At 40.1% G+C, this 43,712-nt stretch carries 41 protein-coding genes and 2 tRNA genes; 19 read left to right on the plus strand and 24 right to left on the minus strand.

Annotation, left to right across the window (positions count from 1 at the left end; all coding sequences use genetic code 11):
* Positions 1-11: 11 nt before the first annotated feature.
* A tRNA-Phe gene (locus AN393_RS16615) sits at positions 12-87 on the minus strand.
* Between the two features lie 338 nt (positions 88-425).
* Here AN393_RS16615 and AN393_RS16620 point away from each other — a divergent pair.
* On the plus strand, positions 426-3,200 hold the full coding sequence (locus AN393_RS16620) for a hybrid sensor histidine kinase/response regulator (protein WP_055018678.1): 2,775 nt from the start codon (positions 426-428) through the stop codon (positions 3,198-3,200).
* A 50-nt stretch (positions 3,201-3,250) separates the two neighbouring features.
* Here AN393_RS16620 and AN393_RS16625 read toward each other — a convergent pair whose 3' ends face one another.
* A complete protein-coding gene (locus AN393_RS16625) occupies positions 3,251-3,523 on the minus strand; it encodes an oxidative damage protection protein (RefSeq protein WP_004587535.1) in 273 nt (90 codons plus the stop codon).
* A gap of 33 nt (positions 3,524-3,556) precedes the next feature.
* Positions 3,557-4,618, minus strand: a complete 1,062-nt coding sequence (mutY, locus tag AN393_RS16630) for an A/G-specific adenine glycosylase (protein WP_055018679.1) — start codon at positions 4,616-4,618, stop codon at positions 3,557-3,559.
* A 161-nt stretch (positions 4,619-4,779) separates the two neighbouring features.
* Between mutY and trmB the strand changes: the two genes are divergently transcribed.
* The 4 genes from trmB (at position 4,780) to arcA (ending at position 9,540) form a co-directional block, all read left to right on the plus strand.
* Positions 4,780-5,505, plus strand: coding sequence for a tRNA (guanosine(46)-N7)-methyltransferase TrmB (gene trmB / locus AN393_RS16635; RefSeq protein WP_055016536.1), 726 nt, complete (start codon positions 4,780-4,782; stop codon positions 5,503-5,505).
* Between the two features lie 44 nt (positions 5,506-5,549).
* Positions 5,550-6,575, plus strand: a complete 1,026-nt coding sequence (locus AN393_RS16640; protein ID WP_055018680.1) for a methyltransferase — start codon at positions 5,550-5,552, stop codon at positions 6,573-6,575.
* A gap of 153 nt (positions 6,576-6,728) precedes the next feature.
* Positions 6,729-8,333, plus strand: a complete 1,605-nt coding sequence (locus tag AN393_RS16645) for a HAMP domain-containing sensor histidine kinase (protein WP_055016538.1) — start codon at positions 6,729-6,731, stop codon at positions 8,331-8,333.
* Positions 8,334-8,823: 490 nt separating this feature from the next.
* Positions 8,824-9,540 carry a two-component system response regulator ArcA gene (arcA, locus tag AN393_RS16650; protein ID WP_004587530.1) on the plus strand — a complete coding sequence of 239 codons (717 nt, stop codon included), beginning with the start codon at positions 8,824-8,826 and terminating at the stop codon, positions 9,538-9,540.
* A 14-nt stretch (positions 9,541-9,554) separates the two neighbouring features.
* On the opposite strand, the gene arcB is transcribed toward arcA, so the two are convergent.
* Entirely contained in the window at positions 9,555-11,873 is a 2,319-nt protein-coding gene (gene arcB / locus AN393_RS16655; RefSeq protein WP_055018681.1) for an aerobic respiration two-component sensor histidine kinase ArcB, read from the minus strand.
* A gap of 226 nt (positions 11,874-12,099) precedes the next feature.
* Here arcB and folE2 point away from each other — a divergent pair, with 226 nt between their 5' ends.
* The 4 genes from folE2 to AN393_RS16675 all read left to right on the plus strand — a co-directional run bounded on the left by folE2 (position 12,100) and on the right by AN393_RS16675 (position 15,501).
* The gene (folE2, locus tag AN393_RS16660) at positions 12,100-13,020 is read left to right on the plus strand and encodes a GTP cyclohydrolase FolE2 (RefSeq protein ID WP_055016540.1); all 921 of its coding nucleotides are present in this window, start codon (positions 12,100-12,102) and stop codon (positions 13,018-13,020) included.
* 115 nt (positions 13,021-13,135) lie between these two features.
* Complete coding sequence (locus AN393_RS16665) at positions 13,136-13,729, plus strand: DUF2726 domain-containing protein (RefSeq protein ID WP_055016541.1); 594 nt, start codon at positions 13,136-13,138, stop codon at positions 13,727-13,729.
* A gap of 119 nt (positions 13,730-13,848) precedes the next feature.
* Positions 13,849-14,556, plus strand: a complete 708-nt coding sequence (mtnN, locus tag AN393_RS16670; RefSeq protein WP_004587526.1) for a 5'-methylthioadenosine/S-adenosylhomocysteine nucleosidase — start codon at positions 13,849-13,851, stop codon at positions 14,554-14,556.
* Positions 14,557-15,501, plus strand: a complete 945-nt coding sequence (locus AN393_RS16675; protein ID WP_055016543.1) for a regulatory signaling modulator protein AmpE — start codon at positions 14,557-14,559, stop codon at positions 15,499-15,501.
* A 56-nt stretch (positions 15,502-15,557) separates the two neighbouring features.
* Here AN393_RS16675 and tyrS read toward each other — a convergent pair whose 3' ends face one another.
* Positions 15,558-16,757, minus strand: a complete 1,200-nt coding sequence (gene tyrS, locus AN393_RS16680) for a tyrosine--tRNA ligase (protein WP_055016544.1) — start codon at positions 16,755-16,757, stop codon at positions 15,558-15,560.
* A 379-nt stretch (positions 16,758-17,136) separates the two neighbouring features.
* On the opposite strand from tyrS, the gene AN393_RS16685 reads away from it, so the two are divergent.
* A complete protein-coding gene (locus tag AN393_RS16685) occupies positions 17,137-18,450 on the plus strand; it encodes a peptidoglycan DD-metalloendopeptidase family protein (RefSeq protein WP_055016545.1) in 1,314 nt (437 codons plus the stop codon).
* Positions 18,451-18,524: 74 nt separating this feature from the next.
* On the opposite strand, the gene AN393_RS20480 is transcribed toward AN393_RS16685, so the two are convergent.
* The 5 genes from AN393_RS20480 to AN393_RS16705 form a co-directional block, all read right to left on the minus strand.
* Positions 18,525-18,701 carry a hypothetical protein gene (locus AN393_RS20480; protein ID WP_162838354.1) on the minus strand — a complete coding sequence of 59 codons (177 nt, stop codon included), beginning with the start codon at positions 18,699-18,701 and terminating at the stop codon, positions 18,525-18,527.
* A gap of 13 nt (positions 18,702-18,714) precedes the next feature.
* A complete protein-coding gene (locus AN393_RS16690) occupies positions 18,715-19,686 on the minus strand; it encodes an aldo/keto reductase family oxidoreductase (RefSeq protein WP_055016546.1) in 972 nt (323 codons plus the stop codon).
* A 138-nt stretch (positions 19,687-19,824) separates the two neighbouring features.
* Positions 19,825-20,955 (minus strand): sodium ion-translocating decarboxylase subunit beta, encoded by a 1,131-nt coding sequence (locus AN393_RS16695; protein ID WP_055016547.1) that lies wholly within the window; start codon positions 20,953-20,955, stop codon positions 19,825-19,827.
* An 11-nt stretch (positions 20,956-20,966) separates the two neighbouring features.
* On the minus strand, positions 20,967-22,745 hold the full coding sequence (gene oadA / locus AN393_RS16700) for a sodium-extruding oxaloacetate decarboxylase subunit alpha (protein ID WP_055016548.1): 1,779 nt from the start codon (positions 22,743-22,745) through the stop codon (positions 20,967-20,969).
* A gap of 9 nt (positions 22,746-22,754) precedes the next feature.
* Entirely contained in the window at positions 22,755-23,000 is a 246-nt protein-coding gene (locus AN393_RS16705; RefSeq protein WP_055018682.1) for an OadG family protein, read from the minus strand.
* Between the two features lie 529 nt (positions 23,001-23,529).
* Here AN393_RS16705 and AN393_RS20120 point away from each other — a divergent pair.
* The 3 genes from AN393_RS20120 to AN393_RS16715 all read left to right on the plus strand — a co-directional run bounded on the left by AN393_RS20120 (position 23,530) and on the right by AN393_RS16715 (position 24,572).
* Positions 23,530-23,703, plus strand: coding sequence for a DUF1328 domain-containing protein (locus tag AN393_RS20120; RefSeq protein ID WP_002961939.1), 174 nt, complete (start codon positions 23,530-23,532; stop codon positions 23,701-23,703).
* Positions 23,704-23,755: 52 nt separating this feature from the next.
* Positions 23,756-23,947, plus strand: coding sequence for a hypothetical protein (locus AN393_RS16710; protein ID WP_004587517.1), 192 nt, complete (start codon positions 23,756-23,758; stop codon positions 23,945-23,947).
* A 157-nt stretch (positions 23,948-24,104) separates the two neighbouring features.
* Positions 24,105-24,572, plus strand: a complete 468-nt coding sequence (locus AN393_RS16715) for a YcxB family protein (protein ID WP_055018683.1) — start codon at positions 24,105-24,107, stop codon at positions 24,570-24,572.
* Between the two features lie 50 nt (positions 24,573-24,622).
* On the opposite strand, the gene csrA is transcribed toward AN393_RS16715, so the two are convergent.
* The 6 genes from csrA to ribA all read right to left on the minus strand — a co-directional run bounded on the left by csrA (position 24,623) and on the right by ribA (position 30,692).
* Positions 24,623-24,814: a carbon storage regulator CsrA gene (gene csrA, locus AN393_RS16720; protein WP_004587515.1), complete on the minus strand. Its 192-nt coding sequence runs from the start codon at positions 24,812-24,814 to the stop codon at positions 24,623-24,625.
* A gap of 89 nt (positions 24,815-24,903) precedes the next feature.
* Positions 24,904-26,121 carry an aspartate kinase gene (locus tag AN393_RS16725; protein WP_055018684.1) on the minus strand — a complete coding sequence of 406 codons (1,218 nt, stop codon included), beginning with the start codon at positions 26,119-26,121 and terminating at the stop codon, positions 24,904-24,906.
* 6 nt (positions 26,122-26,127) lie between these two features.
* Complete coding sequence (gene alaS, locus AN393_RS16730; RefSeq protein WP_055018685.1) at positions 26,128-28,728, minus strand: alanine--tRNA ligase; 2,601 nt, start codon at positions 28,726-28,728, stop codon at positions 26,128-26,130.
* A gap of 19 nt (positions 28,729-28,747) precedes the next feature.
* Positions 28,748-29,200: a regulatory protein RecX gene (locus AN393_RS16735; RefSeq protein WP_055016553.1), complete on the minus strand. Its 453-nt coding sequence runs from the start codon at positions 29,198-29,200 to the stop codon at positions 28,748-28,750.
* Positions 29,200-29,988, minus strand: coding sequence for a BPSS1780 family membrane protein (locus AN393_RS16740; protein ID WP_055018686.1), 789 nt, complete (start codon positions 29,986-29,988; stop codon positions 29,200-29,202). Before AN393_RS16740 ends, AN393_RS16735 begins: the two co-directional genes overlap by 1 nt.
* A gap of 80 nt (positions 29,989-30,068) precedes the next feature.
* On the minus strand, positions 30,069-30,692 hold the full coding sequence (gene ribA / locus AN393_RS16745) for a GTP cyclohydrolase II (RefSeq protein ID WP_055016555.1): 624 nt from the start codon (positions 30,690-30,692) through the stop codon (positions 30,069-30,071).
* A gap of 329 nt (positions 30,693-31,021) precedes the next feature.
* Here ribA and AN393_RS16750 point away from each other — a divergent pair, with 329 nt between their 5' ends.
* A complete protein-coding gene (locus AN393_RS16750) occupies positions 31,022-32,134 on the plus strand; it encodes a TonB family protein (protein WP_055018687.1) in 1,113 nt (370 codons plus the stop codon).
* Positions 32,135-32,179: 45 nt separating this feature from the next.
* On the opposite strand, the gene AN393_RS16755 is transcribed toward AN393_RS16750, so the two are convergent.
* Together AN393_RS16755 and AN393_RS16760 are read right to left on the minus strand one after the other, a co-directional pair.
* A complete protein-coding gene (locus tag AN393_RS16755; protein WP_055016557.1) occupies positions 32,180-32,629 on the minus strand; it encodes a low molecular weight protein-tyrosine-phosphatase in 450 nt (149 codons plus the stop codon).
* Positions 32,630-32,653: 24 nt separating this feature from the next.
* Positions 32,654-33,160, minus strand: coding sequence for a DUF3087 domain-containing protein (locus AN393_RS16760; protein WP_055018688.1), 507 nt, complete (start codon positions 33,158-33,160; stop codon positions 32,654-32,656).
* Positions 33,161-33,305: 145 nt separating this feature from the next.
* Here AN393_RS16760 and AN393_RS16765 point away from each other — a divergent pair, with 145 nt between their 5' ends.
* Genes AN393_RS16765 through AN393_RS16775 form a run of 3 tightly spaced genes read left to right on the plus strand, consistent with a single transcriptional unit; the run spans position 33,306 to position 35,125 of the window.
* Complete coding sequence (locus tag AN393_RS16765) at positions 33,306-33,935, plus strand: energy transducer TonB (protein WP_055018689.1); 630 nt, start codon at positions 33,306-33,308, stop codon at positions 33,933-33,935.
* 13 nt (positions 33,936-33,948) lie between these two features.
* Positions 33,949-34,515 carry a sigma-70 family RNA polymerase sigma factor gene (locus tag AN393_RS16770; RefSeq protein ID WP_055018690.1) on the plus strand — a complete coding sequence of 189 codons (567 nt, stop codon included), beginning with the start codon at positions 33,949-33,951 and terminating at the stop codon, positions 34,513-34,515.
* Complete coding sequence (locus AN393_RS16775; protein WP_055018691.1) at positions 34,502-35,125, plus strand: hypothetical protein; 624 nt, start codon at positions 34,502-34,504, stop codon at positions 35,123-35,125. Before AN393_RS16770 ends, AN393_RS16775 begins: the two co-directional genes overlap by 14 nt.
* Before the next feature lie 151 nt (positions 35,126-35,276).
* Here the strand turns inward: AN393_RS16775 and AN393_RS16780 are convergent, their stop codons facing one another.
* Positions 35,277-36,113, minus strand: a complete 837-nt coding sequence (locus tag AN393_RS16780) for a hypothetical protein (protein WP_055018692.1) — start codon at positions 36,111-36,113, stop codon at positions 35,277-35,279.
* A 693-nt stretch (positions 36,114-36,806) separates the two neighbouring features.
* On the opposite strand from AN393_RS16780, the gene AN393_RS16785 reads away from it, so the two are divergent.
* A complete protein-coding gene (locus AN393_RS16785) occupies positions 36,807-37,448 on the plus strand; it encodes a hypothetical protein (RefSeq protein WP_055018693.1) in 642 nt (213 codons plus the stop codon).
* A complete protein-coding gene (locus AN393_RS16790; RefSeq protein WP_055018694.1) occupies positions 37,445-37,798 on the plus strand; it encodes a hypothetical protein in 354 nt (117 codons plus the stop codon). Before AN393_RS16785 ends, AN393_RS16790 begins: the two co-directional genes overlap by 4 nt.
* A gap of 137 nt (positions 37,799-37,935) precedes the next feature.
* Here AN393_RS16790 and AN393_RS16795 read toward each other — a convergent pair whose 3' ends face one another.
* From AN393_RS16795 to AN393_RS16815, 5 genes are all read right to left on the minus strand, one after another.
* Positions 37,936-38,802, minus strand: coding sequence for a hypothetical protein (locus tag AN393_RS16795; RefSeq protein WP_055018698.1), 867 nt, complete (start codon positions 38,800-38,802; stop codon positions 37,936-37,938).
* A gap of 98 nt (positions 38,803-38,900) precedes the next feature.
* A complete protein-coding gene (locus tag AN393_RS16800; protein WP_055018695.1) occupies positions 38,901-40,277 on the minus strand; it encodes a Na+/H+ antiporter NhaC family protein in 1,377 nt (458 codons plus the stop codon).
* 186 nt (positions 40,278-40,463) lie between these two features.
* The gene (pbp4b, locus tag AN393_RS16805) at positions 40,464-42,125 is read right to left on the minus strand and encodes a penicillin binding protein PBP4B (protein ID WP_055018696.1); all 1,662 of its coding nucleotides are present in this window, start codon (positions 42,123-42,125) and stop codon (positions 40,464-40,466) included.
* Positions 42,126-42,134: 9 nt separating this feature from the next.
* The gene (locus AN393_RS16810) at positions 42,135-43,310 is read right to left on the minus strand and encodes an exo-beta-N-acetylmuramidase NamZ domain-containing protein (protein WP_055018697.1); all 1,176 of its coding nucleotides are present in this window, start codon (positions 43,308-43,310) and stop codon (positions 42,135-42,137) included.
* A 318-nt stretch (positions 43,311-43,628) separates the two neighbouring features.
* Positions 43,629-43,705: transfer RNA gene (locus AN393_RS16815), tRNA-Arg, on the minus strand.
* Positions 43,706-43,712: the final 7 nt, after the last annotated feature.

Genomic DNA, 43,712 nt, shown 5'->3' on the forward strand with positions numbered 1-43,712 from the left:
CTTAAAGTAAATGGTGCCTCGACCCGGAATCGAACCAGGGACACGAGGATTTTCAATCCTCTGCTCTACCAACTGAGCTATCGAGGCACTTATACAGTGCTGATTAAAAATAACAAAGTATTTTTAATGCAATTCCCACTCAGCGTTATCGGCTGAGCCATTTGGGCGTGCGGCGTATTAAACGAGTTTTGCCCTTACAAGTCAACTTTTTTTTTACTCTTTATAACTGTTTGAACGGTTTTCACACAACAATGCAAGTTTTTATATACTAATGTTTATTTATCCAGCAAAAATTTACGAAAAACCTTAATTTAATCAATTAAACCAGACTAAAAACGTAGTGAATTATTTTACGTAAATGATACGATTACTTTGGAAATGCGGTAAGGGCTTATCGTAATAACAAATACCAATGGGAACAATCAATGCAGAGTAAATTCTCTTCGCCTGTGAAAGGCTTACTGCCGCTTTTTTTAATAATTAATATTGCAGTAACAGCGCTTGCTATTGTTGCCTTCGCGTTTTATTCGCAAAACACACAACCTGCACCAGCAGCCAAACAAAAAGTAAGTATTACGCAACTTGCACAGCAACTTGATTTACCAATGGTAGATGCACTTACTATGTATGGGCAAGGTAAGGTTCGTCAGCTACTTGAACTTACCTCAATATTAGATGATGAGTTTGAATATACGCTTTATCGCTTTAATGCCACCTCAGAAACCCAACTTGTATATAGCAGCACTAAACCCGCTATCGAGTCAAAAAAAGTAAATGAGCATTTAGCTGAGCAAGGTGTATTACACCATATATTACTATTAAACGACCAACCCATTGGTGAACTAATAATAAAACAGCAGTTACCAGCGGTGCCTTTAACGCAGCAAGACTCGCAAGTAATAGCCTATATTATTGCAATTGTGAGCGTGTTTGCCTTATTTGCATTAGCCTTACTATTTAATACCTATATAAATACCCGCTTGCGTAAAAGCAGCCATTTATTAAATGAAGAACTGCAAGCAATTACTGAAAATGGCAATTACGAAAGTAAAATAAGTGAAAAACTAGACTTAGGCTTATCTGGCGTTGCTAAAAACATTAATTTACTGCTTGGTAAAGTTAACTCAGTAATGTCTGAAAAAGAGGCTGCGCAAAAGGAGCTTCAAAAATTACAAACTGGCCTTGAGAGTGAAGTACAGCAAAGAACGATTGCATTAGAGCAAGCTACATTAAAGGCACAGCGCGCCAGCGAAACCAAAACCACCTTTTTAGCCACTATGAGCCATGAAATCCGCACGCCTATGAACGGCGTAATTGGCACTATTGATTTATTAAGACAAACAGAGCTTGATGGTGCGCAGCATCGCTTAAGTACCATTATCCGTGAGTCAGCGTTTTCATTACTAAGTATTTTGGATGACATTTTAGACTTTTCAAAAATTGAAGCGGGTAAGCTAAATATTGACCCTACGCCTTTTTCTGTTACCGATACAATTGAAGAGGTAGCTCGGGTACTTTCATCTGTTGCTAAAAAACGTCAATTAGATTTAGAGCTTTCTATTGCACCAGATATTCCTACTAATCTGACTGGCGATACAATCCGAGTTCGCCAAGTGCTGTACAACCTATGCAGTAATGCAATTAAGTTCACCAGCACCGATGACAAACGCCAAGGTCATGTAAAAATATCGGTAGAGGTCGCTCATAATACAGCGGATCATTTTACGCTACGTTTTTGTGTAACCGATAACGGCAAGGGCATGACCCAGGCGCAGCTGCGAGAAATATTTAATCCGTTTGTACAAGCAGAAAACTCAATTACCCGCGATTACGGTGGGACAGGTTTAGGGCTTTCGATTTGTAAAAGTTTAACAGAGCTTATGCTTGGTACTATTAATGTAACGAGCCATGCGGGTATTGGTAGCGAGTTTACCGTTGAGCTGCCATTTGGTACCTCTGGAAAAATTAAATACGCACATAAAAATGCACTCAATGGTAAACATGTGGTGGTTGTAAGTAACCATTTAGAACGTGAAAAAGCGATGTACCGCTATTTATCGTTTATGGGCGCTAAAATTACTTACGTGCACGATCAACAAGAAATAGAAGCACAACAAGAGCACCGCGATATTATATGGGTTGTTGATGGCATAGACGATATGGAAAGGGTTAACTCTTTACTACGTCGTCTTATATACTCGCTTGAAGATAACAACCAGCAAGTTGTGGTGTTAAGTAAGCTTGATGAAGCTGCTATAAACCATAAAAATGTATTTTATATAAATGCTTCCCCGCTTTGTAAATCTAACTTTATGATGTCGATATTGGTGGCAGCTGGTTTGCATCAGCCTAAGCAAGTTAAAAAAACAAAAACACTCAACAATTATTTAAATGTTGAACAAGCACGCGATGCAAATAAACTCATTTTACTAGTAGAAGACAACCTACTAAACCAGCAAGTGTTAACTGATCAACTGCACATATTAGGCTATGGCGTGGAAGTAGCTAACAATGGTGAAGAAGGCTTAGATATGTGGCGTCAAAACAATTACTCGCTCATATTAACCGACTTACACATGCCAAAAATGTCGGGATACGACATGGTTGAAAAAATTCGTGATGAAGCAGAGTTATTAGAGTCTATAGACTCACAGCCTTATATTATTGCCGTTACCGCCAATGCGCTTAAAGGTGAAAAAGAACGTTGCCTTGCTGTTGGTATTAATGATTTTATTACTAAGCCTATAGAGCTTAATGCCCTAGAAGATACCTTAAAGCGTTGGTATGACAAACATAACAAAGACCAAACTGTTGTCATTCATCAAAAACCTGCTATGCCCATTAATATGGATGCGGTATCCACTTATGTAAATGGCGACGAAGCCAAGCAAATACGCTTTTTCAAAATGTTTTTGGAGCAAAGCCAAAGCTTAATTAAAAGCATTAATTCGGGTGTTATGGTTAATGACAGAGATGAAATCAGTGATGCCTGTCATCAACTTAAGTCTATTTCTAAAACAATTGGTGCTGAGGCCGTAGCACAATGTGCACAAGAGTTTGAAGAAAAGTGTAAAAATGCAGAGCTTGATACTGATGAGCTAATCGCACAAAGAGACACCCTTGAGATTGAATACTCTAAAGCTGCACAGTTTTTAAAAGAACAAGTACGCTCGGCAAGCACTGATGAGGAAACGCTATAGAATATAGCTATAAAAAAAGGGCTAATTAGCCCTTTTTTATATCTGTACTTTTATTTTTCTGGCGGTCGATAACCTTCAATTTCTACGTCTTTGTCTTCAAACAAAAAACCAACCATTTGCTCTTCTAAAAACGTACGGTGCTCTGGGTCCATCATATTTAAATGCTTTTCGTTAATTAGCATCGTTTGCTTGTGCTGCCACTGGCCCCATGCTTCTTTAGAGATATTATTAAAAATTTTCTCGCCTAGTTCACCTGGGTATAACTGAAATCCAAGCCCTTCGGCTTCTTTTTGTAACTTTTGACAAAATACTGTACGTGCCATAATTGACTCTCTTAAGCGCTAAATGTAAATAGTTTAACCTATTGAGCTCATTTGTTTAACCAACTTTTTAGTTGGTGCGGCTAAACCCACCTCTATTGATTGATCGAGTGGGTACCATACGAGCTGTTTATCATTTACTACATCCGGTACGCTATCAATATTAAGAACATACGGGTTTATTGTTAGCTCAAAATGCGAAAACACATGAGTAAAAGGCACCCACTCTTCCAGCTCGGTTTTTAAACCTTGCTGATTTAAAAATAACACCATTTCGCTGTATTCATTAAACTCAAAAAAACCAAATAAACCGCCCCAAATACCGCTATTTGGGCGTTTTTCCATTAAAACCTTCTCGTCATGTTGAATAATCAGCTGATGACAACTTTTTTTAGGAACCACTTTTTTAGGCTTAGAATGAGGGAACTCTTTAACTTTTCCTGCGTTAAACGCACCGCAATCGTTATTTATTGGACATGCTTGGCAGTCAAAGCGACTGCGCGAGCAAAGGCTGGCGCCCAAGTCCATCATGGCTTGGTTAAACTCAGTCACATTGTTTTTAGGGGTTAACTGAGTAGATAAATGCCAAAGTTGGTTTTCTACTTTTTTTACCCCATACCACCCTTCAATCATAAAATATCGGGCAAGCACTCGCTTAACATTGCCATCTAAAATAGGGTGGTGCTGTCCAAGCGACAGCGATAATACGGCACCGGCCGTAGAGCGCCCTATTCCGGGTAAATCCATGACTTCTTCTAGTGTAGTTGGAAATTTACCTTGGTATTTATCTCGCACTATTTTGGCCGTTTTATGTAAGTTACGTGCCCGTGCGTAGTAACCTAAGCCAGTCCAATGATGCAGCACTAAATCTTCGTCTGCATTTGCCAAAGCAACAATATCTGGGAAGCTTGCCATAAACTTTTCAAAATATGGAATAACCGTAACAACTTGCGTTTGCTGTAACATTACTTCCGACACCCACACTTTATAAGGTGTTTTAGCTAATTGCCAAGGCAGTGTTTTACGCCCATGAAGGTGATACCAATCAACCACTCGGTTAGCAAACTTGTCTGACTGCTGTTTATTTAAATCCAACATATACTACTTTTACTCATGCTCAATAGCGGCTCAGTCTATTGCAGTTAATAAAAAGATCAAGCGATGAAGGCGCTATAACACGCTAATACTTGTGATTAGCTGCGTGGTCAGGGATAATACGCAACCATTTTTAAACACATTGTTTTTGTCAGGCCAATAATATGAGTGAATCAAGTAACAACAACCTTGAGCAAGCTAAGCAAGAAGGTAAGTATATCCGCACAATTCGCAGTTTTGTAAAACGCGAAGGCCGCTTAACTAAAGGCCAAGCTGCCGCAATTGAAAAGTGCTGGCCAACTATGGGGCTTGAGCATAAAAACGGCCTACTCGACTTAGCCCAAGTATTTGGCAATAACAATGATGTAGTATTAGAAATTGGTTTTGGTATGGGCAAGTCATTAGTTGAAATGGCAAAAAATGCACCACACCTAAACTTTATTGGTATTGAAGTACATCGCCCAGGCGTTGGCGCATGTTTAATGGACGCTGATGAAGCCGGAGTTACTAATTTACGTGTATTTGAACACGATGCAGTAGAAGTACTCGCGGACTGCATTGCAGATGAAAGCTTAACAACGCTGCAATTATTCTTCCCAGATCCATGGCATAAAAAGCGTCATCATAAACGCCGTATAGTGCAAACAGAATTTGCTGAAAAACTACGTAGCAAATTAAAAATTGGTGGTGTTTTTCATATGGCTACTGACTGGGAAAACTACGCTGAGCACATGCTAGAAGTTATGCAAGCAGCGCCTGGCTATAAAAATCAGTCATCTACCAACGACTACGTACCGCGCCCGGATTCGCGCCCACTAACTAAGTTTGAACAGCGCGGCCACCGTTTAGGCCATGGCGTGTGGGACCTAATGTTTGAGCGCACAAAGTAATCCACACCTTTTACTAATCAATAATTTGTAAGGCAAAGCCATTTATGAGCGTATTAACCAACCCAAGTTTACTGTTACTTCGTAATAGCGAGGAACTAGTGGGAAAATCTATCTTGGTGGTCAACTTTGTTCAAGATGGCTTTTTAGCAGAGCTAAAACAGCTAAATCCTCAAAGTAACATCACCGCATTTAGTTATAACCATGCTAATGGGGAATTTGCTAAAAGAGTAGATGGCGTAAACGTGTGTGTTCATCATGAAATAGATGCCAACGATTATGATTTAGTCATTCTTTATTACCCAAAATCAAAGCCTGAAGTATTAATGGCCCTTGATAATATTCGCGCCGTTATTAACGAAAAAGCACAGCTACTTGTTGTGGGCGAAAATAAAAGTGGCGTTAAATCGATAGAAAAACAGCTCGCGGGCAAAGCAGGTTATAGTAATAAAATCGACTCTGCCAAGCATTGCATTTTATTCTCGTTTGAGCAACTAGAGACAACCACTGCGTTTGACATCAGCCGCTACCATAAAACGTTTACCGTAAATGTAGCTGGTGTAGAGTTTGATGCGATCAGTGTTCCAGGGGTTTTTAACCACGGCGCTTTAGATGCTGGTACAAAAATGTTATTAGAAAATGCCCCTACCACTAAACAAGGTAATGTACTGGATTTTGGTTGTGGTGCAGGCTTGATTGCTACTTTTTTAGGTATTAAAAATCCAGCACTTACTTTTACCTGCAGCGATGTAAGCGCACTTGCAACTTATGCAACTGAGCAAACATTAAAACTTAATAATATTAAAGGCAGCACTATTTTAAGTGATGGCTTAAAAAATATTAGCGGCAAGTTTGATTTAATAGTAAGTAACCCACCGTTTCACACTGGCATCGCGACTGACTACACAATTGCTGAAGCATTTTTATCAAATGCTAAACAGCATTTAACCAAAGCTGGTAAGCTATCCATAGTGGCTAATAGCTTTTTAAAATACCCACCTATCTTAGAAGCGCAATTTGGTAGCTTCCATACTGTGTACAAAAATAATAAATTTGCCGTTTACAGTAGTTAACTAATTACACTTATTAGGCTAAGTGTAATTAACACTTAGCCTAACTTTCGAATAAATATCAGAATTAATTTTACGATTTCCCTTCACTTTCTTCGGTTTTTGCTAAACTAAAGTTCTAAATGTAAATATCCTTGCTTAGGCGATGCAGCAATAATGCCAAAAAAAGTACACCAAAAAAGTATTAGAAAAGCGCTGATCAACACCATCATGCTTATCACTGCTATTTGTTTAACTTTATCGGTTTCGATTTCTACCTACATGGGTGTAAAAGAACAAAAGGAACTGATCATAAACAAGCTTGTGATCCTCTCTGATATTGTTGCGTTTGATGCATCGGATTCACTAGTAAATGACGATAGAAAAACAGAAGAAAAACGCTTAAAGTCATTTGAAAAAATCCCTCTTGTAAAAAACATCCACATTTACGCCATAGAAAAAACATCGAGCAAGCCTGTGTTTTTTATTAGTTTTAATGCTAAAAAAACCCCGCCGGTGCCCTTGCGCGTAGACAGCATTGAAGAGCTAAAAGAGCCTAGAGTTACCAACAATTATATTGAGCTGATAACACCTGTACTTAATAACGAGCAAGTAGTTGGCTATGTTTATATGCGTGGCAGCCTAGAAAGCCTAGATGAATTTATAAAACAAAAAATAATCATAGATGTTTTCCTCACCCTATTTATATTATTTTTTGTGTACTTTATTGCCATAAACACCCAAAAAAGTATTGCAAACCCTATTGAGCATTTGAGTGGATTACTACAAGACGTTTCAAAAAATCATAACTACGATGTACGCGCTCCTGCGACTAAAGTAAAAGAGGTAACAGCCTTATCAAATAGCTTAAATATCATGCTTACACGTACGCGTAAGCAAATAGAGCGACATGAAAAAGACAAACTAGAAATAAAACAGCTCAACCAAAGCTTAGAAGAAAAGGTAAATCAAAGGACAATAGCCCTGCGTGAGGCAAACCAAGAATTACTTTCAACCCTTGAGCGAATGCATCAATACCAAGAACAAATAGTAGAAAACGAAAAAATGGCTTCGTTAGGGCAAATGGTAGCTGGGGTGGCGCATGAGGTTAACACCCCTATAGGTTTAGGTATCACGGGTTCAACCTTATTGCGCGACAAACTTGCCGATGTTCAGCTTAGCTTTGATAATAAATCCCTTACTTCTAACCAATTAAAACGTTTTATAGATGAAGGTATTGAAAATCTCGATTTAATTTATCGAAACTTAAATCGAGCAGCCGACCTTATTTCTAACTTTAAAAAGGTAGCTGTAATTCAAGATGACGGGGTTAAAACCCATGTAAATATCCATAAATTAATATCTGACGTGTTAATGTCGATTCAATCAGAGTTAATAACCTCCAAACCTAACGTTGTGATCAATTGCCCAAGTGACTTAACAATTGAAAGTAAATCAGAACCTCTACAACAAATATTTCAACAGCTTATTTTAAACTCAGCTATTCATGGGTTTGTGGGTAGTGAAAATAACGAAATCCAGTTTGATATAGAAATTACAGGTCCACAAATAAAGATCATTTATACAGATAACGGACAAGGCGTTGATAAAAATGTCAAAAATAGGATATTTGACCCATTTGTAACCTCTAAGCGCGGCCAAGGAGCCAGTGGATTAGGTATGCATTTGGTCTACAACCTTGTAACCCAAGCGCTAGGCGGACATATACTGTATGACCTAGATGCAAAACCCGGCGTACGCTTTGTTATTACAATTCCATAAAAAGTGTTTAAAAAAAGAGTATTTATTTACGCTTTTTACTTGAATTACTATTTAATGACCTTATAGAGAGAGCATGTGATATTTCACGTTTAATTATTTAACTTGATCTAATAATTGGACGATACAATTTATGAACTTTATTGCTTTTGCAGTATCACATACATTGATGAAAGGTTATAAAATGATATAATTCCGTTTTGAATTTGCGCGATTATTTTTAGTACCTTTAAGTGATTGGTGGATGTATCAATTATTAAAGGAAATGGCTTCGTTTTCATAATTCAAAAAGCTGCATCCGTTATATATCATTAAACAGTAGTTTTTGCACAATGCCTTTTGGTTAGTTTGGAACACCCCTACTGTTTTATTTTTATCCAACTTGTTTTTTCTTGTTAACATTTGGGTATAATCCTATAATCTCTAGTAATCGAATTATTTAGTTAAAATTCGATTTTTTGTAAATAAAATATTCCAAAAAGGTTAATTAATAATGCAAACGCCAGTCATTCTAATCGTAGAGGATGAAGACGTAACTCGACTAAACCTCGTGAGTTTATTTGAAGCTGAAGGTTACAAAGTTATTGAAGCCATTGATGGCGATGATATGCATGACAAGCTTACAAATAATGATGACGTCAATCTTGTAGTTATGGACATCAACCTACCGGGTAAAAACGGGCTAATTTTAGCACGTGAATTACGCCAAAAACGCAAAGTCGGTTTAATCTTCTTAACCGGCCGTGATAACGATGTAGACCGTATTTTAGGTTTAGAAATTGGTGCTGATGATTACATCACTAAACCTTTTAACCCTCGTGAATTGACTATACGCGCTCGCAACTTAATTACTCGTACTGCGCTAGGCGGCGAAGAGTCAGTGCTAGAAACTAACGGTGTAATTACATTTAACGGTTGGGAGCTTGACGAAAATAGCCGTTGTTTAACATCACCAAATGGTGATGCTAAGCGTTTACCTAAAGGTGAATACCGCGCTCTTCGTTTAATGCTTGACTCTCCTGGGCGTATTTTTAGCCGTGAGCAACTTATTAAACATATGACTGGCCGCGAGCTTCGCGCTAATGACCGTACGGTAGATGTAACGATTCGTCGTATTCGTAAGCACTTTGAAAGTGATAATTCTACTTCTGAGCTAATCAGCACCATCCATGGTGAAGGTTACCGCTTTATTGGTAAAATCGACGCTTAATTAGAGTAAACCGCTTACTCTAATAATTGTAAAAAAGAATGAAGGGCACTTTGTCCTTCATTTATTTTATCTGCCAGTATATCTAACCACTCTTTTAATACTTCATCTGATTCATCAAGCGCACCGTGTTCCATCTTTTTAGCATGTAACTGTACATCGTTTAATCCTACCGAGCCCGCAGCACCTTTAAGCTTATGCGCCACCGATTTATACTCTTCCCTATCACTTTGGTTTAACGCGCTTTGTAGCTCTTGCTGATATTGCGGGTTTAGTTTTTCAAACAAACCACTACTGCGCTTAAATACTTCAAGCCCCATAGAGTTTACAAAGTCTTCAATGGTTTCAACATCAAGCACACCTGCATTAATGCCCTCAAGCGCTTCTTTACTCACGGTTAGCAGTGGCTTGTCTGATTCACTTTGTTGAATATCGAACAAATCAGCGAGCATCTTATCAAGCTTTATTGTATTAATTGGTTTAGCAAGCGCCCCTTGCACCGATATACCTTCTAGGTCTTCTTCGGCACTACGTACATTCGCGGTCAGCGCAACAATAGGTAATTTATCAAAGTGGCTATCGGCACGTATTTGTCTTGCCACTTCATCACCATTTATATCGGGCAGTTGCATATCAAGTAGTACTAAATCAAGCTCGTCTTCGGTTTCTACAAACGAAAGTGCATCTTCACCGGTTTCGGCCCAAATCACCTCATGGCCGCGCTGCTCTAACAAGTTAGTCGCAATTTCGGCATTTAATGGCACATCCTCTACAAGTAATATGTATAAACTTCTACCTTCATAGCTTTGCTCGGTAGGCGCTACACATAAGCTAAGCGGTATATTTACTGTAAAGCAACTGCCTTCACCTTCTGTGCTGGTTACCGAAATAGTTCCTTTCATTGCACTCACTAACGCTTTGGTAACGGCTAAACCAATGCCTGAGCCAATCGCATTTTTACCGCTGAGGTCGGGCGCTTTGTAGTACATATCAAATATGCGCGAGAGTTGATCCTCTGGGATTCCTTGTCCTGTGTCTGATATTTTAAGTTCAAGCCAAGGGCCATCGCTTCGCTCTTCTCGGCTACATGTGAGCTTTACCTCGCCATGCTGGGTAAATTTAACGGCATTATTAATTAAGTTCCACACTACTTGGCGAAGACGCGTTGGGTCTAGTAACGCATAAACATCTAATATGCCATTTCGCTCAATTGAAAACTCAAGCTCTTTTTGCTCAGCAATTAATCCAGCAAAGTTCACTACATCGTTTATAAAGTCTGAAACGTTGATTGAATCGGTTGCTATATCTAATTGTTCGCGGTCTATTTTGTCTAAATCTATAATATCGTTAAAAATATTACCTAACGTTTCAGCGCTCGAAAACACTGTATTACACCAACTACGCTGCTGTTTATTAAGCTCTGTATCAAGTAGCATTCGGGTTAAGCCTACAATGCCATTTAATGGTGTGCGCAGCTCATGGCTAAGCGTTGCTATAAACTTACCTTTATCTTTATAGGCTGTTTCAAGCGCTTGTGCTGCTTCTTTACGGCTAGTTATATCACGCCCGAACGCCAATAAACCTATGTAGTCCCCTTGATCGTTTATAAAGGGTAATTTACGCAGCTCAAACCAACGGTTTTCACCATTTACCATGTATTCAACATCAATTGTCAGCGCTTGATGCGTTTGTTCTACTTTCTTATCCGTTCTGAGTACTTCTGCTAAAAAGTAGCTTGGAAAAATCTGCTCTACGGTTTTACCAATTAATTCAGCGCTGGTTTTGCCCATAACCTCTTCAAACATTTTATTACAGCCGGCAAACACACCATTGTTATCTCGGTAATAAAATAAATCAGGGGAGGAGTCGACAATAGAGCGAAGAAGCATGCCTTGTTGAGCAAGTTCTTGTTGAGTTTTTTTACGCTCCGCGATTTCACGGCGTAGCTCTTCAATAGCGCGATGCTTGGCATGAAACGCCATTTTTCGCTCATCTATTTCAATATTAAGGCGGTTAATATTATCTTTTAATGTTTGGTTTAATAGTTTTTCTTGTTTGGTGGCGCTGTCTAAATAAGCATATGAGGCATCTAATTGTCTAATCGAGTTGAGTAAAATACTGATCATAAAAGGAGATACAACCGCAGTAAAAAATACCACTGCTAAAATATCAACTAAATTAACCTCACCGAGTGCCACATAATAAAACATACTCGACAATATAAGCGACACGCCTAATAAAAGCGCGTAGCACATTGCCGCGGTTTTTAACTCACCAAAGCGAGTTATTAAACTAGAAAGTACTCGAGCCCAAGGGCTCAAAGAAGAATCGGTCATAGGTCAGTGTATCTCGTTACTAGGCATAAATAAAAAGTGCCTATTAATAGTCAAACGCATTTTGCAGCAGATTTTAGCATTTTTCTATTAGCTATATTCATGTTGTGCGACAAAAACAGAAAATTTTCATGTTTACTTTTGCCTACTCGTTAAACTCATCATTTCAGCAATAAATTATTTAGTGTAAAATGCTGCGCTTTATTATGACCAATAACGAGTAGCGCACATGCAAACCAATATGCCCGATATAGCTGATACGGCTCCCGCCTTACAAACAGGTAAGTTAGACTGGGTTGGTATGGGCGAAATAGAACTGCCATTTATTTTTGAATCGAAAGATTTAGCACCCGTTACCGTTAATGCAAAAGCGCGTGCCTTTGTTAATTTGCATAAAGAAGACGCTAAAGGCATTCATATGTCGCGTCTATTTTTGGCGCTTGATTTACTCTCAACAGAGCAACAAGTTAACCCACACACTTTAGCTCAAGCACTCGATACTTTTATTACCAGCCATAAAGGGTTAAGTGACAAAGCCCAAATAGAATTTAAATTTGAGTTACCACTGCGTCGTAAGTCGTTATTAAGTGGTAAAGCAGGTTGGAAAAGCTACCCAATTACCCTAACCAGTACCATTGAAAATAGCGTAATTAATTTTGAGCTAAGCGTTGATGTAACTTATTCATCTACTTGCCCGTGCTCTGCAGCACTTGCTCGCCAACTCATTCAAAATGCGTTTAGCGAAAAATTTAACCAAGAAACATTGAATCAAAAAGACGTTTTAGCATGGCTAGGCACAACGCAGGGTATTGTGGCAACGCCTCACTCACAGCGTTCGATTGCCAACGTTAAAGTAAAGCTAAATAACACGATTAGTGAATTTGATGTAGTCAATTTAATTGATACATTAGAAGCTGAGCTAAAAACACCTGTACAAGCGGCAGTAAAACGCGAAGATGAGCAAGAGTTTGCCCGCCTTAACGGTCAAAATTTAATGTTTTGTGAAGACGCTGCTCGGAAAATTAAAGCGGTACTTGAGCATAATAATTATAGTGATTACTGGCTGCAAATTAATCACTATGAATCACTTCATGCGCATGATGCGGTTGCTATTGCCGTCAAAGGTATTGAAGGCGGCTACAAAGCCTAATATCAGCGCTGTATTAATACTAAATACATACGGTAATTAACGCATAACACCAAATTTTTAGGCACGTAAATTGCTTTGTTTGAGCAGTGTCAATTTGTTGTTATGGAGTTACCGTATGGAATTCGCTTTATTATCAATTTTAGTATTAGTGGTTGGGGCCTCCGTGGTTGCGTCAAAATTTAATGATGATGGCGGAAACCCGTATCCTTTTACCCGCAAACAAACCGTGTTTACACAGGTTGAGGGGGCATTTTTAAATCTTTTAGAGCGTGCGGTAGGCGATCAATATAAAATTGTAAGCCGCGTCAAACTTATCGATGTCATCGACTGTAAGCAAGGGCTATCTGCTAAATCAAAACGTGCAGCCTTAGCTAAAGCTAAAAATAAACAACTCGATTTTGTGCTGGTCGATAAAGAAAAAATGACGATAGTGGCTGCAGTCGATTTAGTTAATAATGCCAACAAAGATGGCCACAAAGCTCAGCGCGACTGGTTTGTAAACGGTGCTCTAGAGTCAGCAGGCATTCCACATATTCGTATGAAAGTAAAATCAGGCTACCGGCCTTCTGAGGTGCGCGATGCAATTATGTTTAAAATAGGCAAACCTGCCGTGCAATCGGCTCGCCCAACTCGTAATCGCGTCAGCAAACCTGCGGTATTGTCACCTTCTCAGGCTAAAGCGCAAACCACTGCCTTAGCCGAAATTTAAAATAGAATTAAATACTCTCCTAAAAGTATTTAAAGCGAGCCGTAAAACAGCTCGCTTTTTTGTTTTTTATTGCTAACTTCACGTATAATCTACGTATTCAAACTCAGGAATCAAACACTATGAATGTCGGTATTATTGGCGCAATGGAGCCAGAAGTTAAAATTTTACGTGAAGCAATGCAAAACCCACAAGTGCTAACTAAAGCAGGGTTTACTTTTTACACAGGCGAATTGGCTGGTAACACAGTAACGCTTGTGCAATCGGGTATTGGTAAAGTCGCATCAACTATTGCAACCACGTTATTAATTGATAACTTTAATCCTGATTGTGTTATTAACACAGGCTCTGCCGGTGGCTTTGATCCCTCACTAAGTGTTGGCGATGTTGTTATTTCTTCAGAAGTACGTCATCACGATGTAGATGTAACTGCTTTTGGCTACGAAATTGGCCAAGTTCCACAAATGCCTGCAGGCTTTGCCGCACACCCAAAACTTGTTGAAGCTGCCGAGCAGACCATTGCCCAAATCAGCGAAGTAAAAACCTTAGTAGGCTTAATTTGTACCGGTGATTCATTTATGTGTGACCCTGTGCGTATTGATAAAGCTCGTAGCGACTTTCCAACAATGCTAGCTGTAGAAATGGAAGGTGCATCTATTGCACAAACATGTTTTGCGCTTAATACCCCATTTGTTGTTATTCGTTCTATGTCTGACATTGCTGGAAAAGAGTCACCGCAGTCGTTTGAAGAATACCTAGAAACAGCATCAATCAACTCATCAAAAATGGTTGTTGCACTATTAGAAAAACTAACAAAAGTTACACTGTAAATGCTAAGCAATATTGTTCAAAACCATTTGGACTTTATTGCCTTTTTTGTAGCGCTCCTTGCTGAGCGCTTTTTCCCGTTAAAAAGCTGGTATCACCCTAATACAGTATTAACCGCTGTTTTTAGTGCGATAGGAAAACGGGTTTATAAACCACATGAGCCTAAAAACTACCTTTATTTAGCCGCCACTCTTGCCAGTACATTAGTTTTAAGCGTTATTCTTATTATTATTGTATTACTGCTTGAATTTGCCTTTTACCCTGAACTGCTCGCAGGTCTTATTTTATATTTGTGCCTTGAAAGCAAAGCGATTGAGAAAAAAGCCCTGCGTGTTGCCAAGCTCGTAAAACAAAACCAAAAATCTACCGCGCGAGAACTTGTAAAGCCGCTGCTTGCCCGAGAGGTTAATAAGCTCTCAGCGCCAGGTATCATGAAAGCCTTAATTGAAAGCTTAATTTTACGCACAGCTCGCAATTACTTTACCGTTATATTTATATTTTTATTGCTTGGGCCAATTAGCGCTTTAGCGTATCGGCTCCTCACTTTAATACAACACGCGTGGCGCGCCGATATATCACCTAACAGCCATTTTTTAAAACCGCTTAAAATACTTTTGTTTGTAATCGAATTTATCCCCGTACGCATACTTGCACTAACCATTGCCGCAAGCAAAGCCAGTAAACAAAGTATGCATTACATAAAGCACTATGGCAGACATTTTTATCAAACAAATACAGGGTGGATTTTAAGTGTGTGCTCCGCCTCTATGGGCGTACAGCTAGGCGGCCCTGCAGTTTATTTTGGTAAGCGCTTTAATAAAATGCGAATTGGTACTGATAGACTGCCATCTCCCGATGATGTGCCCGTAATAATTAATAGGTTAAATCAAGCACGTGTATTTTGGCTGTTAGTCATTATCAGCATTGAAATTGTAAAGCTTATTTAGTTTTTTAACGCGCACAAAAAAACCAGCCTAAGCTGGTTTTTTTGTTTTAACTGCGCTTACGCAACAGTAATATTCGCAAACTTACGTTTACCTACTTGGTAAATAGCGGTTGTGCCTTTTGCTACCTCAAGCTTAGTATCAGTGATTTTATCTTCACCGTTAAGTTTTACTGCGCCCTGCTTAATCATACGCATTGCTTCAGATGTACTGGCTACTAAATTAGCTTCTTTAAGTAAGTTAGCAATTAAAATACCCTCATCTGCAATTGTAATTGTCAGCTCAGGGATTTCATCAGGTAGCGCTTTTTTCTGAAAACGTTTGATAAAGTCATCGTGTGCAGCTTGTGCTGCTTCTTCACTGTGGAAACGGGCAATTAATTCTTTCGCCAATTCAATCTTAATATCACGCGGGTTAGTGCCCTGCTCTACGCGTTGTTTTTGCGCTGCAATTTCTTCGATTGATAAGCTGCTTAGTAAATCGTAATAACGCCACATAAGTACGTCACTAATCGACATTACTTTACCAAACATATCGTTTGGCGCATCCGTAATACCAATGTAATTACCTAGCGACTTAGACATTTTTTGAACGCCGTCTGTGCCTTCAAGCAACGGCATCATTAATACTGTTTGCGGCTTTTGACCTTCTACTTTTTGAAGCTCGCGCCCCATTAAAAGGTTAAAACGCTGATCAGTACCACCAAGCTCTACGTCTGACTCAAGTGCAACCGAATCCCAACCTTGTACAAGTGGGTATAAAAATTCATGAATAGCAATGGGTTGACCGCTGCCATAACGCTTTTTAAAATCATCACGCTCTAGCATGCGCGCTACAGTTTGATTGGCAGCAAGTTTAATCATACCCGCAGCGCCTAGGTTTTCCATCCACTGAGAGTTAAAGGCAACCGTTGTTTTTGCAGGATCTAAAATCTTAAACACTTGCTCTTTATAAGTCTCAGCATTGGCAAGTACATCTTCACGAGTCAGTGGTTTACGTGTTACATTTTTGCCTGTCGGATCGCCAATCATGCCAGTAAAGTCACCAATTAAGAAAATAACCTCATGACCTAAATCTTGAAAGGTTTTCATTTTATTAATTAGTACAGTGTGACCTAAATGTAAATCTGGCGCGGTAGGATCGAAACCCGCTTTAATTTTTAACTTTTTGCCCGACTTTAGTTTTTCAACTAATTCGTCTTCAATTAATATCTCTTCTGCACCGCGTTTTATCTCTGCTAGAGCGGTTTGTAAATCCACTGTGTATTACTCCAAAATTCTGCCAACGAAGGGGCAACTAGATGACTTGCTACATAAGGGTTTAAAACAGATTTAAACCAAAAGCACTTATGTTGCTAACATAACAAATTTCTACCTAATTAAAACAATTTTTTATGCGAATAATGCAACTAAACTTAATAAACTTAGTCTTACTGTGCTAGGCAATTAGAAATGGTGTTTAAGCACTAATTTTAACGTACTTTAGAATCAGTTTAAATCGATAAACTTAAACAATCATAAATTGCTAATTTACTAACAATTGCGGGGCTTTTAGCTATATTTACTAGTATTCGTACCTTATTACGTATATCCTGCATTAATATCCATTTTATTTTCACGACAGCAGAAAAGGCACGTTATGGTTCACGTGGTTAACACGCTTCCCAAAAAACACAAATTGCTTATTCTAGGTTTGGTTTCTGCTATTGTTGGCTTAGCCTTTCTTCCTTCAGAAAAAGCGACTGCATCCAAAGACAATAGTGCAAATGCACTAGAAATTGGTAAGCGTTACGAGTTACAAGTTAAAGTTGAAGACAACGAAAAATTAACTGAATTAAATTCGCCAGAAGCAGCAGAAAAGCTGCCAGAATACGACTTAGTCGATCACCAAGTTAAAAACGGCGATAATTTAGCAATTATCTTCAAGCGTGCTGGTTTTTCAGCGCAAACCCTTCATAAGCTAATTAACACCAATGCTGAAACACGTAAGCTGACTAAAATTCACCCAGGTGAAATACTGAGTTTTGCAACAGCAGAAAACGGCGATTTAGCGCAGCTTCGTTATGTTATTTCAAAAACAGATACTTTGTTTGTTACCTTAAATGACGAAGGTAATTACGACACCTCAATAGATAGCAAAGAAATAGAAACACTGAGCAAAACAGCCGGTGGCGAAATTTCTAGTAGCTTTTGGACCTCAGCAATTGCTGCAGGCTTAAGCGAGCGCCAAATAATGAACTTTGCTGATATATTTGGTTGGGATGTGGATTTTGCCAACGATATTCGTAAGGGCGATCAGTTTGGGCTAATTTACGAGTCGCATTATGTTGATGGCGAGTTTATTGGCACTGGTAAAATCATTGCTGCAGAATTCATAAACCAAGGCCAGCGTTACGCGGCTATTCGCCATACCGATGGAAACTTTTATACGCCTGAAGGCCGCAGCATGAAAAAAGCATTTTTACGTGCGCCGGTAAACTTTAAGTATATTAGCTCGAGCTTTAACCCACGTCGCTTACACCCAGTAACTGGGCAAGTAAGAGCACACCGTGGTATTGATTACGCAGCACGTACAGGTACACCGGTTGTAGCCTCGGGTAACGGTAAAGTAATTAAAGCAGGCTACAGTAAGTACAATGGTAACTACGTATTTATAAGCCACGGCACGCAGTATGTAACTAAGTACTTACACCTTAACAAAAAGCTTGTTAAAACAGGGCAAAAGGTTAAACAAGGTGACAAAATTGGTACCGTGGGTGCTACCGGCCGTGTAACCGGCGCGCACCTACACTACGAATTTTTAGTCAATGGTGTACACCGTAACCCTAAAACCGTTAAGTTACCTAAGTCTGAGCCGTTACCACGCTCTGAACTTGCTAAGTTTAAGCCTATTGCAGAAAACTTTATTGCACAGCTTGAACGCAATCGCGAACTACAGCTAGCACTTAAGTAACGTATAAGTTATAGATAATAAAAAGCCTTTGCTGGTTTACCCTGCAAAGGCTTTTTTGTATACGCTATAAACCATTAATACATCAGTACATAAATAAGCTGTACGACCAAAGAAACCATCACTAGTGGCCAAATATATTTGCTGTATTTAGTTGCGCCATCCAACCCCATTTTACCTTGGTACTTTTCAAGCAAAGGTATCAGTACTGCAAGAGCGACAAACAAGCAAATTAAAATAACAAATATATTCATTTCTAAACCTTATTTATGGTAACTCATGGCCTTTGGCGCTTACATACAATGCATACCAATGTTCGCGACTTAACTGCACGTTTAGCGCATCGCATGAAGCAGCAATACGCTCAACGTTCGTTGTGCCAATAATAGGTTGTATCATTGCAGGGTGGCGTAATAACCAAGCTAAAACAATTGCCTCTGGCGTTGTATCGTAAAGTGCAGCAAGCTTATTTACGAGTATGCTGGTATTTATATCGGCTTGCGATGCATTCGATAAATCCCCACCGGTGTATAGACCTTGGCATAAACTTCCCCAGCTTTGTATTTGAATATCAAAGTGTCGACAATACTCTACGCTGCCCGGTGTAAAGTTAAGATCTTTTCCATCTGCATTACCGGCATACACGCCTTCATCAACAAATTGGTGTTTTTGTAAACTTGCTTCTATTTGGTTAGCCACAATAGGCATATCTAGGGCATGTTGTAAAAAGTTCATTTGATGCTGCTGCATGTTCGATACGGCAAAATTACGTACTTTGCCGCTTTCTTGTAGGCAGCTAAACACTTGTGCAATTTCTTCCACTTCCATTAGCGGATCAGGGCGATGAAGCATAAGCACATCGAGGTAATCGGTGTTTAAACGCTTAAGTGAGCCTTCAACTGATTCTTCAATCCACTTGGCCGAAAAATCGTAACGCTTAGGGCCTTCATCATCTTCAAAGCGTATACCGCATTTAGATTGAATATACATATGCTCGCGCAGCTCTGGTCGTTCACTAAGTGCTTGGCCAAATACCTGCTCAGCTTTGCCAAAGGTATAAATATCGGCGTGATCAAAAAAATTAATACCGCCAGCTATGGCTGCATCAATACACTCGTGAGTTTGTTTTAAATGCTCTTTGGTTATGGCGTCTTTATTCCAACCGCCGCCTAGGCCCATACAGCCAAAAACGAGTCTACTAACATGAGGTAAATATTTTGCCAAAGGGGTGTGAAGCATGATGACTATCCTTATTAGTGTGCATAACCCTCACTGTAAACAAAAACACGTCTGCAAACAAACTTTAATACGTGCAGTTTTATAGGCATAAAAAAAGCGCAGTAAACTGCGCTAATCGGTTGGATTAAATCCTAAATACTAGCCAACAAGCGCCAGTAATATACCTGCGGCTACGGCACTTCCTAGCACCCCAGCTACGTTTGGCCCCATAGCATGCATAAGTAAAAAGTTATGTGGGTTATTCTCAAGCCCAACTTTGTTCACTACACGCGCCGCCATCGGTACTGCCGATACACCCGCAGCACCAATTAGAGGGTTAATAGGTGTTTTAGAGAGTTTGTTAAGGCCTTTTGCCATAAACACACCCGATGCTGTACCAATAGCAAAAGCAAGCGCACCCAGTACTAAAATACCAATGGTTTCTACTGTTAAAAAGTCATCTGCAGCAAGCTTAGAGCCAACCGCCAACCCTAAAAATATCGTGGTTATATTAATAATTTCGTTTTGGGCACTGTTACTCAGCCTATCTACTACACCTGACTCACGCATTAAATTACCTAAACAGAACATGCCTACTAAGGGAATAGCCGCTGGTAAAAACATAGCGGTTAAGCTCAGTACCATTAAAGGAAATACTATTTTCTCTTTTTTAGATACTTTGCGCAGCTCTGGCATTTTAATAGCACGCTCATCAGGTGTAGTTAATGCGCGCATAATTGGTGGCTGAATAATTGGCACAAGTGCCATATATGAATAGGCAGCTACTGCTATTGCACCTAGCAAATCAGGAGCAAGCTTTGATGCTAAAAATATCGCCGTTGGACCATCAGCACCACCAATAATCGCAATAGCCGATGCATCTTGAAGTGTAAACTCAAACCCCGGAATAAAGTTAAGTAAAATTGCGCCAAATAAGGTCGCAAAAATACCAAACTGAGCTGCCGCTCCTAGTAACAACATGCGAGGATTTGCTATTAGTGCACTAAAGTCAGTCAGCGCGCCAACCCCCATAAATATTAATAGCGGAAAAATACCGGTATCAATACCCACATAGTAAACCGAGTGCAAAAGTCCACCTGGCTCTGATAGCCCTGCAACAGGAATATTAGTTAATATCGCGCCAAAGCCAATTGGCAATAAAAGCAGTGGCTCAAAGTTTTTAGATATTGCTAAAAACAATAATAAACAGCCTACTGCAATCATTATCAAGCCAGGAAACGTAAAGTTAGCAATGCCGGTAGCATGCCAAAGGTTTAAAAGACCTTCCATTAAAGCTACTCCTACGCCATCGCTATAATTGCATCGCCCGTTGTCACAGCATCACCTTCAGATACTAAGACCTCAGCCACAGTACCTGAGTGCATTGCACGAACTTCGGTTTCCATTTTCATTGCTTCCATAATAACAACCACATCGCCTTCGTTTACGGCTTGGCCTGCTTTTACTTTTACTTTAAAAATATTACCTGCTAGTGGGGCATTCAGTGTTTCACCTGATGCAACCGATGCAGATTGTGGTAAATGCTCAGAATCTTTAAGCGTTACCTCTTTAAGCTCACCACCTTGCGCAACCACGACATCATACACTTTACCGTCTACTTTAACGCTGTATTGCTCAGCGCTAACACCTTTGTTACTTGCAGGTTTTGCAGCAGGCTTAGCGTTAGTGTCATCGGCGCTTGGCGCGGCTTCAAAGGCATCTGGGTTGTTACGGTTTTTAATAAACTTAAGGCCAACCTGTGGGAATAATGCATAGGTAAGCACATCATCTATTTGCTCATCAGCAAGTGTTAAACCTTGCTCTTGCGCTTCTTTTTGTAGCTCGGCTTCAAGTGATGCAAGTTCAGGGGCAATATTATCAGCAGGGCGACACGTAATTACATCCTGACCATCAAGCACTCGCTCTTGCAGCTCTTTGTTCATAGGTGCGGGTGTTAAACCATATTCGCCTTTTAAAACACCAGCGGTTTCTTTGGTAATTGTTTTATAACGCTCACCCGTAAGCACATTTAGTACTGCTTGTGTGCCTACAATTTGCGATGTTGGAGTAACTAACGGGATAAAACCTAAATCTTCACGCACGCGCGGAATTTCAAGTAATACTTCATTTAGCTTATCTGCTGCGCCTTGTTCTTTAAGTTGGTTTTCCATGTTGGTTAACATGCCACCAGGTACCTGCGCGAGTAAAATACGGCCATCAACACCTTTAAGGCTCCCCTCAAAGGCAGCGTACTTTTTACGTACATCTCTAAAGTAAGCGGCTATTTCTTCTAGCTGGTTTAAATCTAATTCAGTATCGCGTGCGGTTCCCTCAACAATTGCCACTATGGTTTCTGTCGCTGAATGACCATAAGTCATACTCATTGAAGAAATAGCGGTATCAAGCATATCAATGCCCGCATCGATGGCTTTTTGATACGTCGCTGTACTTAAACCGGTGGTTGCATGGCACTGCATAGCAATAGGGATTGAGACCGTTTCTTTAAGACCTTTAATAAGTTGCTCAGCATCATATGGTTTTAATAAGCCCGCCATATCTTTAATACAAATAGAGTGACAACCTAAATCTTCTAGCTGTTTTGCAAGGGTTAACCACATATCAAGCGTATGCACTGGGCTTACAGTATAAGAAATAGTACCTTGCGCGTGAGCACCTACTTTTACAGCCGCTTTAATTGCAGTTTCTAAGTTACGTACATCGTTCATGGCGTCAAAAATACGAAATACATCTACACCATTTTTGTGAGCTCGCTCTACAAACTTTTCTACCACGTCATCGGCGTAGTGGCGGTAACCCAATAAATTTTGTCCGCGTAATAGCATTTGCTGTTTAGTATTGGGCATTGCTTTTTTAAGGGCACGAATACGCTCCCACGGATCTTCACCTAAATAACGAATACACGAGTCAAATGTAGCGCCGCCCCACGACTCAATAGACCAATAACCGGCATCATCAAGCTTACTAGCAATAGGTAGCATGTCATCTAAGCGCATACGAGTTGCAAGTAAAGACTGATGAGCATCGCGTAAAACAAGCTCTGTTAATTTTAATTTAGCCATGTGTGCCTCTTATTTATTATTTGATTTGTACTGAGCAATGGCAGCACTAATAGCAGCGATGTGCTCGCTTGGCACACCTTGAGATTTTAAAGATGGTGATTTAACCGGTATTGCAACTTCAGCCACATCAAAACGAGCGACCAAGTTAGACATAAGTGTTACAGCACCAATCAATATTGAAAGAAATATAAACACACCCACCATGCCGGTTAGCATCAAGCTACCTGCGGTTGTGAGTACAGCTCCTATATCCATTTTTCTCCCCCTGCACTATATAGCGATATAAAAAATCGCTTTATTTAAATAATTATTCACCGAATGATAACAAAACTTTTAACTTTGTCCACCACCTGTCAATTGGTAAAACCAATTAAAATTAAACTAACATACAGTCACAATAGTTAACATAGCTAATAAAGGGTAAAATTAGCTTAGATATAGATGATATAAATAACCGTTATAGGCAAAGATTATATGGTTAAACCCAAAACAACTTAAAAGTCATAAAAAATAGTAAGTTAAATAACAGCGGAAAACCTACTGTGGTTAAAAATGTAAATTGGTCTTACCAAGAAAGCAAGAGGCAGCATATATAAAATATTTATTTTTTTACTCTCTTTACAATAGTGTGAATAAGTTACATCGTTAAACGTAAAACTTACCAATCCTAAATTTATAACCCTCGCTCAAAAAACTATAACACACTGAAAAATAACAAAATTAAACTCTGGCACGCAACTGGCATTATTACTTTCGAACGAATTTGATAACCAAGGAGAAAACAATGTTACGCTGGACAATTACATTTTTAGTTATTGCTTTAATCGCTGCAGTGTTAGGTTTTGGTGGTATCGCAGGTGCCGCAGCTGGTATAGCAAAAATTATATTCTTTATCTTTTTAGTACTTTTAGTGATTTCTTTAGTATCAGGTGCGCTGCGCGGTAAATCGCCCAGGTAGCTACTAACATACTTAAAACACTAATTAATTAACACATACAAGGAATTACATTATGAACTCTACAACTTTAAAAGCAGCACTAATCGCGGTATTTGCAGGTTTCTTTATGATGGGCTGTGAAGACAACCACGCAGAAGAAGCAGGTGAGCGTATTGATGAAGCAGTAACTGACGTGCAAAACTCTGTTGAAGATGCATGTGAAAATGTAAAAGAAGGCGTTAACGCAGAAGAAACTAACTGTTAATCTGCTTGGTAACATAAAAAAACGGCTTTTAATAAGCCGTTTTTTTATGCGTAAACAAAAAGCTGCTTCTACCTCTTTAAGTATATAGCCAATATTAACGGGTGTGATTTTTACACTAGCTTGCTAAAATAGCGAAAACTATTATTTATTAGCAATTATGGCACTCACCACCACTTACACACTCGATAAACCCTACTACTACGAATGCTTTGACGAGTCCCACTCTTATAGTAAAGCAGCAAAGCCAAAATACTTTTTGCTGGCATTGCTGGTGTGCTTAGGTTTAATTAGTATTTACGTTATGGACGATCACTACCTAGGGTCATTTTTAATAATGCTGGGTGTTTTAGAATGCGTTGCCTTTTATTACCGTAGGCCTTGGTGGGTTACGCGCCAAATGCTTAGCCGTGCTTCGGGATCGACTGTTACCCTCATGTTTACCGATGACGCTATCAGCACCGAGAACCACTATAAAAGCCATACATTTAAGTGGGCAGAAATAACCCGCATTATTAAAACCAACCACGGTTACCTAGTACAGCATAATAAAGGTATGCAATATATTTCTAGCAGTGTATTAACCGAAGAGATGCGCAACTTTATAAACAAAAAAGCCACTCAGTGAGTGGCTTTTGGTATAGCTAAGTGCATTACTCAGCTAAGTATACGTGTTGATTAAGCATTGCCCGGATTAGGATTAGACTTTTCAGCTTGTATACGCATGTAAATTTCTTCACGATGCACTGAAACGTCTTTAGGTGCGTTAACACCAATTCGAACTTGATTTCCTTTAACACCTAATACAGTAACAGTTACTTCGTCACCAATCATTAGGGTTTCACCTACTCTACGAGTTAGTATTAGCATTCTCTTGCTCCCATGTTCCAATAAATTATAAGATTCCGCTTGACCATTTTAATGAAAAATTGATTGAAAAGTAAGTAAAAACTCCCAAACTATCCATTTTCTGTTAAAAATTCTGAGTGTAACGCTCTTACTGCTAGCTCTAAGTACTTCTCATCAATTAAAACCGATACCTTGGTTTCAGATGTCGATATTAAAGCTATGTGTATGCCTTCTTGCGCCAATGCATCAAAAAATTGATGCGCTACACCACTGTGAGACTTCATTCCTATGCCAACAGCCGACACTTTTGCAACTGTTGTATCACTAGAAATGCTATCAGCCTGCAGATTTACCTGTTGTTGAGAAAGTAAATCGTGTGCTTGCAAATAGTCATTTGAATGCACAGTAAAAGCATAGTCTATTTTTTCAAAGTTATGATTAACTTGACTAATCATATCTATTTCGATGCCATTTTCTGCAAAAAGTTTCAAAATTTTTGTAAGAGAATGAACACAGTATGGTACTCCATGTACCTTTATCAAGCATTCGTCACGATTAAATGCAATCCCCGACACAACCTTAGTTGGCATATCGCTCTCCTCAAAACTTATTAGCGTTCCTTCATCGGGCTCAAAACTCGAAAGCACCCTTAGCGGCATTTTATGCATGCCTGCCGACTCAACAGCACGAATATGCAATACTTTTGCGCCTAAGCTTGCCAGCTCTAGCATTTCGGCAAACGTTACATGGTGCATTCGCTGCGCGTTTGGTTCTACACGAGGATCTGTAGTGTATACGCCATCAACGTCGGTATAGATCTGACATTCATCGGCTTTTATTGCCGCGGCTATTTCTACCGCAGAGGTATCGGTGCCGCCGCGTCCAAGGGTTGTAATATTCCCCTCTACATCGCGCCCCTGAAAACCGGCAATAATCGCAATTCGATTATGCTCAAGCTCATGCTTTAAACGCGTCGCAGCCACCTCTTCAATACGGGCTTTACCAAACATGTTATCGGTTTGAATATTAACCTGGTCGGCTAGTAGGCTTACAGCTGAATGGCCACGCTTTATAATAGCCATAGCAAGGAGCGAAACAGAAACCTGCTCTCCGGTGCTTATTAGTACGTCTAGTTCACGGCTACTCGGGCGAGTATCTATTTGCTTGGCGAGATTAATTAAGCGGTTGGTTTCTCCCGACATGGCCGACAGAACCACAACCACTTGATGCCCTTGCTGCTTCGTTTTAACAACAAGGTCGGCGACCGCTTCTATTCGCTCAATAGAGCCAACCGAAGTGCCGCCAAACTTTTGGACAATAAGTGCCACGTAAGCTTAAACTTTCTCGCTTACCCAGGCAGTCACGCTCTCAAGCGCAGCGTTTAAGTTTTCAGGCTGAGAGCCACCCGCTTGTGCCATATCAGGACGACCGCCCCCTTTACCGCCAACTTGGCCGGCCATGTGGTTTACAAGCTCACCGGCTTTAACTTTACCGGTTAAATCTTTTGTTACACCGGCAATTAGGCTCACTTTTTCACCGCTGGCAACACCTAGAGCAATAACACCTGAACCAATCTTGTTTTTAAGGTCATCAACCATGCCACGAAGCGCTTTAGATTCAGTCCCTTCAACGTTTGCCACAAGTAGCTTAACGCCATTAATTTCAACAATCGAATCAAGTAAAGACGCACCTGCTGCACTGGCTAGCTTATCGTTAAGCTGTGCAATTTGCTTTTCAAGGCCTTTAGACTTTTCAAGAAGCGCAGTTACTTTTTCAAGTACCGATGCGCTATCACCTTTTACTAGCGCCGCTACATCGTTAAGCTGTTTTTCTTGCTCGCTCACATAGGCTACTGCATCTGCGCCGGTTACTGCTTCAATACGGCGTACGCCCGCAGCAATACCGCTTTCAGATACGATTTTAAATAAGCCAATATCACCAGCGCGCTCTACGTGCGTACCGCCACACAGTTCAATTGAGTAATCGCCAATGGTGACTACGCGTACTTCATCGTCGTACTTTTCACCAAACAGCGCCATTGCTCCTTTTGCTTTAGCGTCATCAATCGCCATTAGCTCAGTGTTCAAGGCAAAGTTACGACGAATTTCATCGTTAACTACACGCTCAATTTCACGTAGCTCTTCTTTAGTTACCGCTTCAAAGTGCGAGAAGTCAAAACGTAAACGATCAGGCTCAACCAGCGAGCCTTTTTGGCTTACGTGCTCACCTAATAATTGGCGCAGTGCTTCGTGTAAAATATGTGTAGCTGTGTGATTTTTCTTGATACGTTCACGGCGTGCATCATCAATAGTGGCATCTACTTTATCGTTAACCGCAATGCGCCCTTGTACGCTACCGTGGTGGGCAAACGCATTACCCAATTTAGTGGTATTAGTCACGCTAAACTCGCCACCAGCAACAGTAATGGTACCAGTATCGCCTGTTTGGCCACCCGATTCTGCATAAAATGGCGTGTGGTTAAGTACAACAATGCCTTGTTGGCCGTCTTCTAAAATAGAAACCGATTCACCATTTGAAAACACTTCTATTACTGTCGCGCTGTGATGTGTGCTGTCGTAGCCTTTAAACTCAGTGTGTTTTTCTGATTTTAACTGCTCGTTGTAATCGGCACCAAATTTACCCGCTTGCTGCGCTGTTTTACGCTGTACAGCCATGCACTCTTCAAAGCCTGCATGGTCTATTGTCATTTGGCGCTCACGGGCTACATCGGCTGTTAAGTCAGCCGGGAAACCATAGGTGTCGTATAGCTTAAATACTAAGTCACCAGGAATAACATCGCCTTTAAGCTCGCTTAGGCTTTCTTCTAAAATAGCTAAGCCACGCTCAAGGGTTTTACCAAATTGCTCTTCTTCGATGCGTAGTACTTTTTCGATAATCTCTTGCTGCTTTGCAAGCTCTGGATAGGCTTGACCCATTTGCTCAATAAGCGCAGCTACTAATTTGTAGAAAAACGCGCCTTGTGCACCAAGCTTGTTACCATGGCGAACAGCACGGCGAATAATACGACGAAGTACATAACCACGGCCTTCGTTTGATGGCATAACACCATCAGAAATTAAAAACGCACACGAACGAATATGATCCGCCACTACACGTAGTGACTTATCGTTCATGTCTTGTGCGTTAGTTACGCTTGCCGCAGCTGCAATTAAGCCTTGAAACAAGTCGATTTCGTAGTTTGAATGCACGCCTTGTAAAATGGCAGCAATACGCTCAAGGCCCATACCTGTATCAACAGATTGTTTAGGCAGCGGCTCCATAGTCCCGTCGCTTTGACGGTTGTACTGCATAAATACTAGGTTCCAAATTTCGATAAAGCGGTCGCCATCTTCTTCAGGCGAGCCCGGAGGACCACCCCAAATGTGCTCACCGTGATCGTAAAATATTTCAGAACATGGGCCACACGGGCCAGTATCACCCATTGACCAAAAGTTATCTGAGGTAGCAATACGAATAATACGATCTTCGCTTAGGCCAATATCGTTGTGCCAAAAGCCAAATGCATCTTCATCGTCGTGGTAAATAGTAACAAGTAATTTTTCTTGTGGTAATTTAACAACCTCTGTTAAAAACTCCCACGCAAACTTAATAGCGTCTTGTTTAAAGTAATCGCCAAAACTAAAGTTACCTAGCATTTCAAAAAATGTATGGTGACGTGCTGTGTAACCTACGTTTTCTAAATCGTTATGTTTACCACCTGCACGCACACAACGCTGTGCACTTGTAGCACGCGTGTAAGGGCGAGTTTCGGCGCCTAAAAACACATCTTTAAAAGGAACCATGCCGGCATTGTTAAATAACAACGTGGCATCGTTACCCGGAATAAGTGAAGCCGATTGGACAATTTGGTGCTGTTTGCTGGCAAAAAAGTCTAAAAACTGTTGCCTAAGTTGTGCCGTAGTCATGTGCTGCATGTGAAAATCTCACCTGTATTTACTGTGCTTGCATTGCAAAATCAATTTCATCGTAGCTAAATCCTCGGTACATTAAGTAGCGCACGCGCTTGGCCTTATCTTTATACTCGAGGTTTGCCGGTGTAGTGGAATACTTTTTGTTGTACGCTTCCTGCGCAAGCTCAAACCAGTCTATTTCAAGCTCTTCAACCACTCTTTCAAGTAGTGAACGGTCAATCCCTTTGCCTATGGCTTCGCTTTGAATGCGCTTTAAGCCATGGCCTTTAAAAATGTGTTTTCTAACAAACCCTTCGCAATAGCGTTGCTCGTTAATAAAATTGTGCTCTTCGCACCAATTAAGCAGGGTTTCTATAAACTCATCGCTGGCTTCTTTTTGTTGAAGCTTAAAGGTTAACTCGCGGCGCGAATACTCTTGGCGCCCAAGTAACCACAGTACATAGTTTTTAAGTTTTTGTTTTAACTTATCATCCATTAAGCGTCAAAGCGCCCGCTTTGTTCACTGCTAAGTGGTTTAACATTACTATCGTCACTTGGCGGTACAACTGGCATAAAAATAGCCTGATAAGATACAAAGAAACTAATGTAGCAAATTGGCATTAAAATCAACAGCGGTAAGAACGATAAGAACATAGAAAGCGCCATAAATAACGCACAAATAATACCAAAAACACTCAATGCGAACAGGTTATGATAAAAAACCAGTAACGAATTTTTAAGCGCCGTTAAAATGCGTTTTTCTTTACTAAAATAAATCAGCGGTACCGCGTAAGCAAACGCCATTAAATACACCGCCATTGCCACTAAAAATAGCACTACACTTGCGCTCGAAATACTATTTAAGGTTTGCTCAAGCGCAATGTTAGGATCAAGCCCCTCTTGGCTCATAATAGCCACGGCATCAGCAAATAAGCTATTGGCTAACAAGGCCATTAAAATACCCGCTCCCATTTGGTAAAGCGCTAAACGTAGCAGCCCTAAACGGTTACCTTTTGCGCTAAAAGGTTTAAGTATGTCGGCCAGCATAATTTTACCGCCTTGCTGCTTGCTAAGTACCGCTTGGTAAAAACCGGCGGTTAAAAAAGGCGTAGCAATAGCTGCTACAACTTGCAGTAAAGGTAAAAATAACGACAGTAAGCCCACTATGCCTATTAATAAATGCATCACTACAAAGGTAAATGGCTGGGTTTTAAAAATATGCCAACCGGCTTTAAACCACTTTAGCCCGGCATCGGCTTTAAAAATTCGTAACTCGTTAGACATACTGGCTCTTAGATTAAACAAAACACGCCAAGTATAACTTGGCGTGTGGGGGGATTAACAGACACTACATGATTAAATAGTTAAGGTTTTTTAATTTTTTTAATATCTAACATATGCGCGCCGTGTTTAATTTTGGTTTCTAGGTACGCTTTGTTACCTGTAAGCCCTGCTTTAATGTGCGCATGGGTGCCAATAACCGTGTCTACTTCAATGCCAGCATCTTTTAATGCATTAAGCTTTTTAGGATTATTGGTCATTAATTTAACGTGGTTTAAATTAAGTGCGTTAAGCATTAATACCGCATCCGAAAAATCACGCAAGTCATCGGCAAAGCCTAAGTGATTGTTAGCCTCGTAGGTGTTCATACCTTGTGATTGCAGTACGTAAGCGTCAATTTTATTATATAAACCAATGCCACGGCCTTCTTGGCGCAAATACAATAACACGCCGCCTTGTTCGTGCATCATTTCAATACACTCATTTAGCTGCTCGCCGCAATCGCAACGCGATGAATGAAACACATCACCGGTTAAACATTCAGAGTGCATGCGAATAAGCGGCACAGACTGCTGTGAGTCGGCATTGTTAAACACGAATGCAACGTGTTCTTGGCCGTCTTTTAAGCCACTAAAAGACACTATCTCTGCGGGAATATCACTATTTTTGCCAACATTTAGCTGGGCTCTTGCTCTTACTTGCGCCACGACAAATCCAAATAATTAAATAACTACGACACCATGAGGTGATAATATCACAAACGTTTAAATTTAGATCGTAGTACAACATAGTTTATGGCAAATATATGGCGACGGCAGCCACTGTTTTCAATATTTACTCGTAATAAAAGTACAGCCTTGAACAGCTACAGCACTTACCTAAAAAGGTGACAATCAAACTCTGCTTTGCTATTTTAAATTTACTTCACAATTGTGTTTTGAGCTTATTAATGTAAAAGCAAAGCGCATAAACAATAATGACTACCATTCTCACTTGTGGTATTTTGTTTCTAGATTGAACACTAATAGGGATTATTATGAAAGCACAACACCTCGCCTTAATAATAGGATTAACCTTTACGGCTTTTGTAAGCCAGACCAAAGCAAGCCAAGTAAACGATGAAAAAGCTGCCTTTTCTGATGCATACCAAAGTTATTTAACGGCTGTAAAAAAAGATGAAAACATAGAGCAAGCTGCCAAACTAGCCTACACTACGGGGCTTTCTTTTTATGGTGACAAAAGTGATAACACCGCAAGCCTTGCTATTAATTATGCCAAAGCAATTACAGCGCCACGCACAATAAGCAGCAAAAAAAATGTAACCGAAATGCGTTACGAGCTGTACTCGCAAGCCTATTCAATACTGGCAAGTAACCACGGTGAAAATGCAATAGAAACAATCGATGCGCTAATTGGCAAAGCAGAAAACACTGACTCGGCCTATCAAGCAGATAACGATTACGACCGTGTAATTAAAATAGCTAAAACGCAAAACAACCCTAAATTTGTTGCCGACATGCAGTTTGAAGCAGCCTCATTGCTAGCCAAAAAATTTGCTCATAAAAAATACCATAAAGCTAAAACACTGCTTAACCAAGCCGATGACTACTACCGTAATAACCTAGACGACAACACCGTAGAGCGCATTAAAGCCGACTTTTTAATGGCATCATTTGCTCAAGGTAAGAAAAAATACAATGAAGCCATTGAACGACTAAACCATGTTGTATCGGTATTTGATAACAACTTAAGCTTTGATCACAACGCTGAGCTTACTGCGCACTCAAAGCTAGTTAACCTTTACGAAAAAACAGGCCAAAGCGAGCAAGCCACTAAGCATTGTTTAGCAATTGCTAAAATGGTGCCGTGGAAAGAAACACAAGAGCAAACACCTATATACCGTGAAAACCCTGAGTACCCACAAAACAAAGCGCGCCAAATGCGAGACGGCATAGTGGTTGTTGAATTTGACGTAGATACCGCAGGCTTTGTTAAAAACCCAGAGGTAGTTAGCTCACAAGGGGGTAAAGAGTTTGAAAGGTCGGCACTTAGCGCACTTAAAAAGTGGCGTTATGCACCAAAATTTGAAAACGGCCAACCTGTAGTTGCAAGTACACAAGTACAGCTCGACTTTAAAATAGCCAGATAACACGCAAGGTATTAAATCGCGTCTTTTTTGTTCAGGTAGTTTTATTCAAAGCTTTGCGAGTATTTTATCGCTGGCGGCTTCTATTAAATCGAGCACATTTTCAAAGCCGTCATCGCCGCCGTAGTATGGGTCGGGTATGGCGCTTTGGCTTTGCTCGCCGTATTCTAAAAACAATGCCAGCTTGTAATGTAAATGCGCTGGGCACTTTGCTTTTAAGTCAGCTAAATTTTGTGTGTCGGCTGCTAAAATTAAATCAAACTCAGTAAAATCGCTGCTGCGCACTGGGCGCGAAAAAATTCCTTTAAAGCTATAACCGCGTTTTTCCCCCGCAGCCATTGAACGGCTATCTGGTGTTTTACCTTCGTGATAACCAATAGTCCCTGCCGAGTCTACTTTTACCTCTACACCTAATTTTTTAGCGCGCGCTTTTAACACCGCCTCTGCTGTTGGCGAGCGGCAAATATTACCTAAACACACTATCAGTACTTTTTTCATAAAGGCTCCTTTAGCACCCTAGGCTTAAAACTGTTTTAATATAGACTCATTATAGTCATCGGCATTTAAAGTCAGGTTATACTTGGCTGCCACACTATCAAGCTCTGCTTGTTTTATCGCTAACTCGTCCATGGTGATGGTGTTATCGTCAAGCTGCCATAAAAGCCGCGAGCCCGCATAACTATAATGAATCGCTAACAGTGCATCGGCATTACCTTCACGCCCTGCTGCTTTTAGTTTTGGCATTTTGCGGGTTATTTTATTAAGCGATTGTTTTAGCTCCCACACGTACACTACTTCGGTCATAAAACTATGGGTACGGTATTTATTTAACAGCCAGCCAATCGCCAAACTAGTTATAACAACACCGGTTAAATTCCAATGAAAATGGCTCCCGCTTTCATCAGGAAATAGCGCAATTAATGTTTGCGATATCGCCAAGCTGCCAACAGCTAAACCCGCTGCACAACCTACAATTACCCGATTTAAATGCTTACGGTAACGTGCTTTATCTATTTGTATGAGTTGCATAACAGCCTAAAAATTTATAAGTAAAAGAATACAAAACGCTATTGTAACTAAACCCCGCAATTTTTATAAAATTATTTAACCCCTTTTTGATTTGCCCCCCGTTATAGCTTTTAAATAACCCAAATAAGTTTACTCGGAGCGGCTTATGCACACACTTGAAGTACCTAATAACTCAGCATTTATAAAAACATCAACCGCCGTAATTGGCGGTGTAGTAATGACCTTTGCGGCTTTTGCGTTTATGCAATATTTAATATCTGGCGAGCAGCGCGCACCTATTAAACCTGGCGGCGATATTATTGTGGAGATTTTTCAAGTCCCAGAGGATTCACAAGTAAATCAAAAACCAAAAATACAGCCGCCACCGCCGGTACCAAAAACACCGCCTAAGGCACCACCAATAGATACCTCGAGCGACCCTGTAATTGCTATAAACGAAGTAATGCCGGTCACTATTGACGACTTTGGTGATGATATAAATAGCACCATTAGCCGCCCTACTGGGGATGCAACGCCCATAGTGCGCATAAACCCTAAATACCCAACATCTGCTGCTCGCGATGGCATTGAAGGCTGGGTACAACTTAGCTTTAGCATTTCGCCCACCGGCGAAGTAATAAACCCAGTAGTGATTAACGCAGAGCCAAAACGCACCTTTGACCGCGAAGCAATAAGAGCCATTAAACGCTGGAAATATCGCCCCAAAGTAATTGAAGGTGTGGCACAATTACAAACAGGTCAAACCGTACAGCTCGATTTTAAATTACAACAATAAAAGCGATGAGCCTATGCCACTAAGTATTAAGTCATGGTTATTTGAAACGCCAAGCAAGGATTGCATGGCAAGCTACGCAAAAAGTGGCGACAATCGTCACTTAGAGCAGCTTATTGCCTTATACAGTAACGATTTATATCACTACCTAGTAACGCAATCTAATACACATTTAGCATACGACGTAAGCCAACAAATATGGCTAAAGGTAATCGAAAAACGCCACCTTTACCAAGCGCAAACCACGCCAAAAGCCTGGTTATTTAAACTCGCGCGCAACACACTCATAGACGAATACCGCAAACAGCAGCGCTTTGTAGAGCTTGACGAAAACACTCATCTACCCGCGCAGCAAAATGAGCAAAGCAATCACATTAGCAATATAAGTTATCAAGCATTCGATAGTGCACTTAAACAGCTAAGCTTTGTACAACGCGAAGCCATTACCTTGCAACAAGAAGGCTTTAGCCTTACCGACATAGCGCTTATAACCCAAAGCAACCATGAAAGCGTAAAAACGCGCTTGCGCTATGCCAAACAAAACCTTAAACGTTTATTAGGAGCAAACAATGAACAAGCCTGATGAGCAGTTTGACCAAAAGCTCACTCAACACTACAAAGAGCGAAAAGCACGCACCACACTCACTGCTTCGCAGCAAAAAGCGTTACTTAATAAAGCCACGCACACAAAGCCTAAAAAGTTCGGCTTTACACTACAACTTGCCAGCCTCGCCTGTGCACTGAGCGTGTTCGCATTTATTGTGTTTGATAGCAGCAATGGTATTAACCACGCGCCAAAAACCGTGCTTAACAGCTCATTTAAGACTATAGACATTCACGACTTCCCAATTATTAAAACCCACGAAATAACCCCATCGGGCAGTTATACAAGTGCTATTACCGAGCAAAAACATGCACTCGACACTCAACACGCCAATAACTTACGCTTACACCAACAACGCCACATAGAATACGGCACGCTCGTAAAGGTCGATAACGACTGGTACATAGCCAGCTGTAATGACGAAGTACTGGTACAAATTAAGCAGTCGCTCTTAAGTGATTTAAAGGGAAGGCACGCGGTAGAAAGTAATATAAATACCGGTGATATGCTCGCTATGGCACATAACGGTAAAGGGCAAATTATAGCGCTTAAGCATGCGGGGGTTGGAGCTAAGATGTGTTGGGGATAATCCCTTGTTTTGTCCGAGTTTCATTTATCTTGTGTAACATAAAAATGTATCGATAAATCGAAGTACTTTTTATTTGATTATCTAGCCTTTTTAAAGCGAAAGTCAAAAAAAAAGCTGGGGTTCTCAGACCATTCCTATTACTTCTTAAAGCTTAATCACCTTCGTTTTCAACGATCCTTCCTTTTTGGTAAAGTACATAATTGTAACGCCCTAAGGAATTAATAGGTTTTTCATAATCGAATGTAGTACCTGAAAAGAAAGCTAGCTCTTTCATAATGTTGAAATAAAGCTCCCAAGTCTGCGTTATTGAACCATTTACTAACTTCAATGGCATGTAATGCTTAATCCCAATATCTGCCATTTCATCTTTTAAGAAAAATCTTTTGACTGAGCCTGATAACTGAAGTTTTATACCTGAAGTACTATCAATCCTATCTAGCTCATGAAGCAAACCTATTGCACCGCCAGTATCAACCTCACCATTCATTTCTGAAAGGCTATCGAATAGTTTTAAGCAATTTTCATCCAAAGAAAAATAGTCTGATAGAGATGAATCATAACTTAAGTTTACTTTGTCATTGTTAATATTATTGAAGAATATTTTGTTGTATATCTCCTGCCAATTTATAGTTACAGGGTACTTCTCTTCTATTTTTTTACACAACTCAGCAAACTCTTTCCTGTGCATAAAAAAATTAGCTGTTTTATTTTGATTTGACGATTGGACTATCTGAATTTTAGTTTGCTGCGATTTATGTAAAGTTAAAAATATAGCACAAATAGGAAGTGCAGCAGCTAAGGATGTCAGAGGAACTAACATTACTTCAGAAAAAAAGAAATTTAAACACTGATAAGAAAAACAAATTTCATATGTTTTTACTGAACTTATAGCTACAGTGCTTAATGTAAAAAAAGCAAAAATGGATACTATAACTGTGACCCAAAAAAGTTTTATATATGGGTCTTTATTTAATTCTTGACTGTCCATAGGCTGTTAGATAATTAAATTTTTTTACATGCTAACATCATTTGAAAGAAGGCTGAAATTAATGCCTCAAAGTTTAAACACTTTTTAATTTCATCACATGTCTACAGTCAGCTTTTGCATCTTACTGAGAGCAAAAAAATCTAACGCTTAACACCTTGCCCCGTCATCACGTCCTGACAATAAGTAATTGATGAGTAATATCGCGCATGAATGCGCGATAAGGCGAAATTAGGCCATGGATGGACTACCTTCGCCGCTTACGTTCATATCAACTATGTTTTGAAGGATTGAGCGTGATACTCGGGTGACGCTAGGAGAGTCTAGGTAAAGGTCAGTGCGACAAAAACTTGAATAAAATTTTAATTAAACTAATAGTTTATCTCTGCAAAATTAATTGAATGAAAAACACTTTTAATCACACTCAGTGCAACCTAGTCATAAATCAAACTCTTAAATAGAGGATAAATTCAAAAGCTAGCTCTATGGATTTAAATCTTGTGGGCTTTTCGTCATAAATTAGAGAAGATGGGTACATATTTAATGTTAAATGTGTAAAATATAAGTTCGCTGGATGGAGCCGCTGAAATAGTCTTCATAAAATGTATAAAAGTTTGGTTCAACGCATCAAGCAAATGCGCAGTGTGAATTGCGTGTCAAACATAAAAGTGTCACAGCTCAAAAAGGATATAAAGCATGGACAAAGATATAGTCATACCTATAGTTTTCCCTGATTATAAAATTACAGTTGAAGTTCAGAAAAGAAATGTAGATGTATTGCCCTGGGTAGATTGGGATAATTTTTCCATCCCAAAATACAAGGAAAAGATATCAAACCTTGGTCATGCTGGGGTGTTGTTTATTAATGGTAGAACTGGAACAACTAAGTACTTTGAGTATGGTAGATATGATCCACCGCATAATCTTGGGCTCGTGATCAAAGCTTCTAATCTTCCTGATGCAAAAATAACCAACGGAAAAGTTGATATTAATTCGTTGATAAAACCTCTAGATTTTATTTCAAAAGTATCTGGTCAATCGGGTCGCGTGCATGGAGTTTTGATCGAAGTTGAAAATAAATATCAGACGATGCTTGATTACGCTCTTTTGAGAAAATCACAAAATACAAACCCAAAACGTAAGCCTTATGACCTAACTACAAATAGTTGTATTCATTTTGTCAAACAGGTTGTTGAAAAAGCTGGTTTAGAAACACCGTGGATGCTTGATCCTAGGCCAAATTCATATATAGGTGAGTTTAGAGAGGCTTATATTGATTTAAATTACGCTCCAAAAAGTAAAACATTGAAGATTGAAGGCTTGGGAGAGTTTAAATGAAAAAAATACTATTCCTATTATTAACCTTGATATTTGTACCTGCCTGCGATGTGCAACAAAGCGAGCCTGAGATACCGAATAAGCCTAGTCGAGTACCAGATAAAGCATTTTGGGTCGGTGGTTTAGACGGCGGTGTATTTGTCTTAATAGAAAAGAATAAAAATTTAGAAGCAAATGAATATCTAGGTGAAATATATTATGTATCCGGAGATATAGCGTACAAAGGAAAAATGAGTATCTTCCCAAAAGATAATGCCATTATAGATTATATGAACCCTAGAACTTACCAAGGCTGGGATGGAGATACCTTGTATATTGATGGAAATAAACAACTCAAAGTTCAAGAGTAAACCTATAAAAAAGCCTGCAGATTTGCAGGCTTTTAATTCACTAACTTTGTTGGGGTTCGCTACGCTCTACTTAACCTACAAAACAATTATACTCGTTACTAAGTACGCTATAAGCGTAAGGCCAGCACCAAATTACGTTATCTGTTGGTTTGTGGCATAACTCTACTCACGTCTAAATGAATCGTCATTTCTACATTCCCAGGTTCCACGGCAACATCACTTAAACCCGTGTTAGTGAAATATTCTTCGAAGCCCTGCTGGTATTCAGGAAAAACCTGCGTATACGCAGTAATAAATAAACTCAGCTTTTTAGCTATAGTTGGATACTTAGCTGCAAGGTCTCGTAGCTTTTCAGGCTCAGAAAAAGCAAATTCGGCGAAAATATTAAAGTCGTTCTCAATATTAGTTTTACCGTAGGTAGATAAAAATCCATTTTCATAATCAGGCCCTATACTTCTATCTTGCGTTAACGCCTCATAGTTTGAGGAAGCAGGGCTCCAACTTTCAGGCAAAAGACCTTGCCATGCAAGATTAACAAAAGGGGAGCGTAAATAAATTAAAGAACTAAGCTCGTGATGAACTCCCCGTAACGAATTTTCATAATTGAAGTTAGTACCGTTCTTATCTGAGATATTTGATAATATTATAGAATTTCTTGAATATGTTCCCCCCGCTTCAGCCCCCTCCATAAGCATAGGCCCTGAAATATAAATAGCATTAATAAATTTGGAAACAAAACCTTTAGGATAAACCTCCAACGCGGTTTCAATACCATCAAGTGACTCTGAAGAATCCTTCAAAGAAGTGCTTTGCATTTCAAGTGTAGGCGGGTTGCCTCCAACTCCTAAAAATTGTTCAGGGAAAAATAAACGAGTATCGCCAGCTCGGATATCTAGTTGATATGTTTTTGCTAACCTATTAGATTGCTCTGTTTCACTTTCTTGGTAAAAGCATGAGTTCAAAAACAATAAAAAACTAAAAAGGACAAAAGCTTTATTTTTCATTTTAACAATCCTTGTTTTATGCCCTAAAAAAGCCTGCATATTTGCAGGCTTTTAAGGCATTTTATAATTAATTAAAACTCAGTATTTACAATACGTTTTTATAACACAATTATGCTTGTTACTAAGTACGCTATAAACGTGAGTGCGCCGCCAAATAATGCGTACGGTAGCTGTGTTTTAACGTGGGTGAGTAAATCACAACCCGAGGCGAGTGCCGATACGGCGCTGGTGTCGGATATAGGCGAGCAGTGATCGCCAAATATGCCACCACCCAAAATAGCACCCACTACAAGTGATGGCGGTAAGCCAAGCTCTTGAATAAGTGGTACGCCAATAGGGATGAGTATGGCAAATGTGCCCCACGATGTACCCGTAGTAAACGACATAACCGCGCCAGTTAAAAACAGCACAGGTACAATTAAATAAATTGGTAGGTAATCGCCTACTAGCGATGCGACAAATACGCCGGTACCTAGCTCTTTTAAGCTTGCGCCCAGTGTAAGTGAAAGCAATACAATGCTTACCAATGGTAATAGCTCGCCCATGCCTTTAAAGCCGGTGTCTACTAATTGATGGTGGGTAAATTGGCGCGAGCTGATCATTAAAATGTAGGCAACAATAATGGCAAGCACCGTTGCGTATAATACCGATTTAGAGCCGCTACCTTCTGCTAATACACCGTTACCAGTGTAAAACATAAAGCCTACCATGCTTACAATTAGGGTAAGCAGTGGCACTAGCATAAAGCGCGCTTTAGAGCCTTTTACTTCTTCTTTTAGGTCGGTTTTTTGCAGCTCTAGCTTTTGCTCGGCGTCTTTCATTGGGCCGTGCACTTTATCAAACGCGATGGTGTAAAACACAATAACTAGCGTGATAATGGCGTAAAAGTTATACCCTACGCTACCCCATAAAATAGACACAGCCGATTCGCTTAGCTCGTAATTGCCCAGTAAACCCAGCACAAATGCGCCCCAGCCGTTAAGCAATATTAAAATACATACCGGCGCACTGGTGCTATCAATAATGTAGGCAAGGCGCGCTCGGCTCATTTTAAATTTATCGAACAAGCCGCGCGATACAATACCTGAGGTTAATACACTTAGGTTTGATTCTATAAATACCGCGATGCCGGTAAACATGGTTAAAAAACCAACTTGGCGCTTACTTTTTGCAATGCCTTTGTTCATTAGCATATTAACGGTGGCTGCTACGCCACCTGATTCGCGAATGTAGGCCAGTAAGGCACCAATCATAATACTAAATATTAAAATGCGGGTGTTACCTGGCGAGCTGGCTACCGATATTATGCGCTCAATGGTATTTAAAAATGTAGCAAATAAGGTATTACCCTCGCCTTGCATAGCGAGTAAAAGTTCTGATGAAGCCACTGCCACCAAAAGTGCCATTATTACTTCTTTGCGCCAAAATACGATAGCGATAGCAATGAGCGGCGGTAATATAGAATACCAAGACATAAATTAACCTTTATTAATAGCGAAGTGCGTTCGCTTATTCACGTTGAAACGCTTATTTTGCAGGCCGTTTTAAAAATGTGGCCTGAATTTGTAAACCGCTTAGCTTAATGGATTGGCTTAGTTAAGTCACCTGCAAATAAATCACTTAAGGCACTGCACTTAGGCCGTTTTAACCTAAACGATAATTTATTGATTTAGTAGTGCTTCGTAAATAAGCGATACCACCGAGCCATATTGCGCGGTCTCATATTGTTTGCCCAAAAACTGGTAGTGTTTTTGCCCGCCTTTTATTGGTGTATGGCGCGCATTGGTCAATAAAATAATGGCTAAATCGTAGGTTGGATCAATAACCGTAACTGTGCCCGTCCAACCAGTGTGGCCATACGCTTGTGGGCTTGCGTAAGGGCCAAAGTGCCAACGCCTGGCTTGGTTGTTACCTGCAAGCCTAAAGCCTAGGCCGTAGGTTTCGTTGTTTAATTGTGGCGTTAAAAACTGCGCTAAGGTTGATGCGCTGAATAACTGGGTATTGCCAAAGCCACCTTGGTTTAATAGCACTTGGCAAAGCACCGCTAAATCGGGCGCATTACTAAATAAACCCGCATGCCCTGCTACGCCATCAAACGAATAAAATGCCCGCTCGTCGTGTACTTCGCCTTGCAAAACATTGGTGCGAATATTATCAAAAGCAATACGCCCATCACGGGTGTTACCGCGAAGCTCGGTGGCTGCAAATTCAGCACGTTTAAAGCCCTTTTTAAGTGGGTTAAACACCGTATTGGTTAGCTTTAGTGGGGCGTAAATGTGTTGCTCTAGGTAGTCATCAAGTGGTTGCCCGGTTATACGCTCAACTAGTACGCCTAAAATCATGTAATCAATATCGGAGTAAACGGCTTGTGCGGGGTATCTATTGCTCAGCGGTACTTGCGTCAGTAACAGCTGCTTTGTGGTTTGGCTATTTTGTGAAAAATACGCCTCGCCATTTTTAGTACTTTTTCGATGAAAATCAAACACCGGCGGGTAACCCGCGGTATGTGTGAGTAAATCTTTAACTGTACGCAGCTCGCGGCCATCGCCTTTATATTCGGGTAAATAACTTTGCACGGGCTTGTTTATATTTAAAAGCCCTTCGCTTACTAGTTTCATTAGGGCAAAGTTAGTGGCAAATATTTTGGTATTAGATGCTAAATCAAACAAGGTGTGTGTTTGCATTGGCTCTGGGCGTAGTAGCATTAAGTCACTTTGTTGGTACTGTTTGGCATCGCCATAAGCGCTAAGCTTTATGAGTTCGCCACTTTTAACAACGGCTAATACCGCCCCCGGAAAACCAGCTTGTATGTCTTTTTCAATAAGGGCATCTACTTGGCTAAAGTCTATATTACTTTGCGCGGCGGTATTTAATGTAGGAAACTCAAAGCGTAAGGTAAGGCTTGCGCCTTTAGGTTTAATATTTTCAACCTTAAACGTATTAACCCCATTATGAGTGCGCCTTGCGAGCGAATACTCATATAAAGTATTCTCGGCGAGTTGGTTGGTAATATTAAGCTTTTGGTTGTTTATAAAAATATCGGCGCTTATTGCATTATTATTTTGAATTAATAACTGCCCTCGCCCTTTGTACGCTTTAAATGTGCCACGGTTATTTACGTATTCACGGCTGCTTGGGTTAGCCTCAGGAAAAGTGGCAATAACTTGGGCGTTTGGAAGCGTTACTAATTTACTTTGTTTAAGCTCACTTTCTTTAAAATTATTAGCCTTGTTACTACTACACGCTGCAAGTAAAAGACCCGTAATTGCTAATAAGGTGGCTTTAAAATAGGTGCTTGTTGTTGTGTTTATTACTAACGCCATTTATAACCCTTAGTTGTACAGTAAATATGGCGCGCGTTGCTTTTTAAATGCTGCAAGCCCTTGCTGCCAACTTTGCTTTATTTGTGCCTCTGATTGCCCTGCTTCAATAGCTAAACGTAGTTTATTAGTGCCGGCCAATTTATCCATAAAATCAGCGCGTTCAAAAAAGGTAATATTATTTTTAGATAATTGATTATAAGCCGTTATTAAGTAACTTAAATTAAGCCCGTGGGTATTTGCTGTGCGTAAATCGAGCCCTTTTACAGGGGTATTTTTAAATTTAGGGTTTGCTGCCGCGCCTTTAATAGAGCGCGGTGTAAAACTAAAATCCCCAAGCGCAACGGGCGAGTAGCCAATTACCTGAAACGCAAAGTCGGTGCCTCTGCCAATACTTATAGGCGTTGCCTCAAAAAAGCACAGCGACGGGTAAAGCGCAATTGATTGATCGTTCGGTAAGTTAGGGCTGGGTTTTACAGGTAAACTATAGGATGTTGAGCGCGTGTAATGATCAACCGGGATCACCGTCAGCTTTAAATCAGCCGCTTTATTGATCCAGCTTTCGCCTTTGATCATTTTTGCAAGCTCGCCTACGGTCATACCGTGCAACGCGGGGATTGGGTGCATGCCTACAAACGATTTAAATTCGTGCTCAAGTATGGGCCCATCAACGTAGGCAATATTGGGGTTTGGCCTATCAAGCACAATAAATTTAGTACCTTGCTCTGCTGCGGCCTCCATCATGTAATGCATAGAACTTATGTAGGTATAAAAGCGTACGCCCACATCTTGAATATCAAAAATAATAACATCTACATTGCTAAGGGCTTCGGCGCTTGGCTTTTTGTTTTTGCCATAAATAGAAATAAGCGGGATACCGGTTTTGCTATCAACTGCATTTTTAACATGGGCACCGGCATCGTGATCGCCCCTAAAGCCATGCTCAGGTGCAAAAATTTTAGTTATGTTTATATTTTTAGTGAGTAAAGCATCGACTAAATGGGTGTTAGCAACAAGTGATGTTTGGTTTACCACAAGCCCAACACGTTTATTTTTTAATTGTGGTAAATAATTTTTGTATTGAGCAGCGCCAACAACGGGGGAATTTTGCGCTTCGCTTTGCTTTGCGCTCACATTAAATAAGCTGCTAAATAGAAATACAAAGGTGATAAATACGGCTTTAAACATACAGCAAGATCCTTTTAAACTAGGCGTTTAAAATACCACAGCTTAAGTTAAAGAGCAGTGAATGGTTTTAGGCTTCTCATTTATTCCTCTTTTACTTCTCTTTGTGCTGTTACTTTTTAAGACTAATGATTCACAAAGAGGTTAAGAGGCGCTGCGCTTCTAACGTGAGCAAGCTCTACGTCTACGCTGAAATTTTTAGCAGGGGTGTTTGCTTGGCTTAACTGATAGCTGATAGCTGAAAGCTTTCTCAAAATTCAGGCACAAAAAAACCGACTTAATGTCGGCTTCTTTTCTATTAACTTAAGTAGTAATAGAAAGTGGTGGGCGCAGGAGGATTCGAACCTCCGACCGCCTGGTTCGTAGCCAGGTACTCTATCCAGCTGAGCTATGCGCCCACTTTCA

This window comes from Pseudoalteromonas sp. P1-25 (genome assembly GCF_001401805.1).
In the GTDB taxonomy this organism is placed as follows: Bacteria; Pseudomonadota; Gammaproteobacteria; order Enterobacterales; family Alteromonadaceae; genus Pseudoalteromonas.

Bases quoted from the DNA above. Each gene is read 5' to 3' on its own strand.
- AN393_RS16620 (WP_055018678.1), top strand. From the start codon at position 426: ATGCAGAGTAAATTCTCTTCGCCTGTGAAAGGCTTACTGCCGCTTTTT.
- AN393_RS16625 (WP_004587535.1), bottom strand. From the start codon at position 3,523: ATGGCACGTACAGTATTTTGTCAAAAGTTACAAAAAGAAGCCGAAGGG.
- mutY (WP_055018679.1), bottom strand. From the start codon at position 4,618: ATGTTGGATTTAAATAAACAGCAGTCAGACAAGTTTGCTAACCGAGTG.
- trmB (WP_055016536.1), top strand. From the start codon at position 4,780: ATGAGTGAATCAAGTAACAACAACCTTGAGCAAGCTAAGCAAGAAGGT.
- AN393_RS16640 (WP_055018680.1), top strand. From the start codon at position 5,550: ATGAGCGTATTAACCAACCCAAGTTTACTGTTACTTCGTAATAGCGAG.
- AN393_RS16645 (WP_055016538.1), top strand. From the start codon at position 6,729: ATGCCAAAAAAAGTACACCAAAAAAGTATTAGAAAAGCGCTGATCAAC.
- arcA (WP_004587530.1), top strand. From the start codon at position 8,824: ATGCAAACGCCAGTCATTCTAATCGTAGAGGATGAAGACGTAACTCGA.
- arcB (WP_055018681.1), bottom strand. From the start codon at position 11,873: ATGACCGATTCTTCTTTGAGCCCTTGGGCTCGAGTACTTTCTAGTTTA.
- folE2 (WP_055016540.1), top strand. From the start codon at position 12,100: ATGCAAACCAATATGCCCGATATAGCTGATACGGCTCCCGCCTTACAA.
- AN393_RS16665 (WP_055016541.1), top strand. From the start codon at position 13,136: ATGGAATTCGCTTTATTATCAATTTTAGTATTAGTGGTTGGGGCCTCC.
- mtnN (WP_004587526.1), top strand. From the start codon at position 13,849: ATGAATGTCGGTATTATTGGCGCAATGGAGCCAGAAGTTAAAATTTTA.
- AN393_RS16675 (WP_055016543.1), top strand. From the start codon at position 14,557: ATGCTAAGCAATATTGTTCAAAACCATTTGGACTTTATTGCCTTTTTT.
- AN393_RS16685 (WP_055016545.1), top strand. From the start codon at position 17,137: ATGGTTCACGTGGTTAACACGCTTCCCAAAAAACACAAATTGCTTATT.
- AN393_RS20480 (WP_162838354.1), bottom strand. From the start codon at position 18,701: ATGAATATATTTGTTATTTTAATTTGCTTGTTTGTCGCTCTTGCAGTA.
- AN393_RS16690 (WP_055016546.1), bottom strand. From the start codon at position 19,686: ATGCTTCACACCCCTTTGGCAAAATATTTACCTCATGTTAGTAGACTC.
- AN393_RS16695 (WP_055016547.1), bottom strand. From the start codon at position 20,955: ATGGAAGGTCTTTTAAACCTTTGGCATGCTACCGGCATTGCTAACTTT.
- oadA (WP_055016548.1), bottom strand. From the start codon at position 22,745: ATGGCTAAATTAAAATTAACAGAGCTTGTTTTACGCGATGCTCATCAG.
- AN393_RS16705 (WP_055018682.1), bottom strand. From the start codon at position 23,000: ATGGATATAGGAGCTGTACTCACAACCGCAGGTAGCTTGATGCTAACC.
- AN393_RS20120 (WP_002961939.1), top strand. From the start codon at position 23,530: ATGTTACGCTGGACAATTACATTTTTAGTTATTGCTTTAATCGCTGCA.
- AN393_RS16710 (WP_004587517.1), top strand. From the start codon at position 23,756: ATGAACTCTACAACTTTAAAAGCAGCACTAATCGCGGTATTTGCAGGT.
- AN393_RS16715 (WP_055018683.1), top strand. From the start codon at position 24,105: ATGGCACTCACCACCACTTACACACTCGATAAACCCTACTACTACGAA.
- csrA (WP_004587515.1), bottom strand. From the start codon at position 24,814: ATGCTAATACTAACTCGTAGAGTAGGTGAAACCCTAATGATTGGTGAC.
- alaS (WP_055018685.1), bottom strand. From the start codon at position 28,728: ATGCAGCACATGACTACGGCACAACTTAGGCAACAGTTTTTAGACTTT.
- AN393_RS16735 (WP_055016553.1), bottom strand. From the start codon at position 29,200: ATGGATGATAAGTTAAAACAAAAACTTAAAAACTATGTACTGTGGTTA.
- AN393_RS16740 (WP_055018686.1), bottom strand. From the start codon at position 29,988: ATGTCTAACGAGTTACGAATTTTTAAAGCCGATGCCGGGCTAAAGTGG.
- AN393_RS16750 (WP_055018687.1), top strand. From the start codon at position 31,022: ATGAAAGCACAACACCTCGCCTTAATAATAGGATTAACCTTTACGGCT.
- AN393_RS16755 (WP_055016557.1), bottom strand. From the start codon at position 32,629: ATGAAAAAAGTACTGATAGTGTGTTTAGGTAATATTTGCCGCTCGCCA.
- AN393_RS16760 (WP_055018688.1), bottom strand. From the start codon at position 33,160: ATGCAACTCATACAAATAGATAAAGCACGTTACCGTAAGCATTTAAAT.
- AN393_RS16765 (WP_055018689.1), top strand. From the start codon at position 33,306: ATGCACACACTTGAAGTACCTAATAACTCAGCATTTATAAAAACATCA.
- AN393_RS16770 (WP_055018690.1), top strand. From the start codon at position 33,949: ATGCCACTAAGTATTAAGTCATGGTTATTTGAAACGCCAAGCAAGGAT.
- AN393_RS16775 (WP_055018691.1), top strand. From the start codon at position 34,502: ATGAACAAGCCTGATGAGCAGTTTGACCAAAAGCTCACTCAACACTAC.
- AN393_RS16780 (WP_055018692.1), bottom strand. From the start codon at position 36,113: ATGGACAGTCAAGAATTAAATAAAGACCCATATATAAAACTTTTTTGG.
- AN393_RS16785 (WP_055018693.1), top strand. From the start codon at position 36,807: ATGGACAAAGATATAGTCATACCTATAGTTTTCCCTGATTATAAAATT.
- AN393_RS16790 (WP_055018694.1), top strand. From the start codon at position 37,445: ATGAAAAAAATACTATTCCTATTATTAACCTTGATATTTGTACCTGCC.
- AN393_RS16795 (WP_055018698.1), bottom strand. From the start codon at position 38,802: ATGAAAAATAAAGCTTTTGTCCTTTTTAGTTTTTTATTGTTTTTGAAC.
- AN393_RS16800 (WP_055018695.1), bottom strand. From the start codon at position 40,277: ATGTCTTGGTATTCTATATTACCGCCGCTCATTGCTATCGCTATCGTA.
- pbp4b (WP_055018696.1), bottom strand. From the start codon at position 42,125: ATGGCGTTAGTAATAAACACAACAACAAGCACCTATTTTAAAGCCACC.
- AN393_RS16810 (WP_055018697.1), bottom strand. From the start codon at position 43,310: ATGTTTAAAGCCGTATTTATCACCTTTGTATTTCTATTTAGCAGCTTA.